The 48,000-nt window shown below is 44.9% G+C and carries 46 protein-coding genes and 1 tRNA gene; 17 read left to right on the top strand and 30 right to left on the bottom strand.

Going from position 1 to position 48,000, the window contains the following annotated elements:
• Position 1 precedes the first annotated feature (1 nt).
• From ACHAL6_RS12795 to ACHAL6_RS12785, 3 genes are all read right to left on the bottom strand, one after another.
• A complete protein-coding gene (locus ACHAL6_RS12795) occupies positions 2-1,237 on the bottom strand; it encodes a Fic family protein (RefSeq protein ID WP_395271066.1) in 1,236 nt (411 codons plus the stop codon).
• Positions 1,238-1,532: 295 nt separating this feature from the next.
• A complete protein-coding gene (locus ACHAL6_RS12790; protein WP_395271065.1) occupies positions 1,533-1,742 on the bottom strand; it encodes a hypothetical protein in 210 nt (69 codons plus the stop codon).
• Entirely contained in the window at positions 1,739-1,930 is a 192-nt protein-coding gene (locus tag ACHAL6_RS12785) for a hypothetical protein (RefSeq protein ID WP_395271064.1), read from the bottom strand. Before ACHAL6_RS12785 ends, ACHAL6_RS12790 begins: the two co-directional genes overlap by 4 nt.
• A 254-nt stretch (positions 1,931-2,184) precedes the next feature.
• Between ACHAL6_RS12785 and ACHAL6_RS12780 the strand changes: the two genes are divergently transcribed.
• A complete protein-coding gene (locus tag ACHAL6_RS12780) occupies positions 2,185-2,868 on the top strand; it encodes a metallophosphoesterase (protein ID WP_395271063.1) in 684 nt (227 codons plus the stop codon).
• A gap of 118 nt (positions 2,869-2,986) precedes the next feature.
• Here the strand turns inward: ACHAL6_RS12780 and ACHAL6_RS12775 are convergent, their stop codons facing one another.
• From ACHAL6_RS12775 to ACHAL6_RS12750, 6 genes are all read right to left on the bottom strand, one after another.
• Positions 2,987-4,054 carry an NAD(P)H-dependent flavin oxidoreductase gene (locus ACHAL6_RS12775; RefSeq protein WP_395271067.1) on the bottom strand — a complete coding sequence of 356 codons (1,068 nt, stop codon included), beginning with the start codon at positions 4,052-4,054 and terminating at the stop codon, positions 2,987-2,989.
• A 218-nt stretch (positions 4,055-4,272) separates the two neighbouring features.
• Positions 4,273-4,827 (bottom strand): DUF6512 family protein, encoded by a 555-nt coding sequence (locus tag ACHAL6_RS12770; protein WP_395271062.1) that lies wholly within the window; start codon positions 4,825-4,827, stop codon positions 4,273-4,275.
• A 171-nt stretch (positions 4,828-4,998) separates the two neighbouring features.
• Positions 4,999-6,360, bottom strand: coding sequence for a PTS fructose transporter subunit IIC (locus tag ACHAL6_RS12765; protein WP_395271061.1), 1,362 nt, complete (start codon positions 6,358-6,360; stop codon positions 4,999-5,001).
• Positions 6,361-6,394: 34 nt separating this feature from the next.
• Positions 6,395-6,838: a PTS sugar transporter subunit IIA gene (locus tag ACHAL6_RS12760; RefSeq protein WP_395271060.1), complete on the bottom strand. Its 444-nt coding sequence runs from the start codon at positions 6,836-6,838 to the stop codon at positions 6,395-6,397.
• Positions 6,835-7,776, bottom strand: a complete 942-nt coding sequence (pfkB, locus tag ACHAL6_RS12755) for a 1-phosphofructokinase (RefSeq protein WP_395271059.1) — start codon at positions 7,774-7,776, stop codon at positions 6,835-6,837. The genes ACHAL6_RS12760 and pfkB overlap by 4 nt, the downstream gene beginning before the upstream one ends.
• An 11-nt stretch (positions 7,777-7,787) precedes the next feature.
• Positions 7,788-8,543, bottom strand: a complete 756-nt coding sequence (locus ACHAL6_RS12750; RefSeq protein ID WP_395271058.1) for a DeoR/GlpR family DNA-binding transcription regulator — start codon at positions 8,541-8,543, stop codon at positions 7,788-7,790.
• Positions 8,544-9,023: 480 nt separating this feature from the next.
• Here ACHAL6_RS12750 and ACHAL6_RS12745 point away from each other — a divergent pair, with 480 nt between their 5' ends.
• A complete protein-coding gene (locus ACHAL6_RS12745; protein ID WP_395271057.1) occupies positions 9,024-10,277 on the top strand; it encodes a serpin family protein in 1,254 nt (417 codons plus the stop codon).
• A gap of 322 nt (positions 10,278-10,599) precedes the next feature.
• Here the strand turns inward: ACHAL6_RS12745 and ACHAL6_RS12740 are convergent, their stop codons facing one another.
• The 11 genes from ACHAL6_RS12740 to ACHAL6_RS12690 all read right to left on the bottom strand — a co-directional run bounded on the left by ACHAL6_RS12740 (position 10,600) and on the right by ACHAL6_RS12690 (position 23,877).
• On the bottom strand, positions 10,600-11,196 hold the full coding sequence (locus ACHAL6_RS12740) for a general stress protein (RefSeq protein WP_395271056.1): 597 nt from the start codon (positions 11,194-11,196) through the stop codon (positions 10,600-10,602).
• Positions 11,197-11,393: 197 nt separating this feature from the next.
• A complete protein-coding gene (locus ACHAL6_RS12735; protein ID WP_395271055.1) occupies positions 11,394-12,221 on the bottom strand; it encodes a Cof-type HAD-IIB family hydrolase in 828 nt (275 codons plus the stop codon).
• Between the two features lie 20 nt (positions 12,222-12,241).
• Entirely contained in the window at positions 12,242-12,991 is a 750-nt protein-coding gene (locus ACHAL6_RS12730; RefSeq protein ID WP_395271054.1) for a response regulator, read from the bottom strand.
• Complete coding sequence (locus ACHAL6_RS12725) at positions 12,988-14,709, bottom strand: sensor histidine kinase (RefSeq protein WP_395271053.1); 1,722 nt, start codon at positions 14,707-14,709, stop codon at positions 12,988-12,990. Before ACHAL6_RS12725 ends, ACHAL6_RS12730 begins: the two co-directional genes overlap by 4 nt.
• A gap of 108 nt (positions 14,710-14,817) precedes the next feature.
• Positions 14,818-16,470 (bottom strand): ABC transporter permease, encoded by a 1,653-nt coding sequence (locus ACHAL6_RS12720; RefSeq protein WP_395271052.1) that lies wholly within the window; start codon positions 16,468-16,470, stop codon positions 14,818-14,820.
• Positions 16,463-17,578 carry an ABC transporter ATP-binding protein gene (locus ACHAL6_RS12715; RefSeq protein ID WP_395271051.1) on the bottom strand — a complete coding sequence of 372 codons (1,116 nt, stop codon included), beginning with the start codon at positions 17,576-17,578 and terminating at the stop codon, positions 16,463-16,465. The genes ACHAL6_RS12720 and ACHAL6_RS12715 overlap by 8 nt, the downstream gene beginning before the upstream one ends.
• 131 nt (positions 17,579-17,709) lie before the next feature.
• Positions 17,710-18,774, bottom strand: a complete 1,065-nt coding sequence (locus ACHAL6_RS12710) for an extracellular solute-binding protein (RefSeq protein WP_395271050.1) — start codon at positions 18,772-18,774, stop codon at positions 17,710-17,712.
• A gap of 221 nt (positions 18,775-18,995) precedes the next feature.
• Positions 18,996-20,984 carry a glucose PTS transporter subunit IIA gene (locus tag ACHAL6_RS12705; RefSeq protein WP_395271049.1) on the bottom strand — a complete coding sequence of 663 codons (1,989 nt, stop codon included), beginning with the start codon at positions 20,982-20,984 and terminating at the stop codon, positions 18,996-18,998.
• A 140-nt stretch (positions 20,985-21,124) separates the two neighbouring features.
• Positions 21,125-21,964, bottom strand: a complete 840-nt coding sequence (locus tag ACHAL6_RS12700; protein ID WP_395271048.1) for a PRD domain-containing protein — start codon at positions 21,962-21,964, stop codon at positions 21,125-21,127.
• A gap of 382 nt (positions 21,965-22,346) precedes the next feature.
• The gene (locus ACHAL6_RS12695; RefSeq protein WP_395271047.1) at positions 22,347-23,549 is read right to left on the bottom strand and encodes an AI-2E family transporter; all 1,203 of its coding nucleotides are present in this window, start codon (positions 23,547-23,549) and stop codon (positions 22,347-22,349) included.
• A 181-nt stretch (positions 23,550-23,730) separates the two neighbouring features.
• Positions 23,731-23,877, bottom strand: coding sequence for a hypothetical protein (locus ACHAL6_RS12690; protein WP_395271046.1), 147 nt, complete (start codon positions 23,875-23,877; stop codon positions 23,731-23,733).
• Between the two features lie 295 nt (positions 23,878-24,172).
• Between ACHAL6_RS12690 and ACHAL6_RS12685 the strand changes: the two genes are divergently transcribed.
• Positions 24,173-25,072, top strand: a complete 900-nt coding sequence (locus ACHAL6_RS12685; protein ID WP_395271045.1) for a M15 family metallopeptidase — start codon at positions 24,173-24,175, stop codon at positions 25,070-25,072.
• 106 nt (positions 25,073-25,178) lie between these two features.
• Here ACHAL6_RS12685 and ACHAL6_RS12680 read toward each other — a convergent pair whose 3' ends face one another.
• From ACHAL6_RS12680 to ACHAL6_RS12660, 5 genes are all read right to left on the bottom strand, one after another.
• On the bottom strand, positions 25,179-26,537 hold the full coding sequence (locus tag ACHAL6_RS12680; RefSeq protein ID WP_395271044.1) for an SH3 domain-containing protein: 1,359 nt from the start codon (positions 26,535-26,537) through the stop codon (positions 25,179-25,181).
• A 190-nt stretch (positions 26,538-26,727) separates the two neighbouring features.
• Complete coding sequence (locus ACHAL6_RS12675; protein WP_395271043.1) at positions 26,728-27,693, bottom strand: DUF697 domain-containing protein; 966 nt, start codon at positions 27,691-27,693, stop codon at positions 26,728-26,730.
• Positions 27,694-27,785: 92 nt separating this feature from the next.
• Positions 27,786-28,907, bottom strand: coding sequence for a DHHW family protein (locus ACHAL6_RS12670; RefSeq protein WP_395271042.1), 1,122 nt, complete (start codon positions 28,905-28,907; stop codon positions 27,786-27,788).
• A gap of 12 nt (positions 28,908-28,919) precedes the next feature.
• The gene (locus tag ACHAL6_RS12665; protein ID WP_395271041.1) at positions 28,920-30,320 is read right to left on the bottom strand and encodes an MBOAT family O-acyltransferase; all 1,401 of its coding nucleotides are present in this window, start codon (positions 30,318-30,320) and stop codon (positions 28,920-28,922) included.
• Between the two features lie 68 nt (positions 30,321-30,388).
• On the bottom strand, positions 30,389-30,877 hold the full coding sequence (locus ACHAL6_RS12660) for a DUF4358 domain-containing protein (RefSeq protein WP_395271040.1): 489 nt from the start codon (positions 30,875-30,877) through the stop codon (positions 30,389-30,391).
• 205 nt (positions 30,878-31,082) lie between these two features.
• Here ACHAL6_RS12660 and ACHAL6_RS12655 point away from each other — a divergent pair, with 205 nt between their 5' ends.
• Positions 31,083-31,952, top strand: coding sequence for a 2-hydroxy-3-oxopropionate reductase (locus ACHAL6_RS12655; protein WP_395271039.1), 870 nt, complete (start codon positions 31,083-31,085; stop codon positions 31,950-31,952).
• A gap of 129 nt (positions 31,953-32,081) precedes the next feature.
• Positions 32,082-32,519 carry a DUF188 domain-containing protein gene (locus tag ACHAL6_RS12650; protein WP_395271038.1) on the top strand — a complete coding sequence of 146 codons (438 nt, stop codon included), beginning with the start codon at positions 32,082-32,084 and terminating at the stop codon, positions 32,517-32,519.
• 56 nt (positions 32,520-32,575) lie between these two features.
• On the opposite strand, the gene ACHAL6_RS12645 is transcribed toward ACHAL6_RS12650, so the two are convergent.
• Positions 32,576-32,944, bottom strand: coding sequence for a hypothetical protein (locus ACHAL6_RS12645; protein WP_395271037.1), 369 nt, complete (start codon positions 32,942-32,944; stop codon positions 32,576-32,578).
• A gap of 279 nt (positions 32,945-33,223) precedes the next feature.
• Here ACHAL6_RS12645 and ACHAL6_RS12640 point away from each other — a divergent pair, with 279 nt between their 5' ends.
• Positions 33,224-34,225, top strand: a complete 1,002-nt coding sequence (locus tag ACHAL6_RS12640) for a Gfo/Idh/MocA family protein (protein WP_395271036.1) — start codon at positions 33,224-33,226, stop codon at positions 34,223-34,225.
• Between the two features lie 177 nt (positions 34,226-34,402).
• On the opposite strand, the gene ACHAL6_RS12635 is transcribed toward ACHAL6_RS12640, so the two are convergent.
• The 3 genes from ACHAL6_RS12635 to ACHAL6_RS12625 form a co-directional block, all read right to left on the bottom strand.
• Positions 34,403-35,143 carry an NlpC/P60 family protein gene (locus tag ACHAL6_RS12635; RefSeq protein WP_395271035.1) on the bottom strand — a complete coding sequence of 247 codons (741 nt, stop codon included), beginning with the start codon at positions 35,141-35,143 and terminating at the stop codon, positions 34,403-34,405.
• 156 nt (positions 35,144-35,299) lie between these two features.
• A complete protein-coding gene (locus ACHAL6_RS12630; protein WP_395271034.1) occupies positions 35,300-35,515 on the bottom strand; it encodes a hypothetical protein in 216 nt (71 codons plus the stop codon).
• 172 nt (positions 35,516-35,687) lie between these two features.
• Entirely contained in the window at positions 35,688-36,224 is a 537-nt protein-coding gene (locus ACHAL6_RS12625; RefSeq protein ID WP_395271033.1) for a guanylate kinase, read from the bottom strand.
• A gap of 154 nt (positions 36,225-36,378) precedes the next feature.
• On the opposite strand from ACHAL6_RS12625, the gene ACHAL6_RS12620 reads away from it, so the two are divergent.
• The 11 genes from ACHAL6_RS12620 to ACHAL6_RS12570 all read left to right on the top strand — a co-directional run bounded on the left by ACHAL6_RS12620 (position 36,379) and on the right by ACHAL6_RS12570 (position 47,628).
• Positions 36,379-37,650 carry an HlyC/CorC family transporter gene (locus tag ACHAL6_RS12620; RefSeq protein ID WP_395271032.1) on the top strand — a complete coding sequence of 424 codons (1,272 nt, stop codon included), beginning with the start codon at positions 36,379-36,381 and terminating at the stop codon, positions 37,648-37,650.
• Positions 37,651-37,845: 195 nt separating this feature from the next.
• Complete coding sequence (treP, locus tag ACHAL6_RS12615; protein ID WP_395271031.1) at positions 37,846-39,288, top strand: PTS system trehalose-specific EIIBC component; 1,443 nt, start codon at positions 37,846-37,848, stop codon at positions 39,286-39,288.
• 44 nt (positions 39,289-39,332) lie between these two features.
• Positions 39,333-41,006 carry an alpha,alpha-phosphotrehalase gene (gene treC / locus ACHAL6_RS12610; RefSeq protein WP_395271030.1) on the top strand — a complete coding sequence of 558 codons (1,674 nt, stop codon included), beginning with the start codon at positions 39,333-39,335 and terminating at the stop codon, positions 41,004-41,006.
• Between the two features lie 28 nt (positions 41,007-41,034).
• Entirely contained in the window at positions 41,035-41,751 is a 717-nt protein-coding gene (gene treR / locus ACHAL6_RS12605) for a trehalose operon repressor (RefSeq protein ID WP_395271029.1), read from the top strand.
• A gap of 155 nt (positions 41,752-41,906) precedes the next feature.
• Positions 41,907-42,353 carry a nucleoside deaminase gene (locus ACHAL6_RS12600; protein ID WP_395271028.1) on the top strand — a complete coding sequence of 149 codons (447 nt, stop codon included), beginning with the start codon at positions 41,907-41,909 and terminating at the stop codon, positions 42,351-42,353.
• The gene (locus tag ACHAL6_RS12595; RefSeq protein WP_395271027.1) at positions 42,346-43,233 is read left to right on the top strand and encodes a phosphatidylserine decarboxylase; all 888 of its coding nucleotides are present in this window, start codon (positions 42,346-42,348) and stop codon (positions 43,231-43,233) included. Before ACHAL6_RS12600 ends, ACHAL6_RS12595 begins: the two co-directional genes overlap by 8 nt.
• An 80-nt stretch (positions 43,234-43,313) precedes the next feature.
• A complete protein-coding gene (locus ACHAL6_RS12590) occupies positions 43,314-44,444 on the top strand; it encodes a patatin-like phospholipase family protein (protein WP_395271026.1) in 1,131 nt (376 codons plus the stop codon).
• Positions 44,445-44,447: 3 nt separating this feature from the next.
• Positions 44,448-45,473 carry a low-specificity L-threonine aldolase gene (ltaE, locus tag ACHAL6_RS12585; protein ID WP_395271025.1) on the top strand — a complete coding sequence of 342 codons (1,026 nt, stop codon included), beginning with the start codon at positions 44,448-44,450 and terminating at the stop codon, positions 45,471-45,473.
• A gap of 44 nt (positions 45,474-45,517) precedes the next feature.
• Positions 45,518-45,594: transfer RNA gene (locus tag ACHAL6_RS12580), tRNA-Arg, on the top strand.
• Positions 45,595-45,760: 166 nt separating this feature from the next.
• Complete coding sequence (locus ACHAL6_RS12575; protein WP_395271024.1) at positions 45,761-47,017, top strand: MFS transporter; 1,257 nt, start codon at positions 45,761-45,763, stop codon at positions 47,015-47,017.
• 161 nt (positions 47,018-47,178) lie between these two features.
• Positions 47,179-47,628, top strand: coding sequence for a GNAT family N-acetyltransferase (locus ACHAL6_RS12570; protein ID WP_395271023.1), 450 nt, complete (start codon positions 47,179-47,181; stop codon positions 47,626-47,628).
• Between the two features lie 73 nt (positions 47,629-47,701).
• Here the strand turns inward: ACHAL6_RS12570 and ACHAL6_RS12565 are convergent, their stop codons facing one another.
• Positions 47,702-47,926 carry a hypothetical protein gene (locus tag ACHAL6_RS12565; protein ID WP_395271022.1) on the bottom strand — a complete coding sequence of 75 codons (225 nt, stop codon included), beginning with the start codon at positions 47,924-47,926 and terminating at the stop codon, positions 47,702-47,704.
• Positions 47,927-48,000: the final 74 nt, after the last annotated feature.

The raw sequence follows: 48,000 nt of genomic DNA, 5'->3' as shown, positions 1-48,000 counted from the left end.
ATTATCCTACTGGAGCATCAATTATTCTTTGCTGAATTTCTTTTGTTATTCGATACCTAGAAGGTCTTTTTTCTATTTTTTCAATATACTTTAACTCAGTTAGAGTAGTTAACGATTTGCGAATCATATATCTTGATTCTTTTACTGTGTCACTTATTTCTGAATCAAAAAGCGGTTTTTCAAATAGCCAAGATTGCGCCAATAAGAATAGAATTCTTTTGTCTAATCCATTTCCTTTTAACTCATCAATAACAGTATTAGCCTTGTTTAATAATTCGATTTTTTCCGCAAGATCCTCGATGAGTCTTTTCTGCCCTTCACTCACTATTTTCAACATTTGAAAAACAAACATTGTTCCTTCTCCGTAATTATTCGGATCAGATGTTTCTGTAAAAGCTTCGTAATATTTGTTTTTTCTACTACTGATCATGTATGAAAAGCTAATAGCCGTCAATGGATCTAGTTTCTGTGCTAAATACTTACAAGTGATATATCTCCCAACTCTTCCATTTCCATCATAGAAGGGATGTATATATTCAAAGTAGTAATGACCAATCATGATCTTAATTAAATATGGATAGTTTTCAGAATTGATCAAGTCAAGAAACAACGCTAAATTATTCTTTATAGTAGACTCATTAATATCTCCTCGATGCAATATCTCATTTGTATTACTTTGAATCAAAACCTCTCCTGCTCGAAATAAATCACCATCTAACTTATCTTCCTCATCAATTTCACCTTCCACCATCTGATTATATATTGATCTAATTTCCTTAACTTCATTAATTGGAGAAAAATCATCATAAAACAGTGAGAGATATGATTTCACGATGCCTGAAAATCTCTCGTTTTTTGCTTTTTTATTCTGAACTGAAATTATTGCATCATCAATTTCCTTTCTTGTACTCCTTACTCCCTCTATTTCATTTGTACTTTGAATTTCTTCAATCAAGACATTATGAAAGTATTGTTCCTCACCAACACCAGGGACTTTTGTTAGCATACTATTGATTTTGGCTGCATTTTCTTCAATAGTTTCCTGCATCATATCTAACTCAGTGTTGTTAACAACAAACAGCTCATACGCCTGAGATTGCCTTAGCCCCCTTAAAATCGGGTGTATTTTTACATTTGTTTTATATGTGCAGTAATCATTAATTCGTTTTTCGTATTCATTTTTCGCCTTTTCAGGATTATCGTACCTTATTATTCTTAAAGCTTTGTATTTTTTCACTAAAATCACCCTCACACTCGTCATTAATTAAAATATACGCTATTTTTAATTTTAATGATAGAGATTTATTCTTTTTTATCCAAATATTTCTTTTATTTGATACTATCGACCATCAATATTTAATTATGGTAAATAAATAAGAAATAGCAAAAACTAGAAGTTTAACCTTCCAGCTTCTCTAATTCTTCTATACCTTTTCTGAATATACGTGATAGATGATTCACCGAATAACCTACTTCTCCAGCAATCTCACCATTTGATTTCTGATCTATGTATCTCATGAAGAAGATTTCTCTCAGTAAGGATCTTCAAGACTATTAATCAGATTTATGATATCGTTGCGTTTCCGTTTAACCTGTTCGATATACTCCAGGAGATTACTCTTGTATTCTCTTACACTTTTATGATGAGAATATTTCTTCACTACACAATCATCCAGCATCCCATTGAAGCTATCAATCTCAATCCCTAGCATGTGATATGCTTCCAGCTTCTTTCTAATCACATTAACCCCCTCATACTTACAATCTCAACGATCTTCTTGTTTTCTGTCCTGAAGTCCATGATAGATCTGTAAGCTAGATTTCTTTCAAGCTCACCATAAGAGCGTTTCAGATAGTCATACCCTACAAAGGCAACAACTATTCCAGTATCATCAACTTCCTTGACCGTAACCTGTACCGTTTTCTTCAATCCGTCCTTAGATGTTCCGGTAATTACTGTGATACTGTCTCCGACCTCAATAGTTCTTGCTGCAACTGTCCTTATTGCGTTTTCACATTGTTTCCATAAAGCTCAATCTGTCTAATCAATTTTACGAGAATCTATAAATATTATTTCCCTACAGTAAATTGACACTACCCTCAACAGTTACGTTTCTTGCTTATCTTCTTTGAAACCACCATAATGAAAGAAAGGAACAATTCTGATTACAAGGGGGGTTATTTATGATTTATATCACTGGTGATGTACATGGAAAACCTGATCGATTTCTACCTGAAAACACACCTGTTGTAAAGGAACTGAGTAAAAAAGACTATTTTCTCATTGCAGGAGACTTCGGATTTCTTTTCAGAATGGATGAAAAGGAACAGGATCGTCTGGATGATCTGGAAAATCTCCCCTTCACCATTCTCTTCATAGACGGAAACCATGAAAATTTCGATGCCTTGAACAGTTATCCAATTGAAATGTGGCATGGTGGAAAAATACATCGGATCAGAAAAAACATCCTCCATCTCATGAGAGGCCAGGTCTTCACCATCGAAAACCGCACTTTCTTCACCATGGGTGGAGGCTACAGCATCGATAAGTTCCTTCGAAAAGAAGGTATTTCCTGGTGGAAAGAAGAGATTCCATCCGAGGAGGAGTTCGAGGAAGCCAGAAAGAACCTCAAAGCTCATGATTTCAAGGTGGACTACATCATTACCCATGCAGCTCCGGAAAAAATCATGAACATGATTTTCCCCAATCACGCGCCCGAGCTGAAACTGAATCTCTTTCTTCAGGAAGTCATGGATAAAACCCAGTATGCCCATTGGTATTTCGGACACCTGCATCAGGAGAACACTTACCCTTACAATGTGACGCAGCTCTACGAAAACGGACTGGTCCTAGAAACCGATGAATAGTATGATCTACATATAGTCTGAATGCTGAAGGAGCATCAGGAAAGCTTTGAAAAGTCTTCCTGATGCTCCTTCTTTTCTGATCCATTCGTTCTGAACTAGTTCTGACTGATTATCTATTTTATGAATCCAGATGATCCTTGGTTTCTTCTACGAGTTTCCTCATAAGCTCCTTGACGGATAGAATCTCATCGACTCTGTAGGCATTAGCTCCTGCAAAGATCAGCCCTTCTGTCCCCTCCGCTGAATGAATGAGCGCATCAGAGATGCAGTATGGCGTCGTTCTCGGATCGCAGGGAATCAGGCAGTTGTAGCAACGCTTCACTGGGATATTTCCCTGATCAAGCTTTCTGGTGAAGGCATTCTCTATGGCTCTACCAGGCATGCCCACAGGACTTTTCACAAGTCTGATGTCCTCTGCTCTTGCATGCACATAGGACATTTTGAAATCAAGGTCCGCATTGCATTCTTCCGTGGCAACAAATCGGGTGCCCATCTGGACTCCTGACGCACCCAGCTTGAGATAATGAGCAATGTCCTTTCCATCAAAAATCCCCCCGGCAACAACCACCGGAATCTTCACCTCATACTTTTCCTCAAAGGGTCTGATTTCCTCCAGCACTTCCTTTAAGATCTCCTCCAGGTCCATATAGCTTTCACTTTCCATGACCTCTTTCTTGAAGCCCAGATGTCCCCCGGCCAGTGGACCTTCCACAATGAACATGTCCGCAGGAATGCCGAACTTCTTGTCGTAGACCTTGGAAATCAGTCTTGCGGCTTTTCCGGATGAAACCACAGGCGCAATTTTCGTTTCTGTACCTTCCACCATTTTAGGAAGATCAAGAGGAAGTCCTGCTCCTGTGACGATAAGATCGATGCCTTCCTCGATGGCTGTAAGAATGAGTTCATCATAGGTTGTCATGGCAGCAAGCAGATTGACGCCGATGATTCCTTCCGGTGCAATTTCTCTTGCTTTTCGGATTTCCTCCCTCATCGCTCTTTTATTGGCTTCCAGATTGTTCTTCTGAAAATCTTCTTCCCTGTATCCGATCTGCACACCTGAAATGATGCCGATGCCGCCCTCTTTTGCTACAGCCCCTGCCAGAGAAGACAGTGAGATTCCAATCCCCATGCCTCCCTGAATGATCGGCCATTTAGGGACCAGATTTCCGATGCGTAGATGATTCATTATATTCAAATTATTATCCTCCAGTTTTTCAATACCTCCATTATACAGATGTATACTTTGATAATCAAAATATTAAGAGATAATTAAGAATCAACTCTGCACCATCCATCAGGCAAAACCCTGGATTGCTTATGACTGATCCCCTGCAGCAGCCTCGTGAAAGACTGCTGCAGGGGATCTACTTCTCTTACTCAATACCTCTGGAGATTATCTCAGACTTAATACGGCGACACGAACATCGGCAGTGAAGGTGGATAATAGGTGAAGAAACCGGACATGAAGGCCAGGCTCACCACAATGATCATACCAGGCATAAAATAGACCCACCTAGGCTTTGTCACCCTATATACATGCATGGCAAGAAGCTGTCCGATGACGACACTGATCATGGATGAGAAATTCACCCAAGAAGCTTCGATACCGATGGCACCCGCCCAGGTGTAGTACCAGAGGACAATGACCAGCATCCCGAAAATAATGCTGACAGCCATGGACTGTGCCCAGCGCATGCCACTAAGTCTGCTTCTCTTTCTGAACAACGCATATCCGAGAACCCACCACAGTAGTGTAGGCCAGTAGACCATCTTCAGATGTTCCCAGATGCTTTCGTTGACAGGAGCCACCAGACTGACGAAAAAATTCTCTCCCGACCATTCATAGGCGAAATGAAGTGGTCCGGCGATGGAAAGAATCACAAAAATTCCGATGAGATGATAGATCCGGACAAACCTTACAGACTGCTCTGTTCTTTCACTTCGGATATACATATTCATACATCCCCTCTCCCTCTTCTATCTGTATCTTCATATTACTAGTGAGATATATATTTTTCTTCTCCAAGTTATTATTATTCTAATAACAATGAGGAGATGTGCTCCTATGATTTCACTTCATGAAAAAAGAACCGCACCTCTTCAGATGCAGTTCTTCATTGATGATACGATCTATGCTTTTTTCTTCTTCAGTGCTGTCAGCATGAGTCCACCCACTGCAGAACCCACAACAATCGCCAGAATGTACATGGGCAGATTGCCTACCGCATTTGGAATCGGCAGAACGAAGATTCCACCATGAGGTACCGCAAGGGTTGCGCCAAAGAGCATGGACAGTGCACCAGCAACTGCTGAGCCCACCATCATGGATGGAATCACTCTCAGCGGATCCGCCGCCGCAAAAGGAATCGCTCCTTCTGTGATGAATGAAGCACCCAGTGCCCAGTTTGCCTTACCAGCTTCTCTCTCTTCCACCGTATACTTGTTTTTCGCAAGTACTGTGGATAGAGCAATTGCCAGTGGGGGAACCATACCTGCTGCCATGACCGCAGCCATGACACCTGAAGGTTCTCCTTGAGCGATGGTCGCAGCGCCAAAGGTATAAGCAGCTTTGTTGATTGGCCCACCCATATCAGCAGCCATCATGACACCCAGTATTCCACCAAGGACCACGGCGTTGGCTCCACTCATGCCATCCAGCCATGCAAGCATCGCATCATTGATGGACTTCACAGGACCACCCAGAACAAAGATGAGAATAAGTCCGACAACCAGTGTGGAAATGACAGGTAGTATAAGTACAGGCATAAGTCCTTCAAAAGATTTAGGAAGTCTGATGACTTTTCTGATTGCGAGAATGACATATCCAGCCAGGAAACCAGCGATGAGTCCACCTAAGAATCCAGTTCCCAGTGAATTCGCAATAATTCCGCCAACCATACCAGGGACGATACCAGGTCTGTCCGCTATGGAATAAGCGATATATCCTGCAAGAATCGGAACCATAAGCCCAAAAGCAGAACCACCAATGGTCATAAGTGCTGCAGCTAAAGTTCCTTCTTCATCCGCCGCATGGATTCCGAAAGCGAAGGAGAAAGCGATGAGCAGTCCTCCTGCAACAACAAATGGAATCATGAAGGAAACACCGGTCATAAGATGCTTGTAGATACCGCTCTTGCTTTTCCCTCCGTCTCCGTTCTTTTCCTCTGCATATTCCACTCTGGCCGAAGCGGGCTTGGCTGCCAGCGCTTTTGTAATCAGGCCCTTCGCATCTTTGATGGCGTCTTTTACAGATGCCTCCACCACTGGAATGCCCTGGAATCTTGACTTGTCGATGTTGGTATCGATGGCAAGAATCACGGCGTCGGCAGACTTAAGATCCGCTTCTGTGATGACATTTTCCGCACCGACAGAACCCTGAGTCTCCACTTTCATTTCATGCCCCATTTCCTTGGCGGCGATCTGAAGTGCTTCAGCAGCCATGTAGGTATGAGCGATGCCTGTTGGACAAGATGTTACAGCAATAATTTTCATAGAATCTGCTCCTTTATCGTTTATTATTGATCACTTACTTGAATGCATTTATAAACTCATCATAGGTCTGGCAGCTCATGAGCTGATCTCTCATTTCCTTGTGCATGAGATTTCTTGAAATCTCGCTTAAGGCACGCAGATGCAGGTCGCTGGATTCCATCGGAACCGCAATGAGAAAAAACAGATGTGCAGGAAGGTCATCCATACTGTCGTAATCGATGCCTGCATCACTTCTTCCAAAAACGATGGATGCCTCATTGACAGCATCGCTCTTGCCGTGAGGGATCGCGATCCCCATACCGATTCCTGTTGAGAACTCTTCTTCTCTATGAAGAACAGCTGCTCTGAAAGCCTCCTTGTCACTCACTTTACCGTTGGCAATGAGAATATCGATGAGCTCATCGATGACATCTTTCTTGGTTTCTGATTTTAAGTTGAACGTGACTCTTTCTCTTGAAAACATATCTTTGGTCGTCATTTCTTTACCTCCTCTATCTTTTCTCTGGCAGCGGCCAGATGCTTCTCCACTTCTTCTCTTGTACAGGCTTTCGTTCCTTCCGTAGCGACAGCTGCGGCTCCGGTGGCCTGTGCCAGGGCAAGGGTTTCAAAATCGCTTAGCTTCTCATTCTCCGCAAAAACCAGTGCTGCAACCATGGAATCTCCCGCTCCTACAGTGCTCTTCACCTGAACTTCAAGTCCCTTTCCTTTCAGTGTGGACAGCTCAGTGATAAAAATACTTCCTTTTTCCCCTCTCGATACCAGCACTTTCCGGATACCCTTTTCCACCAGGTACTGCGCAGAGTGTATGATCTCCTCTTCCGTCAGGGCTTCTTTTCCAAGATAGTCCGCAAGCTCCTTCTCATTGGGTTTGATCATATAAGGGAGCTCCAGAAGCGCATGATGCAGAGATTCGCCTTCTGCATCGATGACCACAAGGGCCTCTTTCTCTTTGGCCATTCTGGTCAGTCTTCCGTAGAGATTCTGTGGAATATTCGGTGGAAGGCCTCCTGCCAGAACGACAATGTCTCCTTTCTCTACCGTCTCATCATAAAAACTGATAAACGTTTCAAGTTCCTCGCTGCTGATGACGGGACCGGGATCATTGATGTCTGTATTGGTCTCGTTCTTCCGGTCAACAAGTTTGATGTTTGTTCTTGTATTTCCCTGGATAGAAATGAACTGGTCGAGAATGCCCATATTTTTCAGTTCCTTACGGAACTGGTCTTCAATATTTCCTCCAAGAAATCCGGTGGCCAGCGTATCTGTCCCTAAGGACCTCAGTACTTTCGACACATTGATGCCCTTCCCGCCGATATCATTTCTCACGGAATCTGCACGGTTGACTTCTCCGAGCTCTATCCCATCTATCACCATGGTTTTATCCATGGCAGGATTCAGTGTTACTGTGATGATCATGGAAACACCTCCTATTTCACGATTTCAATCTCTTCATTCTTCTCTATGACTGCTGCCTCTTCGTTCATCTCGCCGGCTGTTATGATTCCGGTGATCTGATTCACCGGTGTGATGACAGCAAAGCTGACATTTCCGAATTTTGAAGTATCCGCAACCAGATAGACTCTATGGGAAGATGCAATCATGGCACGCTTCGTCATGGCTTCCACATGATTCGGTGTTGTGGCACCGTCTTTTCTCGTGATTCCATTGGCGCCGATGAATGCGATGTCAGCCCTGAAATTCTTCAGTGTGTTTTCTGTCAGGTATCCGACCATCGCTCTTGTGTTGCCTCGAAGAGTTCCACCCGTCATGATCAGCTCGATGTTCTCCATTTCACTCAGCTCTTCTGCTATATCCAGAGAGTTCGTGATTACCGTGATCTTCTTGTTTCTGATTCTCTTCGCGATTTCCAGTGTTGTTGTCCCTGTATCCAGGATCACGCTGTAGCCGTCTTCCACCAGTTCCGCTGCCAGTTCGCCGATCTTCTCCTTTTCAAGAGAATATTCTTCTTTCTTCTCCTTGAATGTGGGCTCGAACCCTCTCTTTTGTATACTTACTGCTCCTCCATGGGTTCTCTTGAGAATCTTATGTTCTTCCAGTTCCTGCAGATCTCTTCTTATGGTGGATTCCGATACTTCAAAATGCTCCGCCAGCTCTACCACTTTGAGGCTTGAGCTTTCTTCCATCATTTCAATAATTTTTCTTTGTCTTTCTTCTGCAAACATAATCAATCATCCTTTTTATAATATTTTGCTCATTTATAATTAACTTTGAACGATTATGCTCATTAATTGCATTATATATACTCATTTATGAGAAGTCAATACGTTTTCATAAAATAATCTTGATTAATTCAATCATAAATGAGCATAAAAGTTCATAATATACTTCAATCATATCATTTCATGAAGAAGCCTGCACGAAAATGCGCAGAACCATTTCCATGTCTGAGAATAAAGTCTCAAAATTGTAACCATCCATCATGGAAATGATAGTACGATGAAATAAAGTAAACGAGTCCATGCTGCTGTCATGGAGGTACAGTTTTCATCTGTACTACTATATCTATTAAACAGCAGCTATTGAATTCACTATTATTTTGGGGTACAATGCTTTAATGATTTCCATACACCCTAGGGGTATCAGCAGAGCATTCCTTCTGCCCTGAAGGTGCAGGAACAACCAGAGATTCGAGGGGGATAAAAATGAACAAGAAGAGACTGATACCAGTACTGACGACACTTTTGCTTGGCATAATGGTCTTTACTTTCACCGGATGCAGCCAGAAAGCATCCGCAGATGGGGACGATCTCATGAAGGACATCAAGGCAGAGTCCGTGGAGAAAATTGATGCCTATATTGAAGAAGACAACATCGCCGCCATGGATTTTTCACTGGAACTTTTCAAGATGAATCTTCTCTGCCAGAACACCCTGATTTCTCCCGTGTCCGTCCTTTCAGCCTTGGGCATGACGGCCAACGGCGCCAGGGAGAACACCTTGGCAGAAATGGAGGCGGTCTTCGGGCTGCCCAGAGAGAAGATCAACCAGCTCATGAACCTCTATATGCGGAACCTGCCTGACGAAGACAAACTGAAAGTCAGCATGGCGAACTCCATCTGGTTCAGAGAAGGTGGAAGAATCGAAGTGAACAAGGAGTTTCTTCAGACCAACGCCAACTACTATGATGCCGGAATCTACAGATCTCCGTTTGATGAAAGCACACTGAAAGCCATCAATGACTGGGTGGAAAAGGAAACCGACGGCATGATCGTAGATATTCTGGATCAGATTCCCGATGAAGCCGTCATGTATCTTATCAATGCCCTTTCCTTCGATGCAGAGTGGCAGAACATCTACAACGAAAACAGCATCAGAGAAGATATCTTCACTGCCGATGACGGCACCATCCAGAGAGCGGATATGATGTATTCCGAAGAGCATCTCTACATCGAAGATGACGGCGCCAAAGGCTTCATCAAAGACTACGCCGGTGGAAAGTATGCCTTCGTGGCCATGCTGCCTCCAGAAGATCTTCACCTCTCCGCCTACATTGCCGGACTCACAGGAGAAAAACTGCAGAGTCTCATAAAGAATGCCCAGAACATCGAAGTCAATACCATGATGCCGAAATTCACCACAGAATACTCTGTGGAAATGTCCGATATCCTGAAGAGCATGGGCATGGTGGATGCCTTTGATGAACACAAGGCCGATCTCAAAGACCTGGGCACTGCAGAGGGAAACCTCTACATCAGTAGGGTCATCCATAAGACCAAAATCGAAGTGGATGAGAAGGGAACCAAAGCAGGTGCAGCTACAGTGGTGGAAGTATCGGAAGAATCCGCTGCCGTGGAAGATCCCAAAACCGTGTATCTGGACAGACCATTCCTGTATCTCATTGTGGATAAGGAAAGCTACCTGCCGATCTTCATGGGAACCACCCTCTTTATGCAATAATCACCTAGGAGAAGATCCTCTCCCATTGGTTTAATCTGATTTTCATGACCCTGCGCTATGATTTCCTCAAGAGGTGAAATGCGATGAACAAAAAAACCAGAGGAATCCTTGCCGGATTCATTCCGTTTGCTGCGTACCTGGTGGGATTTTCCGCTCTGATCATGAAGGAACTGAAAAAGAAGAACAGATAAAAACTACAGCTGAATATACAAAAGCCGATGCGGATTTTCGCATCGGCTTTCTATCTGAAAGGGAGAAAGTTAACACACTTCTTCCCTCTGCTTTATGTCCGTACCTTCTGTCGGACAATTTTTATAAGGCTTTATAATAATCTTCTAGGGTCATTCAGCGGATCATTGGGGTCTACCTTGTCCTCATCCAGATTGAGTCCCGGATCCCCTTTTCGGTATCCGTCCCGGATGTAGCTTTCATTCTCATAGAAATTGTCATAGACCGCTTCTCTTCTTTCATCGTCATCATCTACAAGAACCATGATGTCTCCTTCTGTGATTCTTTCCTCATAGAGTTTCGCCTCCTCTTCGGGGATCCCGTAATCGGTGAGAAGTCCTGCGACTCCGCCGATGGTTCCTCCTGCAACAGCTCCTGTGATAGCCCCTGCAATGGGTCCTGCCGCAAGAACAGGTCCTGCTCCTGGAATGGCCATGGCGCCTAAGCCCAAGAGGAATCCTCCGATTCCGCCCATGACACTGCCTGATGCGGCCTTCTCTCCCGCATTTTCAGCTGTGATATCCGTATCGCTCATGAGATCATCTCCCACCACTCTGGAAAGCCTGTCATAATTTTCCTTGTCACTGGTGATCACCGATATTTCCTCATCTCTATATCCATCGGCTCTTAATCTGTCGATGGCCCTTAGCGCATTGACTTCTGTACTGAATATACCTGCTATTCGTTTCATGATTACCTCCTGTATTTCTATGCTTCAGTCTTACAGCCATTGTAGAAGCAATTTTCGAACTCTCCATGACCAGAAATTGAACACCGAAAGAATAATATGGAAAAGTTTGCTTAACAGATTAATACATTCTTCATAATCGGAAACAAAAAAAGAAAGCACTGGCTCTCATCTTAAGCCAGAACTCTCTCTAATACACTCTATTTCCTGGCACGCTCCTCCAGCTCACCGCTGAGGATAGCCTCAATGATCCATGCGATTCCATCCTCATCATTGGAGACCGCAATTCCGTCTGCCGCTTCCTTGATTTCATCCGGTGCATTGCCCATGGCAATACCATAATCCGCCGCCTTGATCATCTCCAGATCATTGTAGAAGTCTCCTGCTGCAATAATGCGGTGGTCCTCTCCATGAATCTCTTTCAGTTTCTTCAGCATGGATGCTTTGGAAACACCCAGGGGAAGAAGTTCAAGATAGATGTCGGCTGAATAGACCCACCTCATGTCTCCATGAAGCTCCGATTCCAGCCTCTTCTCGATTTCCCTAAGCGCGGTGTTCTCCCCCGCAAGAAGGACTTTGATCCAGGGCTCAGCCATGGCTTCCTTCAGTTCAGAGAATACTGCAGGCTGATGATCAGAAAGAATCTTCGCATCCGCATTCTCCTCCTTTGAAACAAGATGACAGGTATCCGGAGTATAGATATGAATCATGATTTCAGGATACGTCACCTGAATCCATTTTATGGCTTCCGTAAGCTTCTCTACAGGAAGGTTCTCGCTTCGCAGAACTTCTTTTTCAGTGAAATCATAGAGCATGGATCCATTATAAAGAATGGACGGCGCATTGATCTCCACTCCTTCAATGAAGCTGAGCACATTGATGTGCCCTCTTCCCGTGGCAATGCCGAAATGACCTCCCGCTTCGATGAAGCGACGGATCGCCTCCTTGTTCCTTTCAGATACTTTTCCGTTACTGGACAGAAGCGTTCCGTCCATATCGCTTAAAAGCGTTACTTTTCTGATTTCCAATACGATACCTTCCTTTCGTTTTATCCTTTGATGTATTCCGATGGTGGTGTTCCGGTGCATTTCTTGAAGACACTGTAAAAGTGCTTATAATCCGAAAATCCGGTCTTTTCCGCTATTTCTCCCACTCGGTACTGACCTGATACCAGGAGCTTCACGCTCTGGATGATTCTGTATTCGTTGAGTATCTCAAGAAATGTGCTTCCTGTCACCTTCTTGAACCTTCTGCTCAGATAGCTTGAACTTACACCCAGTTCCTCCGAAACAGATTCTATGCTGAGCTTCTGATCATACTGTTCCACGATTTTCTCCAGTGTCTTGACAACGTAATACTCTTTATCTGATTTCTGCCGGATGATGGCTCCGATCTCATCAGCCAGGCTGTGGTTCTCTCTGCTCTGTTCTCTCATCTCTTCTCGGATCTTTCTGACGGCTTCTGCCAGATCCTCTTCCGACACAGGCTTCAGAAGATAGGAAGAGACATTGATTTCTATGGCACGCTTGGCGTAGTCGAATTCCGCATAGCTCGTAAGGAGTATCGAACGGAATTCCGTATCTGTCAGCGCCTCCCTGATCATGGAGATTCCATCGAGATAGGGCATTCTGATGTCTGAAATCACCACATCCGGTTTTAGGGATCGGATCAGTTCAAGTCCCTCTTTCCCGTCTGCAGCTTCCCCCACCACAATACAGTCCATGCCGAGCCAGTCCATGGTATGAACCAGTCCTCTTCTGATGAAGTCCTCATCTTCCACTATTATAAGCCTGATCATAGGGCAAAACCTCCCAGTTTTTCCTGATATTCATCTGCAGCCGGTATCACGATCTTGAGCCTGGTCCCTTCTCCCGAAGTGCTTTCAATAAGCACGCCAGAAGACACGCCATATCGCAGTCTCAGTCTTCTGTGAATATTGTAGAGACCGAAATGAGTACTGTCATTGATTTCCTTCTCCAGCTGACTGTTCACCTTCATCAGTGTATCTTCATCCATTCCCGCACCATTGTCCTGGCACACAAGAATCAGATCATCGCCTTCTTTGTGCGCCGTAAGATTCACATGCAGATGGAGTCTTCCCTCTGCTCCGTATTTCACTGCATTTTCAATCATGGGCTGAATGATGAGCTTCGGTATTTCGATGTGCTCCACCTCTTCTGGAATATCGATGGAATAGGTCAGTCTGTCTCCGTATCTGAACTTCATGATTCTCAGATAGTTTTCCGTGAACTCCATGTCCTTCAGAAGAGATACGGTCTCCATGGTATTATCCAGACTGTATCTGAGAAGTGTCGACAGGCTGAGAATCATCTTGCTCGCATCTTCAGGATTGAACTTCACCATAAACCTTATGTTGTCCAGTGTGTTATAGATGAAATGGGGATTGAACTGGGATCTCAGCTGCCTGATCTGCGTCATGGAAAGCCTTTCGGTCATTTCCTGATTTCTTGCAATCTCCCGCTGCAGATTTTCTACCATTTCATTGAAAGAGTCCCCGATGGTCTGAAATTCATCATTGCTGTGGATACTGACCCGCGCATGGAGATCCCCCGCCTGCACCTCACCAAAAGCTCTTGTGATCTTATAGAAATCCTCCGTCTTCTTGATGGCCAGCTGTTTCGTGCTGTACAGCACCAGAAGGATTATGAGGCCGAATACAAGAAGCAGGATGATTCCGATGGACAGAAAGAACTGCATCTGATTGGAGATCAGCTTGATGGAGTAGATATGCAGCCTGCTGTTCAGGATGCTCGATGAGGTAAGATAATAGCTCTCTGCTCCTTCCTTCACTGTTCCTTCAAAGTCCGTCTCTTCAAGAGAAAACCGGTTCAGATTATCCAGAAAAGCATAGTTGTTGGTGATAAAGACTTTTCCGTTCTCATCGGTGATGATGGACTGGGAGGAAAGCTCCGAAAGCCTCTTCTGAAACTGTCTGCTGTCCATGGTGATGACCACATATCCCAGGGTTTCCCCTTCTTCAATGATCCGCTTTCCTAGAATCAGATGCATATTCCCTTCCGATTCTTCCATGACACGAATGGAAACAGCATCCCGGCTTTCCTTCATGGTATGAAAGATTCCCCAGTTGCTGTAGCTCTTCCCGGAAAGGTAGTAAGGCAGATTCTGTCTGCCTACCACAATGGGGTTATGGTATCTGTCGAAAATATAGAGGTCTGCTAACTTGTCGATGCTGTTAGAGATGGTGTAGAGCCTGTTGAACACTTCCGCCCGTTCGCCGTTTGAAAGTTCTCTCTGGTAGACTCTCGATTCATCACTGAGATCTTCAATGAACTGCGAATAAGCCTCAACAGATTCTTCTATACCAGCCGACAGCTTTTCATTCTCCCTGCTGTTGGTTCGTACCACATCCATTTTCCAGTATCCCCAGAACATGAACAGCAGGAGGAATGTTAGAATGATGGCAGGAAAAAAAGCATAAAGAAGCAGCATTTTTCGGATGTCATCCTTGAAATAACTGTATTTTTTCTTCTTCATGCTTTATTCCTCCAGTTTTACCTGTATATATTATTGAATCTTCTATTCTTTCTGCAGTTCAACACCTTTATCTATTCTAATCCACTTCACGTTAATTTTCCACATTATTTATAAACTGATTTCCTTCTTGCCTGAAACCTTGAAGAAGATCAGAAGGGAAACAACAGTGGTCAGCGTCAGAATACTTGCAAGAGCGGCGGCGGTTCCATAGCTGGCACGGATGACTTCCGTGTAGATGGCCACCGACATGGTTCGTGTGTCTCCTGTGTAGAGAATAACCGAAGCACTCAGTTCATTGATGATGGTGATCCAGCTTAAGATCGCTCCTGAGAGAACCCCTGGAAGCATCATGATGGCCGTCACCTTGAAGAAGGATTTCACTGGAGAATCCCCTAGACTCACAGCAGCCTCTTCCATGCTGGGACTGATCTGATAGAGAACCGCTGCACTGGAGCGCAGGGTGTAGGGCATTCTTCTCACCACAAAGGCTACAATGATGATGAAACTGGTTCCACTTAGAATCAGCGGTTTATCATTGAAGGAGATCAGCAGCGTGATTCCTAACACAGAACCAGGAATAATGTACGGGAACATGGTCAGTGTATCGATGATATCTGTAAGCCAGCTCTTTCTTCTTGTGGTCAGGTAGGAGATGAACATGGACAGAAATACGATGGTGATGATGGCGATGAGTCCGAACTTATACGTATTGGCAATTGGGCCACCAAGATTCGAAAATATCTTTCTGTAGCTCTCCAGGGAGAAGCCCTTCGTGAAAATCGCTCCTGAAGTCGCTTTGAAGGACGTGTAGATAACGGTCACCTGAGGGATGATGGAAACCAGAACGATGAAGTAGATGGCAATGTGTGCCAGTACGTTCTTCCATCCAGTCAGCTCCTTGGCCTGAATGGGTCTCAGGGAACTCATGGTGAAGGACTTCCTGTTCACCACATACTTCTGGAGAATGAACATGACGGAAGTGACCATGACGAGAATCACTGCGATGGCTGCAGCAAAGCTTGCAGACCCGCCCATTTCACTGATGAATTCATTGTAGATCAGAACCGGCATGACCACGTATCCTTCTCCGATGAGCATCGGTGTACCAAAATCCGCCAGTGCATTCATAAATACGATGAGGGAGCCTGCAAGGATGGTAGGCGTAATCAGCGGCATGATGACTGTGAACACCTTTTTGATGCCTGAACAGCCAAGGCTTTCACTGGCTTCGATAAGAGAAGCATCCACCTTCTTCAGTGTTCCCTTTGTGTACATGTAGATGTACGGATACAGCTTCAGCGTGAGAACCAGAAGGATCCCCGCAAAGCCGTAGATGGAACCCAGTTCGATACCGAAGGTGTCTCTGAAGAATGTGGTGATGACACCGCTTCTTCCTGCCAGAAGCACCCAGGAATAGGCACCGATAAATGGTGGGGAAAGCATGGAGATGATGATCAGAATATCCAGCAGACCCTTCCCCCTGATTTTGAAGGCAGTGGTCATATAGGCAAGAGGAGCACCGATAAGCACAGCAAGCAGCGTGGTTAAAGTGGTCACTTTGAAGCTGTTGCCCAGCGCTCTCATATAGTACTTCTTGGAGAAGAACTTCTGGAAATTCTCCATGGTGAACGCCTGCGTTTCAGGATCCTGAAACGCGCTTATGAACAAGGACAGCAGTGGATATACAATAAATAATGCAAAAATAAATACGATGACGATGGTCACTGCGGACCAGAAGTTGAACGTTCTCTTCTTACCCATTCCATCTCACATCCTTTATCAGGCTCTTCTCCCCATCTTCTGTGAATATGTTGATCTTTCTTCTGTTGGGCATCAGTGTGATGGTATCACCCACATCAAAGAGCTTGTCCGCCTGTCCAAGGTCCTGGGAAAACTCTATGGAAGCCTGTCCATCCAGAATCATGCCTTCCTGGAAGTCCAGTTCGTAGACGATGTAGCGGCCAAGGAAGGTCTTGTTCTTCACCGTGGCCTTCATCCCCGTCTCTGAAAGGGAGAATTCCTCCGGTCTGATTCCTGCAGTCACAGCCGTGCCTGGCGCTGCATCACTGAGATTGTCCATATGGATCCTGGTTCCATCTCTGAACTCCACATACATTCCTTTTTCATCTTTACCAGCTGCAGCATGCAGAAGGTTGGAATGCCCGATGAAGGTTGATACGAACACATTGAAAGGTCTGGAATAGATGGCTTCAGGTGTATCCACCTGCTGAATGACTCCGCTCTTCATGACCGCAATACGGTCTGAAATGGCCAGAGCCTCTTCCTGGTCGTGGGTTACATAAACCGTTGTGATGCCCACCTGCTTCTGTACGTCTCTGATGGCGCTTCTCATCTCGATTCTCAGCTTCGCATCCAGATTGGAAAGCGGTTCATCCATGAGAAGGACATTCGGATGAATGACGATGGCTCTTGCAAGAGCCACTCTCTGCTGCTGTCCGCCGGAAAGATTCTCCGGAAGCCTGTCCTGATATTCTCTGATCTTCACCACATCCAGAATGTCATCCACTCTTTTCTTCATGGTCTCCTTGTCCATTTTTCTGATCTTCAGTCCGTACTCCACATTCTGTCTCACTGTAAGGTGAGGAAAAATCGCATAGTTCTGAAACACCATGCCGATGTTTCTTTTGTGGGCTGGAATATTGTTGATCACTGTTTCATCGAAGGAAAACTCTCCTCCTTCTATGCTGTTGAACCCGGCGATCATTCTTAAAAGTGTGGTCTTTCCGCAGCCTGATGGTCCGAGCAGCGTGAAAAATTCTCCATTTCTGATATCGATGGACAGATCCGGAATCACTGTGATTTCACCGAATCTTTTTGTGGCGTTTTTAACTCCAATGGAATTGCTCATAATTTTCTCCTTCACATGTTTTCTTTCGTACTTGTTTTTATAGGGGAAAAGCCCACAACGAAGTTGCGGGCTTACTGATTCTCCGTGTCTTTCAGTTCATTTGTCTTCTGTTCTAAATGGCTTTCAAGTTCTTAATAGTTGGTGAAGATGTCGTTGAACTTTTCCATCCAGGCATTCTTGTTCTCTACAACCAGTGCTTCATCATCATAGATGATGTTCATATCTTCTTTTGCCATCATATAGCTTGGTGCTGCCACATCTGTTCTTACAGATCTTCTGTTCAGCTGCTCCACGATGATGGTCTGCGCTTCTTCGGATGTGATGAAGTCGATGAATTCCTTGGCATTGACCATGTTCTTGGCATCCTTGATGATGTATACGCCGTCAGGCTTTGAAATTACGCCTTCTTCCATGTAGACAAGCTCTACTGGTGCTCCGTCAGCCACATACTTTGCTCCGCCTTCTTCAAAGGTCAGACCCACAACATATTCGCCGTCCGCTACGCCCTTATAGACTGCTGAGGATCCGCTGAGAAGTTTTCCATCCAGGTTCTGTATGAAAAGATCCACGTATTCCCATCCTTTTTCAGGATCTCCTTCGCCCATGGCATAGAGCATATTGATGAGATGTTCATAGGAGGAAGATGATTTTGAAGGATCCGCCATGGCGATTTTACCCTTCAGTTCAGGTTTCAGAAGATCTTCATATCCTTTGATTTCGATGTCTCCAACCAGGTTGGTGTTGACCATCAGTACGCTTGGGATATCGGTGAATCTTGTAAGGGGTCCTTCTGTATTTTTGAAGTCTTCCTGAATGAATTCTTCGTTTGCACTTGTATAGTTCTCAAAGAGATTCATAACAGGTTTCACTGTGGAAAGGGATCCTCCCCAGAAGATGTCTCCCAGTGGATTCGCAGCTTCGGATTCCACTCTTTTAAGAAGCTCTCCAGTACCTGCCGCAATGACTTCCACCTTGATTCCACTCTGTGTTTCAAATTCACTTACCAGTGGATTGATGAATTCAAGTGGATGCGGACAGTAAATCACAAGATCTCCTGTAGCTTCATCTGGTGTTTCTGCTGGTGTCTCTGCTGGAGTTTCTGCTGGAGTTTCACTTGGTGTTTCAGTCTTACTTCCGCATGCAGCAAGGGACATGATCATAACCGCTGACAATACAATTGATGCAATTTTTTTCATTATTTGTTTACCCCCAAAATGTTTGATGTCTTTATTTTATCCTCTTGTAAACGTTATAAAAACCGATTTTTCTCCAGAAATATCCGAAAATCTGAACTAAACTCCATTCCTTCTTCAGAAAATCCGGAGAAGAACCCTGAATGATATGCTTTGAACCCCATAAAAAATCAGGCCGCTGCCCTTTACGGAAGCGACCTGATGCTTAGGCAATATGAACTTTTCTATCTTACAATCAGTACATCATCTGCTGGTGTCACATCACCTGATGCGATGATCTTCATTTCCTTCACCATATCCATATTGGTTACAACTACTTCTGTAATACTGGATTTGGCTTCTTTTCTGACCAGTTCAAGGTCAAACTTCATGAGCGGTGTTCCATTTTCCACCTTCTGTCCGATTTCAGCCAGTCTTGTGAAACCTCTGCCTTCCATCTTCACGGTATCGATTCCGATGTGTACCAGAACTTCAAGACCTGAGTCTGTAATGATGGCAAGCGCATGATTGGTTTCGAAGATATGAGCGATTTCACCTGCAACAGGAGATACCACATATCCTTCCTGAGGCTCCACTGCAAATCCGTCTCCGATCATCTTTTCAGCGAAAAGGGCATCGGGTACTTCCGTAAGATCAAGAAGCTTTCCCTTCATCGGTGACGTCATGATGGTTTCCTTCCCTGTTCTCTCCACTGATGTCTCACTGGCTTTGGCGGATTCCACCACCTTGACTACAGAAGGATTCTCCATGATGGCCTTGATTTCATCCTTCAGCCCTTCCGCAGCAGTACCGAAAATAACCTGTATTCCGGTGCTTCCTACTTCCATGACCCCAGGTGAACCCAGATCCTTCAGTCTCTTCTTGTCCACTTTCTTCGTGTCGTAGACTTCAAGTCTTAATCTTGTGATGCAGGCATCAATGGCTTTGATGTTTTCCGTGTTTCCAAGGGCTTTCAGCACTTCCATGGCTTTCTCGGTTACAGGTACGGATACCTTCTCGCTTTCTTCCTCATCTCTTCCTGGTGTCTTCAGATTGAATCTCTTGATGAGATAGTAGAATAGGAAGAAGTAAGCAAGTCCGACGACGATTCCCACAGGCAGAAGCGCCCATGGATTTCCTGCGTTTCCTGTGGAGATACTCACGATGTAGTCGATGAGAGAGGATGTGAAGGTCTCTGTCAGTCTGACCTGGAAGAGATTCATCAGCAGTCCGCCTACAAAGGCCAGAGAAATATGTGCCACATAAAGGATCGGCGCCACGAACATGAATGCGAATTCAATAGGTTCCGTGATTCCTGTGATGATGGATGTCAGGGCAGCTGTAAGCATGACACCACCTATGGCTTTCTTGTTCTTTGGCAGCGCTCTCAGGTAGATGGCAAGGGCTGCAGCTGGCAGTCCGAAGATCTTCAGCGGATACTCTGCTGCTGTGATGGCACCTGCTGTAGGGTCTCCTGCAAAGAATCTTGCGATCTCACCCACATAGACCTGACCGTCTGCTGCAGTGAAGCTTCCGAACTGTGTAGTGAACGGAGTCTTGAACACATGATGTAGTCCTGTCGGAATCAGCGCTCTGTTACCGAAAGCATAGATTGCACCACCCAGTCTGAATCCGAAGATTTCCGCATCGATGGCCATCTGTCCTAAGCTGTTGATTCCATCCTGAATCGGTGGCCAGATGAATCCAAGGGCTACGCCAAGAAGAATGGACACAACCACCATGATGATGGGAACCAGTCTCTTTCCTTCGAAGAATCCGAGCACCGGATGCAGCTTGGTCTTATAGAATCTCATGTAGATTTTCGCTGCTATGATACCGATGATGATTCCGCTGAACACGCCCATGTTGATGGGGTCTGTCAGGTTCTGTGCAATGGACATGATGTCCAGCACTTTGATCAGCACCACATATCCAACCACTGCAGCCAGGCCTGATACGGCTTCTCCGGCAGTGAAACCGATGGCCACACCAACGGCAAAGATCAGTGGCAGATTTTCAAATACGATGAGGCCGCCGCTGAAAAGCACATCGACAAAAACCTTCAGTACAGGACTATTTGCCAGTACCTCCACACCTACAAGCTGTTCGATGATACGAGAGAGTGCAACCATAAGACCTGCTGCTGGAAGCACAGATACAGGTAGCATAAGGGACTTTCCGACTTTCTGAAGGACTGCAAAGAATCCTCCGGATTTACTGGATTTTTTAGACATGGATTTTTCCTCCTACTTGTTATATTGAAATCGGGCAATATAATAGGCATGAATTCATACTCAAAGAAAAGACCTCCCTCCCATATCGGATGGAACTTGTCCTTCAGTATAAACTCATGCCTGATCGAATCAGTTACACGTTAATGAAGTTTTGTGTGATTTAATTTGTAAAGATGCAGGGCTATGTACCCGATTTCATTTTCTGGAACTACTATACCAATATTCTTATTCAAAATCAAGGCTATATTTTCAGAAATTTTATATTCGAAAGGAAAATCTTTCTTCATCCTCTCCAGCAGAAGATTCTCGATGGTCTCTTCTCTCGTGCACCTTTCAATGAGCCCTCTCAGATGAGACACAAGCCTTACACTGTCGAAGGAATTCTCCTCAAGAGTAAGCCCAAGCTTGTCTTCAATATAGGGAATCACCTTGTTTATGGCTTTGACATACTGAAGGGAATCTCCTTTTCTGCCGCCCATTCTTCCGCCATGGATATGAAAAGTGATGAACCCGATTTCGCTTTCAGGAACTTCAATATCCATGCGGTCCTTCAGAATCTCCACTGCTTTTTCAGCAATGGCGTATTCTCTTTTATACAGCATACGGGTTTCCAGAAGAAATGGATTTACGATTTCCATGCCCTCTCTGATTCTGTTCAGGGAAAAATTGATATGGTCGATGAGTCCGAAATGAATATCTGTATGAAGCTTCTCTCCAAGTTCCTTCTCTGCCATCTGAATGATCTCTTCCGCCACTCTGAAAATCTCTTCATCCACATTTTCCAGCAGATGCTCATACTGTCCCCTGTTGCTCTCATCCACATGGATAAATACATTTTCAATGAGATTGGACTCGAAGATGATGGACCCCTTTTTCTTGTTGAATCCGATGCCTTTTCCGATGAGGATATACTCGATCTGGTCTGACGACACAAGAACTGCATTATTATTAAACGTTTTCTTGACCATGTAGCTTTTCATGCGTATTCCTCCCTGGATAGCTATAGCATTTCTGATTCTATAATTACAGAGGCTTCTTGTCAACATTTATTCACTCTGGGACTCATGGACATTGACTGAGAATACTATTCTTTTTACATTTCCATATGAAGAAATGATGATCAATATATGTGATTGGTACACAGGTTCCTTCATGGACATGGAAATCCTGCATGGCATTCATCGACAAACGTCATGCATTTCTTCTGGAACAGCTTACCAGATATATGCTCTATAGATGGCCTGTCTCTGGCATCGTGAAACTTATGGAAAGAAAATGATCATCCGGGAATCCTCCGGACCAGGTCTTGAAAGGAAAAAGATCACTTCAGGAAAAATCTGAAGTGATCTTTTTCTCTATACATCAGTTTTCCTGTCTTTCTGCAGGCTCCACATAGCCTTCTTTCTCATAGGCTTTCGTCTCCTCCGGGAGTCCTTTCTGTTTCAGTCTGGATTCGATGATTTCCTTTATCACGGAATAGATCAGCACAAATAAAGGCACACCTACAATCAGTCCTGCCACACCCATGATCTTGCCTGCCACGAGAATGGAGAACAGGATCCAGAAGGAGGAAATCCCCATGGATTCTCCAAGAATCTTCGGTCCGATATAGTTTCCGTCCAGCTGCTGAAGCAGCAGGATGAAAACAAGGAACCAGAGGGCTTGAACAGGAGAAACAAAGAATATGATGATGACCGATGGGATGGCGCCGATAAAAGGTCCGAAGAAAGGAATGATGTTCGTCACCGTAATGATGAAACTGATCAGCGGAACGTAGGGCATGCCGAAAAGACTCAGCGCCAGAAATGCGATGATCCCGACGATGATGGAATCCAGCACTTTCCCTACCAGAAACTGACTGAAGATTCTCTGGGTTCTTCCAAACAGTTCCAGAATTCTCGCTGCGCGAGCAGGATTCAGCAGTCCATAGATCACTTTCTTTCCAGTGGAAATGAACTTCTTCTTGTCTGAAAGCATATATAGAGAAATGATGATGCCCAGAAAGACATTCCAGATGGATGTGGCCGTATTCCGGATGAAACCAATGGTTGCAGGCAGCAGACCCACTGCCAGATTATTGATGGTTTCTCCCAGCTCATTCCATCTTGTGTTGATGAAATCCACGACTCTAGGATCGAAAGTATAGGCTTCAGTGAACTCGTTGATGTATTCACTGATTTCACTTATGTATCTTGGCAGCTCCATCACAAGACCCGTGATGCTTAGAACCAGCTGAGGCAGGATCACAGCAAAAAACAGTCCGATGAATGCAACAGCTAGGATGTAGGAGACGGTCAGCGCAAGTACTTTTCTCAGCTTCGCATACTTCTCATCCTTCATTCGTGTCCTGTTCATCTGCTTTTCCACAAAAATCATGAAAAAATTGAGGATGTATGCAATGACAAATCCATACAGGAAGGGATAGAGCACGGATATATAATTCCCTACCGCCTTGGTGAACCCATTCAGCCCGGACAGGATAATGAAAAACAGAATCACTGAGGACAGAACGATAAATGAATATACAGCGATGGTGTTATATTTAGAATTCCAGTTGATTTTCATATGTAATACAGCCTCCAGACACTTTCACTCTCTTAAGTATAAGCTAAAATCTTAAATCAGTCCTAATATTAAAGCAAAATTAAGGAGATTCCCAGGAATCCTGAAATCTTTCTTTTACCGTAAATAAAAAGGATCGAGCATATATTTCTTGCTCAATCCATTCTTATCTGTTTCGAAGAATCTACTTCTTCTCGTTTCTATTCAGCAGTACCCATAGAATATAGTTGTTCAGAGATCTGAAATCCGCTTCTGCTTCCTTTGAAAGCTCTTCCTTCAGTTCTACAGGCATGGTGAATAATATTTTTGTCTTTTCGTTTTTGTTCATCATCGTTTTGTCTCCTTTTTATAGTTTCTATTTGTTACTATATGTTTAATCAAATCACTCTGTCAGTTACTATTATACTATAGATATCTTTAAATGTTAATAGAACATCTAAAAATGTATAGGTGTTTTCACCTTCCAAGTAAAATATATTACAACAATTAGAGATTATACCAAATAACAGCATCATATAGCAATAGTGTTCAGAAAAAAATAATATATTTATTCAGTAGTCCGGCTTGATATAACATGGTAGTGCTGCGTTATAATTTATAGAGAATAAGGAAGGAGGCGATTCCTGATGAAAAAACATACTCTTGCCAGTAGATCTCTAAATATCCTCATTGTGGTTCTTCTGATTCTTCTTTTCGCAGTGACTGCAGTACTTCTGAAAGAAAACCGTGAATCTTCCACCGCAGAGAGTGAACTGGAGCTTCTTCATGAATCTATTGGGCAGCTGCGCGAAGAAGTGGACGTGCTTACTTCAGAAAACGAAAGGCTGGTCACGGATAATGATCAGCTGCAAATCCGCTTGGATGAAATGAGTGAAACACTTGAAGAAAGAGATTCGGAAAAACTGAAAATGGAAGAGGAGAATCTGAGACTTATAGAAGAGCTGCATAAATCCAGAGAGAAATCAGAACTCTTTGTCTATCAAGGTCTTGTGAGGGTCCTGGATATTGATGGTTCACTTTCCATCGATCTGAGATACGCCACTGAAGACAATTTCACAGGTCAGCGCGTCTATCCCGCTGACGCACCTGCGCTATTGACCCTTGATACAGCTTTAAAACTTAAAAGAGCCAATGAGAGGTTTGAAAAAGACGGCTATCGGATCAGAATCTGGGACGGATACCGACCTAAATCGGTCCAGGAGATTTTCTGGGAACTGGTTCCAGACCCGAGGTATGTGGCAGATCCTGCCAAAGGATCTATTCACAACAGAGGCGCCTCCGTTGACATCACGCTGGAAGATCTCCAGGGAAATGAACTGGAAATGCCCACAGCCTACGATGATTTTTCCGAGAAAGCCTCCAGAAACTATCAGGGCAGCAGTGCGACTGCCAGAGAAAACATGCTCTATCTTACCAGAATCATGGAAGAGTCCGGCTTCACGGGCCTATCCAGTGAGTGGTGGCACTTTGACGACAAAAGCAGGACCTATCCCCTACTGGATGTGGATTTTCAGGTATTCAACTAGATCGATGCTGAAAGAGGTATCAGCGTGGGATGTTCCAGACATCTCTGCTGATACCTCTTTTATCTGCTTCTCTTTCTGTGAAATGAGGATCTCAGAACCCCTTTCATCAGTTGACCATTTCATTAACCGTCACAAACTGGTATCCTGCATCTCTTAATCGCTTCAATATGGTGGGCAGACCCGAAACAGTCTTGTCGGAATGCATGTGCATCAGGATGATTCCGTTCTGCGATGCATTGTTCACTGCAGTGTTTATGACATAATCTGTGGTGATCGTCACGCCATCTCTCACAGTCGCCCAGTCACTGGTGTCCACTGACCATAGCACAAAATACTTCACGCCTTCCTGACCGGCAATGGTTCTCGTTCTTGTATCATAAGCACCGTAAGGTGGTCTCACAAGCAACGGATATTTTCCTATGGCACTGTAGATGGCATTTTTCGCCAGTCGGATCTGATCTCTTATTTCCGCATCACTTAACCTGGTCAGATCTTTGTGCGCATAGGTATGACTTTCTACGGAATGTCCGCCCGCTGCGATTTCTCGGATCAGGATAGGGTTGTTCTTCACAAAATCGCCATTGGGAAAGAAAGTTCCTTTTGCGCCATAGCTTTTCAGAGAAGCCAGAATCGATCGAATCTGGGCTGCAGTTCCATAATCATCAAAGGTCAGTGCAATTCTTTTCACAGAAGAGCTTACATTTCCTTTATTGATGACTACCGCCGGCGCACCTGATGGAGATGTTTCCGGTAACGTGGATGGTGGTGTACTGGATAAGTATAAGGGGCTGGCGTATCCTTCCCTGGTTCCATATCTTACCCTTGGCCAGGCATATTTCGTATCCAGAATGGATACCTTTGACCCCCTAGGCATGGTCAGAATAATGGAATACCCGGTACCAGGTCCTGTTCTCAGATTAAGGTCAGCTGTGGTATAGCGCACAGGAAGCTCAGCTGGAGCAGATGTGCTGAGATAACTGGAGCTGGCATAGCCTGTTTTTCCTCCATAACTCACCTTATACCATATGCTGCTTGTATCTATAACGGTTACCTCTGCTCCTTTGGGAATGACCAGAATCACCGCATAGGATGTTCCCGGACCTGTTCTCATGTTGAGATTCGTTGTGGTATATCTTACAACGCCGGTTTCGATTTTCAGATAACTGCTGTGGGCATATCCGTTTTTACCACTATAAGTGACCTTGGCCCAATCTCCTGAATAGCCGTTTACGATGACCTTTGCACCTTTGGGTATCACAGTAATCACTGAATATCCAGTTCCAGGACCTGTTCTCATATTCAGATTTGCCGTGGTGATCATGGTTTCCGAAGCTTCTACCGCAACCTGATTCTGTTTCGCAGAAAATAGACTGATATGATCCGCATGATGACTCAAAAATGTACCTGATAGCAGCAATAAGAATAATGAGACAAGCATTCTGCAAAGAAAATCTGCAGCTTTCATGATGAACTCCTCCTTATTTTTTCTGCCGGTACTAGTACTGTTCAATCATTCTATCACCCTGAGAAAAAAATAAAACACAGAGTGGTGACAAAGAATCCTCCGCTCCCTGCAGCGGGGATTTCATGGCCATTCTGTGCTTCTCTATGATATTGTGAAATTTCTCTGTTTAGATAGAATTTCTCTCTCCCGATCATTCTTCCTGTTCCACACCCTGTTTACGCCGGAAAATCTTTCTGGTAGCTCCCTTAGCCGCTTTTCCGAAAGACTGGACCACAAGAGAAGTGTTATCCTTGATGATTCCTCCCAGAAGACTTATGGCTTCTATGGAAGAGGATCTTCTGATCACTTTCTTGTCCACCTCCACCACGCTTCCACTGTATCTCTTCGCCATGGCCCCAACCCTCAGACAGAGCAGTGCATTCACAGACCCTTCTGTGATGGAATTGATCAGTATGTTCGTCACATAGACGGTTCCTGGAATGAGGCTTCCCAGACTTCCTCCAAGAATCGATGCGATGACCGGTTCCAGCTGATCATCCATGAGGTCAAGATCCTCCACGCTTCGTGCCATAAGGACGGTTCCGAAGACGTTTCCGTACAGATAGACGATTTCACGAAGACCTGGTCGCTGATTGTAGATATGCGCCACTTCCCAGATCATCTTTCCAAGGCTTGTGAGGACGAAAAGACTGTCCAGCGCGCCGTTCTGTGAGATGGCGGTGGTCAGAAATACCGAAGAGGCACCGTTTTTCACAATCCTCCCTGCCTCCCCATCGAGGATTGTAATGGCTCTGTCCACTTCTTGTCTGAGATCTTTTTCTTCCGCAAAGACAAAACCTTTGGCTTTCAGGTAGGGATTCCCGCTCATCCTTTTCTTTAGTGTATCCAGATATTCAGGATAGAGAGGATCCTCTATGGATTTCGGCACTTCCGGTTTTCTGCGAAGACTCAGAAGTCCCACCAGTGGAATGATGAGCACCAGGCCTAGAAGAACAATGAGAAGAACCAGTGTGAAGTAGCCGAAATAAGGATTTATATTGTAGGTAAGCTCATAAATCTGCGCTGTCTGGTTCACTGCAAAAAGAAGAAAGAGAATCAGTATCACGAAAGCTGCATAGATCAGACTTCTTTTCACCGGACGAATGATTGAATCCATGGTAGCACTCCTTTGCACACAAAGTATCACAATGCATTTTTTATTTCATTTTACCATGATTCGGAAGTATTTTGACAGTTTCTCCTCTGATCCTAGAATGCCAGTTTTCTTAAATTCGGGTCTTCTCCTATGGTGTCCATCCCGTAAACGAGGAGTACTCTACTAAACCCTTCCTTTTCGATATACGCTGAAAGACTCGCATTATAGTATCTCAGATCCATATAATGCACTTCACTGAAGCTTTCTGCCAGATACGGAATCATGGCGTTGGCGTAGGAGTCCTTCAGCACAAGCACCTTCTCCTCTCGCTCTGCCTGATTGTTTCTGATCTTTATCAGCGGATGGTTCCCATCCAGATACACTTTGTATTTGTCTCTTTCATCCAGGTTCTCCTTGAAAAGAATCCGCTCTTCCAGACGGTCTTCGCCAGCGTACTCCACGGTGTACTCCTTTTCCGGGAATTCATAGAGCACAAAGTCTTCTCCCTTCGTGAAGGTTCCTCTGAATCTGGAGTAAAGGGTCCCCTGAAACCCGGAAGTTTTGTGCACAGTCAGGGAACTGTTATCCACAGGTTCCAGTGAAAGTGTGTGCATAAGCTCCTCATAGGCAAGATAAGCTCCATACTGTGTCCAGTGATGATCCGTTCTGAAGTAGATTTCTTCATGGTCCTTTTCCTGAAGCTTTTCAAGAACAGGCACTACCTGACTATCTGCAGCTTCCTTCAGAATCTGCTCATAATACGCCTTCTCCATAGCAGAATTTACGAAGGAGGGCAGTTTCTCCTCCAGAACCATGGAGGAAGGTGGTGCAAGGATCAGCGTAAGCCTGCTATTCCATTTTCCGGCTAAGATGTCCATGGCTTTCAGGTTATCCGATAGGATCTTCTCCTCATAAACCCCGGGCTTTCTGAACAGGTAACCGTCCTGTCCTTTATAGACTCCATTGTTCTCTTCTTTTCCCAGAAGAACTTCCACATCCGATTTCAGATTGATCAGAAGGTCTCTCAGAGGAAACTGATCCTGCACATAGGATTCCACCCTTTCTGCCAGAACACCCGACTTCATCAGGTCTTCATCCCATCTGATCTCCTCTGTGAGCACTCTGTTTTCCAGGTCCGAAAACCGTCTGGACGGAAGAAGGATGTTGGTGATGAGCGGAATCAGAAGGATCCCAAGTACCAGAAGAAGCAGTCTTTTCTCTTTTTTCTGTTTCATTTCCCTTCCCTCCTAAAATCTGAAGTACAGAAACGGATTGTATGCACCATCCACAATATAGGCTGCAGATAGAAGGAATATCCCAAGCAGCACCATGGCTGATACCACTGTCTGAGACCGCCCTCTTCTGTCCAGAAACTGAAGATATCTTCGGTAAGGCCACGGTGTGGAAAAAAGGAGAAGCAGCAGGAAAAGCAGGGCGTATCGGTCCATGAGATATAAAGAAAATTCATCCATAAGTGCACCCTTTCCTGCCATGACCTTCAGATAGCCTGACAGGTGAGAAAGATCTTCCAGTGCAAAGATCACAAAGCTTACGAGAAGCACCGGAAGCGTGTAGACTCTGGAAAAGAGTTTTCCCGACTTTTCAAGAAACTTCCTGAGAAGGGTCTTCTCCAGGATCAGCACCACCGCAAAATACATGCCCCAAAACACATAATTCCAGGACGCTCCATGCCAGAAGCCCGTAAGCATCCATACCACAGCAATATTTCTCAGTGTGATCCATCTTCCTTTTCGGTTTCCGCCCAGAGGAAAGTAGAGGTAGTTTCTGAACCATTTTGACAGACTCATATGCCACCTTCTCCAGAATTCAGTGACGCTCCTGGATATGAAAGGATAATTGAAGTTTTCAAGAAAGTCGAATCCGAAGAGTTTTCCAAGACCGATGGCCATATCCGAATATCCGCTGAAATCAAAATAGATCTGAAGAGAAAAGGCGGCTGCACCGATCCAGGCCGTGACTACTGTGAGCTCCTCCACAGGAATCATCTTCACCTGCTCCCACAGTGCGCCGATGCTGTTGGCAAGAAGCACTTTTTTTCCCAGCCCCAGAATGAATCTGTGCATTCCCTCAGTCAGATGGGAAAGATCCGTTTGCCTCTTTTCCAGCTGCTTCTCCACATCCTTATAGATGACAATGGGTCCTGCGATGAGCTGAGGAAACATGGAGACATAGGTTCCGAAGGTGATGAGATTCTTCTGGGCTTTCACCTCTCCCCTGTATACATCGATGCTGTAGGACATGGTCTGGAACGTGAAGAAGGAGATTCCGATGGGCAGCGCCACGGAAAGGAGCTCCCTATCCGTTCCGAAAAACAGATTGGTGTTTCCGATGAAAAAATCAGCATACTTGAAGAATCCAAGAAGGCCCAGATTTGCTGTAATGGAAAGAATGAGAAACACTTTCGAAAGATTCTTCCGGTGTCTGAACTTTTCAATGAAAATTCCGTTGAAATAATCAATGAAAATGGACAGAAGCATGATGAGTATATACACAGGCTCACCGAAGCCGTAGAAGAACAGACTCACAGCAAGTAAGACCGCATTCTTCATGCGGTCTGGCACCATATGATATAGCAGGATGGTCAGCGGGAGAAAATAGAACATAAAAGCGGCACTTGAAAAAACCATAACGGACTCCTTGTACTTAAAATCATGAGAAAAAGCCTATACCTACATATAAGCTTTTCAGGTGAGTGTTATTTGAAATATCCTTTGAAGATTTCTTCGGCCTTCTCCACATTCTCATGAATGACGAAAACCAGATATTTTCCATTGGTTTCCGTATAGTAGTTTTTCGCATTTTCATACTGATCCGGCAGATACTGTTCAAAACTCTTCTGTACCGCTTCCGCACGTTTCACAATGGCGGCTTCCACTGTTTCCACATCCTTGACATCCTTCACTTTGAATACGGAGTATTCCTGTGTGGTCACATTCATCATAGGCATATTTGCATCGTATTCCTCGAGAAGGGAAGCGTCCAGTTCGTAGAACTGAAGCAGCGTCTCATCATCCAGCGGAATCATGGAACCCCATTCAAGCTCCTCCAGAATCTTGTCACCGATCTCCTTCACTGGTACATTGACTTCCTGTCCACCCTCTTCCGGTGTGCTCTGTTCGCCGCATGCGGCAAGACTCACCACCATCACTGCTGATAATAGTATTCCCAGTAGTTTCTTCTTCATGTTATCCTCCAAAATGTATAATCTTTTTACTGATGACCTAGCTTGAATTATATAGAGAGCGCTATTTCAGGTGGTTACATTCCTGTTACACCAAAGTGACAAAATGATTTCTGCTCCAGCACGGTTTTCATGCGGAAAACCATCCCCTCGAAAATTCATGGTATAATATTCATATATAAATTCTGAGAAAGGTGTGAGATAAGATATGAAAGTCGGATTCATCGGTCTAGGCATCATGGGCAAACCCATGGCACTGAATCTTATGAAAGCGGGTCATGAACTGAAGGTCTACAATCGTTCCAAAGAGGTTGTTGAAGAGCTGGTTTCTTTAGGTGCACAGGCAGCTGCAAGTCACGGAGATGCTGCAGTAGGGGTGGATGCCCTGATCACCATGCTGCCCGATTCTCCGGATGTGAAGAAAGTCATGATCGGAGAAAACGGTGTATATGACTCGGCAGGAGAAGGTCTGCTCTACATCGATATGAGCTCCATCCTGCCTGAAGTCTCTGTTGAAGTGGGAGAAAAACTAAGGGAGAAGGGCATCCATATGCTGGATGCACCGGTATCCGGAGGAGACCAGGGTGCCATAGCAGGAACCCTGGCCATCATGGCAGGTGGGGAAGAGGAAGACTTCAGAAGAGCAGTTCCTCTTTTTGAAGCCATGGGCAAATCCTATGTGCTGGTCGGACCTCTCGGCAGCGGAAACACCTGCAAACTCACAAACAACATGATTGTTGCAGGAAATATCGCGATACTCTCCGAAGCCCTGCTTCTATGCAGAAAATCCGGAACGGATCTGACAAAAGTTCTGGATGCCATTAGAGGTGGCTCTGCAGGTTCTGCTGTTCTGGAGAGTAAATCTCCGAGAATCCTCCATGAGGATTACAACCCGGGGTTCAAAATCGATCTTCATATCAAGGATCTGAGAAATGCCCTGATCACAGGAACAAAGCTTCATATTCCCATGCCACTGACAGAAGAGATCCTCGGCATGTACCGGGAGCTGAGTGAAGACGGTATGGGCAATGACGATCACAGCGCACTGTTCCGCTACTTCGAAAATCACAGCAGTTGATTCTTTTATGCAGTGAGACAGCACCAGAAAGCTTCAAACGCTTTTCTGGTGCTGTTCTTTGCCCTTTATGCCCTATCCTCCCTCTGCCTTTTCCTGTATAATTGAGAAAAACAACCGAAGGAGCAGAACATGCGAATTTTTATTGATGCGGACGGCTGTCCTGTGGTGAAGCTCACTGTTTCACATGCCAGAAAAAACGGAATTCCTGTAACCATCGTGAAGAACTACGCCCATGTCATTGAAGATGACTATGCGGAAATCGTGACGGTGGATATATCAAGCGATGCTGCGGATTACTACATCGCCAACAAGATCACCAGAGAAGACATCCTGATCACGCAGGATTATGGTCTCGCAGCCATGGCTCTTTCCAAAGGGGCATATATTCTCAATCAGAATGGGCTCCTCATCCACAACGGAAACATCATGACCCTTCTTGATCGCAGACATATCAATCAGAAAATGAGAAAAAACAGCCGGATCTACACGAAGATCAGAAAGAGAACCCCTGAAGATGATGAAGCCTTTCTTCTTTCACTGAAGAAACTGATAAACGATGCCATATAGCACACGCAAAGAAGAGCTGCAGGATCACATTGCATGGATCTGCAGCTCTTCTTCTCTTATATCATGCAGTTCAGATTGACATCTACTCTCAGATCTTCCCCGCCAGTGATTTCCTTGAACCGGTCAAACAGTTTTCTTCTCAGCGGTTCTTCCACCGATTCTTTCACCTCTACCGGTGACTTGAATACGCCTGTGATTCTTTCATTTCTTGTTTCCAGTTCAAACTTTCCATCAAAGGTCATATAATCCTTTCTCATTTCATCCATCAGATCCTTTACGGACTCCTTGAGGAACCGTTCAATAAGATAGGTCTTATACCCCTCTTCCCTGTTTCCGGATTCTACCAGATAGCGTTCGAATTTCTCCTTGAACGTTTCATTCATGGGTAGATCCACTGTATAATTTATCTTCACATTATTTTCCAAATCGGTCACCTTCCTTTACTATATAAGTCTATCACAGAACTCTGAACCCTTTGTGACCGTGCTGTGAAAAAACAACAAACCATGCACCCCTGAAGGCATCCGGTTGAATTGCCCTAGGAAGAAGTTTCAACTCGGATTCACATAAGAACACATACCGCAGGAACTGCCACCATCCCTGATAGAAGAATCACGCTAGGTATTTCCTCTCCGTCTCATGTATAATAAAAGAAACGCAGAACGTGTTATAGGATAACCAAACATCAAGGAGATGATAGCTATATGATCCGATATGCAACCATCGGCACTGGATTCATAACAGACTCATTCATAAATGGAGCTGCCAAGAGCGGTGAGATGAAGCTCGCAGCAGTCTATTCCAGGACAGAAGAAAAAGGAAGAAAGCTTGCCCTGCAGTACGGAGAAGATGTGCTCAGCTTCACAGACCTGGAGAAGCTGTCAAAGTCCAGCCTCATAGATGCAGTCTATATCGCCAGCCCTAACGCCATGCATGCTTCCCAGGCAAAGCTCTTTCTTCAGCACGGAAAGCATGTGCTGGTGGAAAAGGCCGCGGCTTCCAATGCCATGGAACTGATGGAAGTCATGAACCTGGCACAGGAAAAAGGCCTCGTGTTCATGGAGGCCATGAAGTCTCTCACCATGCCCGCATATCTGCTTCTCAAGGAAAATCTCCACAGAATCGGCAGAATCAGAAAATACGTCGGTATCTACTGTCAATATTCCTCAAGATACGACAGGCATAAATCCGGTGAACCGGTCAACACCTTCCAGAAGAAGTTCTCCAATGGTGCTCTGATGGACATCGGAATCTACTGCCTCTATCCCCTCGTGGACCTCTTTGGAGAGCCTGAGATCATAAAGGCGCAGGCAACGATTCTTGAAGATGGCGGGGTGGACGGATCCGGCTCCATGCTCCTCAAATACAGGGACATGGAGGCCGCTCTCCTATATTCGAAGATCAGCGATTCCCATCTGCCTTCTGAAATTCAGGGAGAGAAGGGGAGCATCCTCATTGACAGAATCGGCAGTCCAAGAGAACTCACCCTGATGCTCAGAGATGGCAGCAAAGAGGTTCTGGTGCCGGAAACAGAGGAAGAAGATATGGTCTACGAAGCTCTTGAATTCGTGAAGACCATCCGGGAAAACCGATCCTTTTCCTCCATCAATCACAGGCATCTGGCAGAATCCGTCCACAAGGTCATGGATGAAGCCAGAAGACAGGTGGGTCTCTCTTTCCCCAGTGACGAAAAGTACAGAAAATGAACCACCTGAAAAGAAGCAGGAAAAGAGCTCACACTCTTTTCCTGCTTCTCTGTTTCAGCATCTCTTTTCTAGATCAGCGCCGCTGCAAATACGGAACCTACCAGACCGAGTAAAATTACGATTGCCACGATTTTTGTGATCATATCACGCTTCTTATACAAATTAAACACCTTCCTTTTACTTCACAAATTCTATGTTGGGTCTTCTGTAATAGACAAACTGCGTCGATGGCGCAGAGGGGGAAAACTTGTTGCCGTACATATCCAGATTGTTTCTCTTCAATGTATTATTAAGAGAAACAACCACTCTGCCCTCTTCCAGACCTTCGGCCTTGTATTGTACCCCACCGGCATGGATGAAGGCTTTTTCTTCGCCTATCTCACCGATGTAGATGCCCACATGGTTCACTTTGCTGCCTTCAGGCACCATGGAGAATCCGATGTCTCCCACCTGAAGCTCCGACTCCATGACCGATGTGGACTGATCCCAGAGTCTGGTGGAAAGAGGACCTGTTTCGCTGCTTTTTTCGCTGAGCGCTTTCCCTGTGAGGTTATAGAACACCCAGTCCACAAACGCTCCGGATCCTATGGGTCCGTCAGGTCTGCCCATAGTCAGCTCCTCCTGCCCTAACGCAAAAGGATGGTTGATGAGAATCTGAGATAAGGCCACAAGATCTTCTCTTGAAGCTGTCCCATCCGCAGACACCATTTCCGTATATTCCGTATTTCCGTCATAGCTTACGCTCTTGCTGAAGAACATCTCAAATAGACCATTTCGGTCTAAAAGACTTACTGTAAGAACAATAAGAATCGTGATGATCAGGCCAAGCCATATTCTTCTTTTGCGACGATTCCTGCGTCTGATCTCCTGTACTCTTTTAACTCTTTCATTTCCATGAAATCTTAATCTATCTTCCAATTACATTCACCCGTTGGTATATATTCACCTTATTATAGCAGTTCTTTCCCGGTTTTTTACTAGAATATCATCATCATGCGAAAAACATGTGCAAAAAAGAAAAACCTGACTGCTCAGGCTTTATTCTATCGGAAGATTATTAACTCACGTTTAAAACTATTCTGTAGAACTCTTAAATTTTGGTCTGAAAATAATAGCCCATAAAACAAATACCACCAGTAATGTGGCCATCGCAGCGCAGAATGCCTGAAAATAGACATCAGATGCACTACCCATGGATGATTTCGATACTTCTTCACTGGCAAACACTGTCTGTGACAGGCTTACACTCATCGCCATCATCAATAATACTGATTTTTTCAAACACCCCATCACTTCTTCGCCTCCAATCTACTTACATGGTAGCAGAATATTTCAGGCATATTGTAAACAGAGGTTAAACTTTTCTCGAACATGAGATAAATATTGTCAGATTCTGATGTTTCTTGGGGTCAGCAAATGCTTATCCGCCTTCGATCATTCGGAGCGTTCTCTTCCTTCTGCTCTATTTTCCGTGCATGGACTTCAGTGCATGGTCCACCATCTTGAAGAGGGTTTTTTTAGAATAATTATTATCCAAAATAACATCCGCATAGAAACGCTGACCGGCTTCCTTGTTTTTTCTGTAGGTGTCGATTCTTCTTCGGATGGACTGCCTGCTGTCACCTCTTCTTTTCATTCGCTCTCTCAGTTTTCGCGGAGAACTTTCCACATAAATGATTCTCACTGAATCTTCGTATTTTTCTTTGAATGCCTTTGCACCATTGATATCGGTGACGGCAAAGACATCTCCCTCTCTTGACTTCTTTTGGACCTCTTCCAGTGATACTCCATAGAAGTTTCCGGCATAGAAATTCTCCTCCACCTTAAGGATCTTGTGGAAGGCAGGTTCATCCACAAAATGGTAGGCTTCTCCATTCACTTCTCCTGGTCTTGGTTCTCTAGTGGTATGAGAAATCAGCTCCCTTATTCCTTTTTCCTTCAGATATTCTCCCACCAGTGTCTTTCCGGACCCGGAAGGTCCTATGATAATGTATATCAAAAGTCATACCACCTTTGCTCTTTTCACATATTTTATCATTATTGCCGTATTAATTCCCAAATTTCTGAAATTATTTTATCTTTACTTGTTTATTTGCTATAATTACTTATTATTAAGAACATGAAAAATACAGAATTATAGGAGTTGATTTATTTTGGACCCGAGTTCGTGGCAGATTTTTTTACTGATTATACTGGTTTTACTTTCCGGATTTTTTTCTTCAGCAGAAACAGCCTTCACAGCGGTGAACAAGCTGAAGCTCAGACATTTTGCAGAAGAAGGAAATCACAGGGCAAAGAGAACTTTACGACTGATTGACAATCCGTCAAAACTGATCAGCACATTACTTATCGGAAACAACATCGTCAATATCTTCGCATCCGCTCTGGCTACCCTTGTAGCAATCAACAGATTCGGCATGGGAGCCACTGCAATTGCCACTTCCATTTTGACAATTGTGATTATTATTTTCGGTGAAATCACTCCGAAATCATTTGCTACACAATACGCCGAGAAAGTCTCCATGGCCTATTCAAGACCAGTGGGCATTCTCATGGTCCTTCTGACACCACTTGTCATCATTTTCTACAGCATCGCCTCAGCCATCATCAAGCTTTTTGGCGGAAACATCAATCAGGGGCATCCTCTGGTCACAGAGGCTGAGCTGAAAACCATGATGGATGTGGGAAGTGAAGAGGGTGTGTTTGAAGAGGAAGAAAAAGAGATGGTATTCAACATCTTCGATTTCGGCGATCTTCAGGTGAAGGACGTTATGGTTCAAAGAGTCGATATCTGCGCCATCGATGTGGCCGCGGATTATAATGAAGTGAAAGAAATCATCACCCAGGAACAGTTTTCCAGATTCCCTGTCTATAAAGAAGACATTGATGACATCATCGGCGTGCTCAACGTGAAGGATCTCCTTTTCATCGAGGAAGAAGACAAGGAAAACTTTGATCTGAAGAAATATATCAGAGAACCCTACTACGCCTATGAATTCAAGAGAATCCCTGAACTGTTCAAGGAACTCAAGAGAACAAGAACTCACTTGTCCGTCATACTGGATGAATACGGCGGTACAGTTGGTATTGCGACCATAGAGGATCTTCTGGAGGAAATCGTCGGTGAAATCGATGACGAGTTCGATGAAGACCGCGAGACCGATATAGAGACCATTCGCAAAAATGAATATATGGTTTCAGGCTCCTATCGTCTGGATGATCTGAATGAAAACATCGGAACGGACATCGAATCAGAAGAGTTCGACTCTATCGGTGGATATCTCATCGGCATCCTGGGCACCTTTCCTGAAAACGGTGAAGTCATCGAAACAGATGGAATCAAATTCATCGTGGAAGAAGTGGACAAAAACCGTATCAAGAAAATCAAGATGATCATGAAAACCACCCCGGCACAAGCACAGTAAGGAATCCTCAGGGATTCCTTTTTTCTTTGAAGCTGAATGGTTATTCATGTTGTAAACGTTTTATAAATTATCTGATTATTCCTTTGTAAACGTATTGACAAACCTATACGTACAGGTTATATTTTTAGTGATATGACTTATACGTACAAGTTACACCGACTTGTGTGTAGATGTCGAAAAATAAGGAGGATTAAAATGGGAAAGTACACTGAAGATGCACAAAAGATGCTCGAACTCGTTGGTGGTAAAGAGAACATTTCCGCCGTCACCCACTGTGTCACAAGAATGCGCTTTGTTCTGGTGGATCCGAAAAAAGCCGACATTCCGAAAATCGAAGCCCTGAAAAGCGTGAAGGGAAGCTTCACCCAGGCAGGTCAGTTCCAGGTCATCGTCGGCAATGATGTGGCCGAGTTCTACAATGAATTCGCTTCCGTTTCCGGTATTGAAGGCGTGTCCAAAGATGTTGTGAAGCAGTCTGCAAAATCGAACATGAACTGGGCACAGAGGCTGCTGGCAAATCTTGCAGAAATCTTTGCACCCCTTATTCCCGCACTGGTTGTCGGAGGTCTTATCTTAGGTTTTAGAAATTTTCTTGAAGCAGTACCGATTTTAAACGGCGGTGTGGACACCATCGTCTCCCAGTATCAGTTCTGGGCTGGTGTCAATCATTTCCTGTGGATCATCGGTGAAGCGATCTTCCACTTCCTGCCTGTAGGAATCACCTGGTCTGTGGCCAGAAAGTTCGGAACCACACAGATTCTTGGTATTGTTCTGGGTATTACACTGGTATCTCCTCAGCTTCTGAACGCCTATGGCGTTGCAGGCGGAGCAGAAGTTCCATTCTGGGATTTCGGATTTGCGAAAGTGGATATGATCGGATATCAGGCTCAGGTCATCCCGGCCATGCTGGCAGGATTCGCGCTGGTCTATCTTGAGAAATTCTTCAAGAAGATCGTGCCGGAGTATCTGTCCATGATTCTTGTGCCTTTCTTTGCCCTGGTACCCACTGTGCTTCTTGCTCATATCGTCCTGGGCCCCATCGGATGGGTCATCGGCGATGCCATCTCCTCAGTGGTATATGGCGGACTCACTTCCGCATTCGGATGGCTCTTCGCAAGTGTATTCGGATTCCTCTATGCGCCGCTGGTCATCACCGGTCTTCACCATATGACCAATGCCATTGACCTTCAGCTCATGAATGAATTCGGTGGAACCAACCTCTGGCCTATGATCGCTCTATCGAACATTGCCCAGGGTTCAGCGGTGCTTGCCATAGTATATCTCCATCGCGGAGACAAGGAAGAGCAGCAGATTTCCATACCTGCAGCCATCTCCTGCTACATGGGTGTCACAGAACCTGCCATGTTCGGTATCAACATCAAATACATCTATCCGTTCCTGGCAGCCATGATCGGTTCTGCCATTGCAGCCATCGTTTCCGTAAGCTCAGGTGTCATGGCAAACTCCATCGGTGTCGGTGGACTTCCAGGATTCCTGTCCATTCAGCCGAAATACATACTGGTCTTCATACTCTGTATGATCATCGCCATTGTAGTTCCCTTTGTTCTCACCATCTTCTTCGACAAGAAGGGTATTCTCAAAGGAAAAGGAATGGACTTTAAACTGAAGTACTTCTAAAAACTGAACACATGAAAAAAATGAAGGAAAGGAGTGATCAGGACTTGAAGAATTTTAACGACAGTGTCATCTATCAGATCTATGTGAAGTCCTTCATGGATTCCAACGGGGACGGCCTTGGGGACATACCCGGAATCACAAGCAGACTGGATTATTTAGAGAAACTGGGTGTGGATTATCTCTGGCTTACTCCTGTATTTGTATCGCCGATGAACGACAACGGTTATGATGTGGCCGACTATTATAAGGTGGACCCATCCTTCGGAACCCTGGAGGATTTAGAACATCTGATATCCGAGGCGAAGAAGAGAGGCCTGGGCATCATGCTGGACATGGTGTTCAATCATACCTCCACCCATCATGAATGGTTCCAGAAAGCATTGAAGGGAGATCCTATATATAAGGATTACTACATTTTCAGAAAAGGAAAGGCCGGAGGCCCCCCTACCAACTGGATATCAAAATTCGGCGGAAATGCCTGGGAATATGTTCCTGAATTCGATGAATACTATCTTCATCTGTTTGATAAGACTCAGGCGGATCTCAACTGGGAAAATGAGGCGGTAAGAAAAGAACTCTACAAGATCGTCAACTACTGGCTGGAAAAAGGCGTCAGCGGATTCCGCTTCGATGTGGTCAATCTCATTTCAAAACCCGATGAATTTCTGGACGATGACCTGGGAGACGGAAGAAGATTCTATACCGATGGACCGAAAATCCATCAGTATCTCAAGGAACTCAACAGAGAAACCTTCGGCAGAGTGGAGGATACCATCACCGTCGGTGAAATGTCCTCCACCACCCTTAAGAACTGCGTAAGGTATTCCCATCCAGAAGAGGATGAGCTCAGCATGGTCTTTAATTTCCATCATCTGAAAGTGGACTACGACAAAGGAGACAAGTGGTCTCTTATGGATTTCGACTTTCAGGAGCTCAAGAATATCTTTGATCACTGGCAGTCCGGCATGGATGAGCATGGAGGCAATATGGCGCTGTTTCTCAGTAACCATGATCAGCCAAGAGCCCTATCAAGATTCGGGGACGACAGGAACTACCCCAAAGAATCCGCAAAAATGCTGGCCACCACCCTCCATATGCTCAAAGGCATTCCCTATATCTATCAGGGAGAAGAATTCGGCATGACCAATGCCTACTTCACCTCCATTGACGAATACCGGGATGTGGAGAGCACCAACTACTACAATATACTCAAAGAGAAAGGTCTTCCTGAAGAGAAGATCATCAGAATCCTTCAGGCCAAATCCAGAGACAACGGCAGAACACCGATCCTCTGGAATGGAGAAGAGGGACATGGCTTCACCACAGGCACTCCATGGATTCCCTTCAGTAAAACGAAGGGTGTCAGCGCAAAAGAGGACCTCCATGATGAAAACTCCATCTTTGCGTACTATCAGAAACTCATACAGCTGAGAAAAGAAAATCCGGTGATTCAGAAAGGATCCTACAGGATCATCGACAAGAATCATGAAACGCTCTTTTCCTATCTGAGAACCCTGGGAAAGAAAAGTGTTCTTGTCATCAGTAATTTCTATGGTGAACAGGTGTATTTCGAACCTGGACAGTATGACCTGCCTGAATTCAGCCTGGAAAACTATAAGGTCCTTCTTGGAAATTACGAAGCACTCAGCTGGGAGAAAGGGAAAATTTCAGTAAGACCTTATGAAACCATGGTATTAAGCATTGAGCCTCATAAATAGTCATGGTATTATGGATTGGGTGATGTGAATGGCAAAGTATTCAGCTTTATATAACAAAATACAGAAAGATATAGAAGAAGGTATCCTGAAACCGGGAGAAAGACTTCCATCGGAGAAAGAACTGATGGAAACCTATGATCTTTCCAGAGATACAGTAAGAAAATCCCTTGGCCTTCTTGCGGCCAACAGCTATATCAGAAAAATCAAAGGAAAAGGGTCCTTTGTTCTTGAAATGAACCGATTCGATTTTCCTGTGGCAGGACTCATCAGTTTCAAGGAAATGGCGAAGCGCACCAACATGAAGAGCCATTACACAGAAGTGGTTCGGCTCCATCTCCTGAAGGAATCGGCTTTCCCCGTGCATGCGGTGGAACAGAATGAACTGAAGGACATCTGGGAACTCATCCGTGTGAGAGTCATCGATGGAAGAAGAGTGATCCTTGATAAGGACTACTTCTACAAAGATGTGGTGGGTGAGCTTACAGAGGAAGTCTGCAAAGGATCCATCTACGAATATTTCGAGAATGAACTGGGCATTACCATCGGACATGCGCACAAGGAAATCATCATAGAAAAAGCCACCGAAGAGGACCGGAAGAATCTTGATCTCCAGGACTATGACGTTGTGGCCGTGGTGAACTCGCTGGTGTATCTGGAAACCGGAAAACTTTTTCAGTTCACGCAGTCCAGGCACTGTCCGGATAAATTCAGATTCATCGATGTGGCAAGAAGAGTCCGGCCCTGATCTGTATGAAAGAATCAAACCAGGCATCACAGCATATGTGGTTCCTGGTTTCTTTTTCTTTTAGTGGCGGAAAACCCCAACTTCCATTACAATGATTCTAATGGAAAAACTGAAGCAGCATGACGCGGCTTAGGGAAGGAAGAGCGACAGAGAAAATGATGGATTATTATAAGGAAGCCCTGCTGGAGGCGAGAAAGGCCTATGACGAAAATGAAGTGCCTGTAGGCTGTGTCGTGGTGAAAGACGGCGAGATCATCGGCAGAGGAAGAAATCACATGGAAGGCAGCAGCGATCCTTCGGGACATGCGGAAGTCCTTGCCATCAGAGAGGCCGCGGAAAAACTCGGCACCTGGAGACTCACCGGATGTACACTCTATGTGACACTGGAACCCTGTCTCATGTGTTCCGCACTGATCCGCAAATCAAGAATCGGCAAAATCTACATCGGCGCCATAGAGCCCCGTGAGGGTGCTTTCGGAAGTGCACTGTCCATCAATGACCTTCCCCCCAGAGATCATCATGTGGAAGCTTTCTGGCTGTATGATCCGGACTCTGAAACCCTGCTCAGGAATTTTTTTAAGGAGCTACGACGAAATGATTGAAGTATACGACAGAAAAGAGAAACGAATGAAGGAGGAACAGGTGGTGGGAGGAAGTCTTCTGAAGCTCCTCTATGAAAAATCCTATGGGAAGCCTTTTCTTTATTTCGTGAAGAGAAAGATCTTCTCTGACCTCTACGGCAGACTCATGGACACAAAATGGTCCAGGCGCCTGATCAGAGGTTTCATTACAGACCACAACCTGAACATGGAGGAATCCATGAAGTCCGAAGAGGATTTCACCACCTTCAATGAGTTTTTCACAAGAAAGCTGAAGCCCGAAGCAAGGCCTTTTGATACGACCCCAGAGACTCTTATCAGTCCCTGTGATGCAAGGCTTCTGGCTTTTGATGACATCCATGTGGAGGAAGTGATTCAGGTGAAGGGTCTCACCTATGCGCTGAAGGATCTGATTCAGGATGAGTCCCTGGCGGAAAAATATGAGGGAGGCACAGTCATGATTTTCAGGCTCAATCCTCTGGATTATCACAGATTTCATTTTCCTGATGACGGCGTTCCCCATCCCACCCATACCATGGACGGTCTCTACTACTCCGTGAATCCGGTGGCACTCCAGTCCATTCCAAGGCTTTATGTGGAAAATAAAAGAGCGGTGACGAAATTCGACAGTAAGAACTTCGGACCCCTTCTTTTTGTGGAAGTAGGCGCCACCAATGTCGGCACCATCGTCCAGACCCACAAGGACTGCTCACCTGTAACGCGCGGAAGCGAAAAGGGATATTTCCGGTTCGGAGGGTCCACCCTGATTCTTTTCGCAGAAAAAGACCGGGTCAGGATGGATGAGGATCTTCTTCTGCGCTCTCTAGATGGTATCGAGACCAGAGTGCTCTTCGGCGAATCCATTGGAAGAGCTGCAAATTAATAAACAGTTTACGCAAAAGAAAGAATCTGGAAAGAGTTCTGCTGTAAGCTTAGCATACAGTAAAGAGAGGAGATGATTTCATGTATGGCCTTGCATTAGGCGGAGGAGGCTCCCGAGGATCCTATGAGATCGGGGTTCTGAAGGCGCTGAAGGAAATGAATATTGAAATCGGCGCCATTACAGGCACATCCATCGGAGCCATCAATGGGGCTTCCTTTCTCATGGGTGATATGGAGCTCATGGAGGAAATCTGGAAATCCTTAAACAGAGATTCTCTGATCAAGTTTAAAGATATCAGCATTCCTGATATCATTAAGAACAGAGGGTTTGATTTTGACATCCTCATGGACCTCCTGAACAAACACATTAAGGAGGAAGTGATCCGGAAGAATCCCATCGATTTCGGAATCGTCACCTATAATCTCAGCACCCGCGAACCAGTGGTGCTGTTCAAGGAGGATATTCCCGAAGGAAAGCTTGTGGAATATGTGGGCGCCAGCGCCAACCATCCTTCCTTCGAAAGACTCACCATAGAAGGGGAAGCTTATATCGATGGAGCCGTCTACAATAATATTCCAGTACTCCCTCTGTACGAGAAAGGATACCAGAACATCATTGCCGTGAACCTGCACACCTTCGGTGACTGGAAAAGTCTACAGGGGCCTTACAACCTGGTGGAGATCAAGTCTGAAAAGCCTCTGGGTTCCGTTCTGTTCCCAGATCCTGAAACCATCAGGAAAAACATGACATACGGTTATCTGGATACCCTGAAGACCTTCGGAAAAGCACACGGGTACCACTACTACTTCAGAACCCTGGATGATTTCACGCTCCTGAACTCGCTGAGCGCAGAAGAGATCAAAGAGTTGAGAAGAGAGGTGAGCCCGGTCTTTCTCAACAAGACTCTGGGGCACTATGAAAACAAGCTCAGGGAAGATTATTCCCTCACCTTATCTGGACTTGAAATCACAGCTGAAATTCTGAAAATCGACAATACGAAGATCTATGCACATCAGGGAGAACTTCTTGATGAGATCTTCATGGCGGTCAATGAGATCGTCAAAGGCAGCACCAGACTCCCGCTGAAGGAAAGCATCATTTTCAAAGAACTGGATTCAAAGGCATTCAAGGCATTGGAACTGGCAGCCCCGAAAGTTGCCATCGCCAATCTCTTCCTGAAAATCCTTCAAAATAGAATTATAGGAGAGTAAGTTATGAAAAATATTGATCTGAGAAGCGACACCGTCACCCATCCCACCGAAAGAATGAGACAGCTCATGTCCACCGCCCCTGTAGGGGATGATGTCTATGGGGATGACGAAACGGTCATAAAACTGGAGAAGAAAGCAGCAGAGCTCCTGGGAAAGGAAGCTGCCATGTTTGTACCCTCTGGTGTTTTCGGAAACCAGGTTTCCGTTCTCACTCATACCAGAAGAGCTCAGGAGATCATCCTGGGTGAAAAATGCCATATCATCGAACATGAAGCAGGCTCAGTAGCCCTCATATCCAATGTGCAGACAAGAACCATCGATGACAGAAGTGGTGAAATGAATCCGAAGGAAGTGGAAAGAATCATCCGCAAGGCGGAAGACATCCATTTCCCGCATACTGGTCTCATCTGTGTGGAGACTGCCCATTCCACTGGTAATGTGGCCTCCTTGGAGAATCTGAAGGAAATTCATACCATCGCAAAGAAGTATGGCATACCGGTTCATCTGGATGGAGCAAGACTCTTCAACGCCGCTGCCTATCTAGGTGTGGAAGGAAAGGACATCGCAGAGAATGCCGATACTGTCTCCCTCTGCCTCTCCAAAGGCCTCTGCGCACCGGTAGGATCCGTTGTGGCAGGCACAGAAGAGTTCATTCATGAGGCAAGAAAGAACAGAAAGATTCTTGGCGGAGGCATGCGGCAGGCAGGCATTCTTGCAGCTGCAGGACTGGAAGCGCTTGAAATGAGAAAAAGACTGAAAGAGGACCACGAAAACGCAAAGTATTTCGGCGAAGAACTGGATAAGATCCCAGGGATCAAGGTCCATAAGGATGCCATCAAGATCAATATGATCTTCTTCCAGATCGAAAAAGAGAATTTCGATGAAGCGCATTTCGTTTCTTATCTCAAGGACAGAGACATTCTCATCAATGGTCAGGATGGTGGTCTGTTCCGCTTTGTGACCCATTACTACATCACTCGTGAAAGAATCGATGCGGTCCTTGAAATTCTCAAAGATTATTTCAGATAGAAAATTGAAAATCCGGCTTAATTGTGGTAATATGATTAAGTTCAGCAGTGGTAGCTCAGCTGGATAGAGTAATCGGCTACGAACCGATCGGTCGGGGGTTCGAATCCCTCTCACTGCACCATAACCAATGAAATCCTCGGGTTTCATTGGTTTTTGTTTTGCCCTGATAAACGAATCTGTTCCTAAATGTCATTTCCTGTATTTAACTTTAGAGTGATGAAGTTCGTCTTGTGCTACAATATTTCTTATATATGACACAGAATATGGAAAAGGAACGGTTAAACACATTGAATAAGTTATGGACAAGAGATTTTAAAATAATAACCATAGGATCCATCATCTCCATGCTCGGAAATTCCGTTGCAGGATTTGCCATCGGACTTCTGGTACTGGATTATACCCAGTCGACACTGCTGTTTTCACTTTTCATGGTGGTCTACAATCTGCCTAAGATCGTAGCGCCCCTTTTTGCAGGTCCGTATCTGGACCGCTTCTCCAGAAAGAAAGTCATCTACACCCTGGATTTTTTCTCCTCGGCGGTCTTCTTTCTGATGTTTCTGCTTCTCCGAGCCGACTGGTTCAATTATCCGGTGTTTCTCGGAATCGTGCTCCTCATCGGAACCATCGATGGTGTATACAGTGTAGCCTATGAAAGCTTCTACCCGAATCTCGTATCCAAAGGGAACTTTTCCAAGGCTTACTCCATTTCCAGCATGATCTATCCCCTGGCTGCCTTCATGGTGCCGGTGGCCTCAATCATCTATACAACTACAGGATCTGCTGCACCGCTCTTCGCATTCAATGCGGTGACTTTTTTCGTAGCGGCTCTCTTTGAGACCAGAATCGGATATACCGAAATGCATATGCAGGAGAACCAGAGTGAAGATAAGGGTTTCTCCATGGTTTCCTATAAAGCGGACTTCAAAGAAGGTCTCCAGTACATGAAAGAGGAAAAAGGGCTTCAGGTCATCACCGCCTATTTCTTCATCACCATGTTTGCAGGGGGCGGAATCCACATTCTCCACCTGCCCTTCTTTAAAAACAACCCTGAACTCTTCGCCAATATTCCAATCAACGTGGTGACGCTTTATACCATCATCAGCAGTTTCGGCGTACTGGGAAGACTTACAGGCGGATTTATTCATTACAAGTACAAATACCCCGTGGACAAGAAGTTTCTCATCGCCATCATCGTCTATACCACCATCGCCCTCCTGGAAGCCTTCAATCTCTACTTCCCGGTGCCTCTGATGATGCTGAGCTTCTTCATTATCGGAATCATGGGCGTCACATCCTTCAACATCAGAATCTCTGCCACCCAGTCCTATGTACCTGATGTGAAGAGAGGAAGATTCAACGGGACCTTCCAGATGATCGTTTCAGCTGGTAATATTCTGGGACAGCTCCTGGCAGGATTCCTTGGAGAACTCTACCACGAAAGACACATCATCATGATGTTCATGGCCGTGAATCTTCTGGCTGTAATCTTCATCATGTACAATAAAAGAGAGCATGTCAAAAAGATCTATAACAGAAGAGTCTAGCTCTTCTGCCATAGATCTTTTCCTTTTTCGCTGAAAAATAGTGTTCTCATTGTTCTACTCCCTGAAATCAGGTATACTTTCTTCAATAATCATTTATTCACCCTTCTCCGCAGCTTCAGGATGAATCACCGGAGAAGGAAATGGATGAACTGGAGGCGACTATGTTTATTATCAGGGAAATCAGTCCTCGCTCAACACTCCAAATCAGGCAGAAGGTTCTTCGTCCCTATCAGCCCGTGGAAGCATGCGTCTATGATACGGATGATGCAGAGGGTTCTTTTCACGTAGGTGCCTTCCATGACGGTAAACTAGTCAGTATCGCTTCCTTCTGCCCGGAACATAATGAGGAGTTAGAAGGAGCCCTGCAGTATAGGCTGCGTGCAATGGCGACGCTTCCGGACTATAGAAGAATGGGTGCAGGAAAGCTGGTTGTGCGCTATGCTGAAGAAATCCTTGAAGCGAAAGGCACTGAAATACTTTGGTGCAAAGGAAGAACATCGGTCACGGAGTATTACAGAAGACTTGGATTTCTCCCCCATGGAGAAGTGTTTGATTATCCTCCCATTGGTCCTCATATACTCCTGTGCAAAAAACTCACAAACAGATCATAAGATTGGATGGTTCCAGGAAAATCTTCCGGGAAACAGAAAAGGGATTCCTTCGAATCCTTTTTCATATCTCTGTTCAGTCCGCTTTCACCGAAAGATGCCTCTCTATCTTTCTGATGAGATTCTCCATATCCGTTATATCCTCTTTCAGCTCCAGTGAGTTCACCACAGGCATGCCGTCATGATCCACCTCACCATAGGTTTCGATGTCGATCATGGCCTCATGAAGTTCCTGGGCCTGGTCTTTCGCATTTCTGATATATTTGAGCAGCTTTTTAAGCTCTTCATTTGAGAATTCCATTATATTCCCTCTCGCTTCTTTTTACCTATATCATACCATAGGCCGTTTTTTCCATATAGAAGAAAAACCAAAGA

This window comes from Proteiniclasticum sp. C24MP, from assembly GCF_043951855.1.
Lineage (GTDB): Bacteria > Bacillota > Clostridia > Clostridiales > Clostridiaceae > Proteiniclasticum.
Note: the sequence above shows the minus strand (reverse complement) of the source record. Positions and strands in the feature narration are given on the sequence as shown.

What these genes read in the sequence shown, in the direction of transcription:
- ACHAL6_RS12780 (WP_395271063.1), top strand. Translation starts at nt 2,185, where the DNA reads ATGATTTATATCACTGGTGATGTACATGGAAAACCTGATCGATTTCTA.
- ACHAL6_RS12775 (WP_395271067.1), bottom strand. Translation starts at nt 4,054, where the DNA reads ATGAATCATCTACGCATCGGAAATCTGGTCCCTAAATGGCCGATCATT.
- ACHAL6_RS12770 (WP_395271062.1), bottom strand. Translation starts at nt 4,827, where the DNA reads ATGAATATGTATATCCGAAGTGAAAGAACAGAGCAGTCTGTAAGGTTT.
- ACHAL6_RS12765 (WP_395271061.1), bottom strand. Translation starts at nt 6,360, where the DNA reads ATGAAAATTATTGCTGTAACATCTTGTCCAACAGGCATCGCTCATACC.
- ACHAL6_RS12760 (WP_395271060.1), bottom strand. Translation starts at nt 6,838, where the DNA reads ATGACGACCAAAGATATGTTTTCAAGAGAAAGAGTCACGTTCAACTTA.
- pfkB (WP_395271059.1), bottom strand. Translation starts at nt 7,776, where the DNA reads ATGATCATCACAGTAACACTGAATCCTGCCATGGATAAAACCATGGTG.
- ACHAL6_RS12750 (WP_395271058.1), bottom strand. Translation starts at nt 8,543, where the DNA reads ATGTTTGCAGAAGAAAGACAAAGAAAAATTATTGAAATGATGGAAGAA.
- ACHAL6_RS12745 (WP_395271057.1), top strand. Translation starts at nt 9,024, where the DNA reads ATGAACAAGAAGAGACTGATACCAGTACTGACGACACTTTTGCTTGGC.
- ACHAL6_RS12740 (WP_395271056.1), bottom strand. Translation starts at nt 11,196, where the DNA reads ATGAAACGAATAGCAGGTATATTCAGTACAGAAGTCAATGCGCTAAGG.
- ACHAL6_RS12730 (WP_395271054.1), bottom strand. Translation starts at nt 12,991, where the DNA reads ATGATCAGGCTTATAATAGTGGAAGATGAGGACTTCATCAGAAGAGGA.
- ACHAL6_RS12725 (WP_395271053.1), bottom strand. Translation starts at nt 14,709, where the DNA reads ATGAAGAAGAAAAAATACAGTTATTTCAAGGATGACATCCGAAAAATG.
- ACHAL6_RS12720 (WP_395271052.1), bottom strand. Translation starts at nt 16,470, where the DNA reads ATGGGTAAGAAGAGAACGTTCAACTTCTGGTCCGCAGTGACCATCGTC.
- ACHAL6_RS12715 (WP_395271051.1), bottom strand. Translation starts at nt 17,578, where the DNA reads ATGAGCAATTCCATTGGAGTTAAAAACGCCACAAAAAGATTCGGTGAA.
- ACHAL6_RS12710 (WP_395271050.1), bottom strand. Translation starts at nt 18,774, where the DNA reads ATGAAAAAAATTGCATCAATTGTATTGTCAGCGGTTATGATCATGTCC.
- ACHAL6_RS12705 (WP_395271049.1), bottom strand. Translation starts at nt 20,984, where the DNA reads ATGTCTAAAAAATCCAGTAAATCCGGAGGATTCTTTGCAGTCCTTCAG.
- ACHAL6_RS12700 (WP_395271048.1), bottom strand. Translation starts at nt 21,964, where the DNA reads ATGAAAAGCTACATGGTCAAGAAAACGTTTAATAATAATGCAGTTCTT.
- ACHAL6_RS12695 (WP_395271047.1), bottom strand. Translation starts at nt 23,549, where the DNA reads ATGAAAATCAACTGGAATTCTAAATATAACACCATCGCTGTATATTCA.
- ACHAL6_RS12690 (WP_395271046.1), bottom strand. Translation starts at nt 23,877, where the DNA reads ATGATGAACAAAAACGAAAAGACAAAAATATTATTCACCATGCCTGTA.
- ACHAL6_RS12685 (WP_395271045.1), top strand. Translation starts at nt 24,173, where the DNA reads ATGAAAAAACATACTCTTGCCAGTAGATCTCTAAATATCCTCATTGTG.
- ACHAL6_RS12680 (WP_395271044.1), bottom strand. Translation starts at nt 26,537, where the DNA reads ATGAAAGCTGCAGATTTTCTTTGCAGAATGCTTGTCTCATTATTCTTA.
- ACHAL6_RS12675 (WP_395271043.1), bottom strand. Translation starts at nt 27,693, where the DNA reads ATGGATTCAATCATTCGTCCGGTGAAAAGAAGTCTGATCTATGCAGCT.
- ACHAL6_RS12670 (WP_395271042.1), bottom strand. Translation starts at nt 28,907, where the DNA reads ATGAAACAGAAAAAAGAGAAAAGACTGCTTCTTCTGGTACTTGGGATC.
- ACHAL6_RS12665 (WP_395271041.1), bottom strand. Translation starts at nt 30,320, where the DNA reads ATGGTTTTTTCAAGTGCCGCTTTTATGTTCTATTTTCTCCCGCTGACC.
- ACHAL6_RS12660 (WP_395271040.1), bottom strand. Translation starts at nt 30,877, where the DNA reads ATGAAGAAGAAACTACTGGGAATACTATTATCAGCAGTGATGGTGGTG.
- ACHAL6_RS12655 (WP_395271039.1), top strand. Translation starts at nt 31,083, where the DNA reads ATGAAAGTCGGATTCATCGGTCTAGGCATCATGGGCAAACCCATGGCA.
- ACHAL6_RS12650 (WP_395271038.1), top strand. Translation starts at nt 32,082, where the DNA reads ATGCGAATTTTTATTGATGCGGACGGCTGTCCTGTGGTGAAGCTCACT.
- ACHAL6_RS12640 (WP_395271036.1), top strand. Translation starts at nt 33,224, where the DNA reads ATGATCCGATATGCAACCATCGGCACTGGATTCATAACAGACTCATTC.
- ACHAL6_RS12630 (WP_395271034.1), bottom strand. Translation starts at nt 35,515, where the DNA reads ATGGGGTGTTTGAAAAAATCAGTATTATTGATGATGGCGATGAGTGTA.
- treP (WP_395271031.1), top strand. Translation starts at nt 37,846, where the DNA reads ATGGGAAAGTACACTGAAGATGCACAAAAGATGCTCGAACTCGTTGGT.
- treR (WP_395271029.1), top strand. Translation starts at nt 41,035, where the DNA reads ATGGCAAAGTATTCAGCTTTATATAACAAAATACAGAAAGATATAGAA.
- ACHAL6_RS12600 (WP_395271028.1), top strand. Translation starts at nt 41,907, where the DNA reads ATGATGGATTATTATAAGGAAGCCCTGCTGGAGGCGAGAAAGGCCTAT.
- ACHAL6_RS12595 (WP_395271027.1), top strand. Translation starts at nt 42,346, where the DNA reads ATGATTGAAGTATACGACAGAAAAGAGAAACGAATGAAGGAGGAACAG.
- ACHAL6_RS12590 (WP_395271026.1), top strand. Translation starts at nt 43,314, where the DNA reads ATGTATGGCCTTGCATTAGGCGGAGGAGGCTCCCGAGGATCCTATGAG.
- ltaE (WP_395271025.1), top strand. Translation starts at nt 44,448, where the DNA reads ATGAAAAATATTGATCTGAGAAGCGACACCGTCACCCATCCCACCGAA.
- ACHAL6_RS12570 (WP_395271023.1), top strand. Translation starts at nt 47,179, where the DNA reads ATGTTTATTATCAGGGAAATCAGTCCTCGCTCAACACTCCAAATCAGG.
- ACHAL6_RS12565 (WP_395271022.1), bottom strand. Translation starts at nt 47,926, where the DNA reads ATGGAATTCTCAAATGAAGAGCTTAAAAAGCTGCTCAAATATATCAGA.